Genomic DNA, 43,754 nt, shown 5'->3' on the forward strand with positions numbered 1-43,754 from the left:
GGGCCTTCAGCACTAGTGCTGAAGGCCCCCGCCGTGTTCATGGGTGAAGTGTGCAGCTCTGCTGCGCAGCCGCCTGGCGGCCAGCGGACAAGCTCCATGGAACAGCAGCGGCCGGGCACCAGATGGTGCACGGCCGCTGCAGGTGTTCAGGCTGGTGGACTAGCCGCGCAGCTGAGCCATCCAGGCTTCGACGTCGTCCGCCTTGCGAGGCAGGGCAGCGCTGAGCGACTCGGCGCCGTCGGCGGTGACTAGGATGTCATCCTCGATGCGCACGCCGATGCCGCGGTACTCTTCAGGGATCGCCAGGTCTTCCTTCTTGAAGTACAGGCCAGGCTCGATGGTGAAGACCATGCCCTCTTCCAGGACCGAATCCAGGTAGAGCTCGCTGCGCGCCTGCGCGCAGTCGTGCACGTCCAGGCCCAGGTGGTGGCTGGTGCCGTGCGGCATCCAGCGGCGGTGCTGCTGGCCCTCGGGATCCATGGCTTCCTCCACGGAGACCGGCAGGATGCCCCACTCGGACAGGCGCTCTGCCAGCACACGGGTGGCGATCTGGTGCAGGTCGCGGAACTTCAGACCCGGCTTCACCGCTGCGAAGGTGGCATCGGCAGCATCCAGCACTGCCTCGTAGACGCGGCGCTGCACCTCGGTGTACTTGCCGGAGACCGGGATGGAGCGGGTCACGTCGGCGGTGTACAGGGAGTCTGCCTCCACGCCGGCATCCAGCAGCAGCACCTCGCCCTCGTTGACCGAGCCGTTGTTGCGGATCCAGTGCAGGATCGTGGCGTTGTTGCCCGAAGCGGCGATGGTGTCATAGCCCAGGTCGTTGCCTTCAAGGCGGGCGCGGGCGAAGAAGGCGCCTTCGACGACGCGTTCGCCGCGTTCGTGGGCGATGGCCTTGTCCAGGCTGCGCACCACGTCTTCGAAGCCGACGATGGTGGCGTTGACCGACTTGCGCAGCTCGGCGATCTCGTAGGCGTCCTTGACCAGGCGCAGCTCGGAGACGAATTCTGCCAGCTGGTTGTCCAGCTTGTCCGAAGCCTCAAGGTCCTGTCCGGTGTTGATGCGGGAAGTGTCGACCAGCGCCTCGACGTTCAGGTCTACCTCGCGCACCAGGCGGATGCGGATGCCGCCCAGGGCCTGCGGGCCGGAGTTCTTGGTGATGGCAAGTTCCAGCTGCTCCAGGGACTCGGTTGGCATGCCGGTGCGCGCCGACATGGTGCTCAGGGTCGGACGCGGGCCCACCCAGAATTCGCCGGAGCGGGAATCCAGGTAGAAGTCAGAGGTGTCGCGGCCTGCCATCGGAGCGAAGTACAGGGTCGCGGCGTGGTTGCTGCCGTTGTCGCCGGCGCCGTCGTCGGTAGGCTCTAGGATCAGCACCGCGTCGGGTTCGTGGTCGACGCCCAGGCCGGTCAGGTGCGCGAAGGCCGAATGCGGGCGGAAGCGGTAGTCGGTGTCATTCGAGCGGACCTTGAGCGGGCCGGCGGGGATGACCAGGCGTTCGCCGGGGAATGCTGCGGAGAGCTTGGCGCGGCGGGCTGCGGCGTAGCTGGCGGCCGGGTCTTCGGCAGGCAGCTGCGAGGTGTCAGCGGCCCATGATGAGGCCATGAACTGCTTGAAAGATTCAGAGGTCGGACGCTGTGAACGGTTGTTCACTCGGTCTTCCAATGGCTGGTCGCTGCCAGATGGCGATGAAACTTGATTGGTCATAGTTTCCAGTGTGTCACCATCTGCTGTTTGCCGCCAAAGAATCAGCGCTCGGGATAATCTAGAGTATGCGTATCGACCTGCACACCCATTCAAATGTTTCCGACGGCACGGAAACTCCTGCCCAGCTGATTGCCGCGGCTGCGGAAGCAGGCTTGGATGTTGTTGCGCTGACCGACCATGACCAGACCGCCGGCTGGGACCAGGCGCGCGATGCTGCCGCTGCGCTGGGCCTCGGTTTTGTCCCGGGCATGGAAATTACCTGCCAGGATGAGCATGGAATCAGCGTCCACCTGCTGTCCTACCTGCAGGATCCGAACTATCAGCCGCTGCTCGATGAGCTGGCGATTTCGCGCAATTCGCGCATTGTCCGCGCCCAGCGCATTGTTGAACGCCTGGCTGAGGACTATCCGATTACCTGGGATCTGGTAGCCGAACACTGCCAGCCGGGGGCTACCGTGGGCCGCCCGCATATCGCTGATGCGCTGGTTTCCGCCGGCATCGTCTCCCACCGCAACGAGGCGTTCGCCAACATGCTGTCTTCTCGCTCACGCTACTATGTGTCGCATCCGGCAATTTCTCCGGCGATGGCGGTGGGCCTGGTCCGCGAAGCCGGCGGCGTGCCGGTCTTTGCCCATCCCAAGGCGTCGCTGCGCGGCAGGGTCGTCCCGGATTCAACCTTCTACGACATGATTGATGCCGGACTGGGCGGGGTGGAAGTGCACCACCGCGACAACACCGAACAGGGCAAAAAGGAGCTGCTGGCCCTAGCCAAGCGCTTCGACCTGATCATTACCGGCTCATCGGACTACCACGGCACCGGAAAACTCAATCGGCTCGGTGAGAATCTCACCGAGCCGGGCATGCTTGAACGCATTGTGGAGCAGGGGACCGGAACCCGGGCATTGCTGTAGCGGCACAGCAGCGCCCGGGCAGGGCCTAGCAGTCGATATACCTCGTCGCGGCGGGCAGCCGCTGGCGCATCACTTCGATCGCTTCGGGGTTCTGGTCGATGAGCACAAAATTGCGCTCCAACTTTGCCGCTACAGCCCCGGTGGTGCCGGAGCCGGCGAAGAAGTCGAGCACCCAGTCATTCTTGCGCGAGGATGCGGTGACAATGCGGCGCAGAATGCCCTCTGGCTTCTGCGTCGGATAGCCGGTCTTCTCCTTGCCGGTGGGGGAGACGATGGTGTGCCACCAGACGTCGGTGGGCAGCTTGCCTCTCTCGCGCTTCTCGGGGGTGACCAAACCCGGGGCCATATACGGTTCCCGGTCGACCTCTGCCGAATCAAAGTGGTACTTTTTGGGGTTCTTCACGTATACCAAAATGGTGTCGTGCTTTGAGGGCCAGCGGCTCTTGGCCCGTCCGCCGTAGTCATAGGCCCAAATTAGCTCGTTCAGGAAGCAGTCGCGGCCGAAGATCTGATCCAGCAGCACCTTGACGTAGTGCACCTCGCGGTAGTCAAGGTGGACATACAGGGTGCCGTCCTCGGCCAGAAGGCGGTAGGCCTCCAGCAGCCGAGGTTCGATAAAGCTCAGATAGTCGTCGAAGCTGTCCTGGTAGGAGCGCTTCAAGCCCACTTCGGAAGTGTAGCTGCGGCCCTTGAACCCTACATGCGTTCCTTCGCCCTCTTCGGCACGCACCATGGTGCGCTCGGCGCGGGTCTGCCTGCGTTTGGTATTGAAGGGAGGATCTACATAGATCAGGGTAAAGCTCTGATCCGGCAGGGTGGACAGGACAGACATATTGTCGCCGAAGAACACAGTGTTCTCTTCAACCGGTGACGATGCTGAAGGTTCAGCATCGTCGTCCGGTGAAGACAACACTGGCTCTTGGGGTTGAACAAGCACCGTTGGAACTCGATCCTTTCAAAAATTCAGGTTGGCGGGTGCAGGCTAGTCCTGCGCTCCGCCTTCGGAGCTGCGGGTGCGGCGGCGAGGACGGCGGCGGCGCGCAGCAGGTGCAGCGCCTTCCTCGGTGCTGGATGCTTGCTCGCCTGAACGGCGGGATTCGCGGTGGCGCTCGGCCTCGCGGGCCGGGCGGTCCTGCTTGCCCTTGGAATGCCCGTGGCGGTCCCCGCCCTGCGTCGAAGCATCCTCGCGGGTCTGCTTCTCGCCGTTCACCGTGCGGGTGCGGGTGCGCGAGCTGCTGCGGCGGCGCGGGGTGCGCTGGGATGACTCGCGCGGCGAGCCGTCGCCCTCTGCTGCGGCGGTCTTCTTGGCGCGCGGCAGGCGCCCCTTGGTGCCCTTGGGGATCTCAAGATCGGCGAAGAAGTGCGCGGAGGAAGAGTAAGTTTCTACCGGCTCGGGAACGTTCAGGCCCAGCGCCTTGTTGATCAGCGACCAGCGCGGCACATCGTCCCAGTCCACCAGGGTCACCGCGGTGCCGGTGTTGCCGGCGCGTCCGGTGCGGCCCACGCGGTGCAGGTAGGTGTTCTCATCGTCCGGGCACTGCAGGTTCACCACATGGGTGACGTCGTCCACGTCGATGCCGCGGGCGGCCACGTCGGTGGCCACCAGGATCTCGACCTTGCCGGAGCGGAAGGCCTTCAGAGCCTGTTCGCGCGCGCCCTGGCCCAGATCGCCGTGTAGCGAGCCGGCGTTGAAGCCGCGGTCCACCAGTTCGTCGGAGAGCTTGGCGGCCGAACGCTTGGTCTGGGTGAAGATGATGGTCTTGCCGCGGCCTTCGGCCTGCAGCAGGCGGGCCACCATCTCGTCCTTGTCCAGGTTGTGTGCGCGGTAGACCAGCTGGCGGATGTTGCGCTTGGTCAGCGAGCCGTCGTCCTCTGGATCCTGGGCGCGGATGTGGGTGGGCCGGGTCATGTAGCGGCGGGCCATGGTGATCACGGCGCCCGGCATGGTGGCGGAGAAGAGCATGGCCTGGCGCACTGGAGGCAGTGCTGCGAGGATGCGCTCCACATCCGGCAGGAAGCCGAGGTCCAGCATTTCGTCGGCCTCGTCCAGGACCACGGTGCGCACCTGCTTCAGGTTCAGCATGCGCTGGCGGTTCAGGTCGATCAGGCGGCCGGGGGTGCCCACGACCACGTCGGTGCCGGCCTTCAGCGCGGCGATCTGCTCGTCATAGGGGCGGCCGCCGTAGATGGTGGTGATTCGGATGCCCGAATGCTTGGAGGCGACGGCCAGGTCGGCGCCGACCTGGATGGCAAGTTCGCGGGTCGGGGCCACGATCAGCGCCTGCGGAGCTCCCGGGTGCTTAAGGTCTTCGTAGCCTGCATCGCCCTCGCGGATTACGCGCTGCAGGGCAGGGATGCCGAAGCCGAGGGTCTTGCCGGTGCCGGTCTTGGCCTGGCCGATGATGTCGTTGCCCCCCAGGGCCACCGGAAGGGTCAGCGCCTGGATCGGGAAGGGGTATTCGATGCCTGCTTCGAGCAGGGAAGCGACGATGTCTTCGCGGACATTCAGGTCGGCAAAGCTCTGCTTCGGCTCTTCCGCGGCGGTGTTTTCGTCAGGGGTGTCGGCAGGATCTGCCGCTAGCGTCGTTTCGCTCACGATCTCTGAGTTCTCATTTCGTTGTGGCACCGGGCCTAGGGGCCTGCGGTGCGATTCCAGCGGAGCCGATCGCTTGTGATGCATGCAGCGTGCCTAATCTGAAGGGGGTGCTGCGTGATGATGACCGCTGGGAAGTCATCAGGTAACTGGTGGTTATGTCAGCCCTGTGCGATCGGGCATCCTATTTAGTGATAATGACAGCATAACTTGTCCAGCATGAAATCAGCTGTTTGTCAGTTCGATGCCACAACTTCAAAGTGAATTTTTCTTTTCTTTGGATCAGCAAGGACGAGCTTGACCGAAACTACGGTGCCCGGCTGGCCAGGTCCGCTGAAGCTGCCGGTGATCGGTTCGGTCATCAGCTGCAGTGTGCCGGGCTTGGTCTTGTTATTCCCGGGATCCTTGTCCGGGGCATCGTGGGAGGCCTGCAGGACGATCGCCTCGAACTCTTCGCCGATGCGGTGCTGCATAGTGTAGGCCTCCAGAAGATCCACCGCCGCCTTGCTCACCCGGTTCGCGGCAGTGGAACTGGCGCGCATCAGCTCGGGCAGCTGCTCCAATGCGGTATGCAGCTCGTCGGGGATCGGTGCACCGGTGGAAATCAAATGGCAGGTCAGCAGCACGAACCGGTCAATCAGCCGGCGCAGCGGTGCGGTGGTATGCGCGTAGGGGGCGGCCAGCGCAGCCTGGATGAGTTCGGATTCGGGTTGGCCGTTGATGATCTGGTAGTCCGCTCCGCGGAAGAGCGATGCCGCGCGGTGCATGATCACCAGCTGCCGCGGATCGCGCAGGTCCAAGGTGTGCAGGAACTCTCCGTAGCTCAGGTCCTGGGGCCATGGGCAGCCCAGCAGCCTGGTCTGTTCGCGGAATGCCTGTTGGTCCTTGGGATCGGGGGCTGGCATGGTGCGCAGGATGCCAAAGCCTGCTCCGAGCATCAGGCGGGCGGCGCCGATGCCGGTGACCAGAGAGATCTGTGCGTTGAATTCTTCCAGCGGCAGCGGGGTGCGGCTGACCAGCTTGTAGCCTTGGCCGTCGGGGACGATCTCCTGGTCCGGCAGGTTCAGCGAGGCGCCGCCGCGCAGCCGTTCCTGGGTCAGCCGCGAGGTGCCGATTTCCGCGAGCAGCTTCAGCTGTGCATCGCCGTCGTGGGCGTCGAACCCTGCTTGGGCGCCCTCGTAGTCCAGCTGCGCCCTGGAGCGGATTTTGGTTCGGGTCAGCTCCACCTTGCCCAGCGAGCCTTCGTGGTCCAACCAGATTTTCCAGTGGAATGCCCGGCGCACCTGCTCGGGCAGCAGCGACCCGCGGTCTTCGGAAATCAGCGGCGGATACAGTGTGATCTTGCGCTGGGGAAGATAGTAGGTTTGCCCTCGCTGCCGGGAGATCTCGTCAAGCAGGCTGCCCAGATGGACGAAGGCCGGCACATCGGCGATGGCGTAGTGAACAAGGTAGCCGGTATCGACGCGCTCGAGATACATCGCCTGGTCCAAGTCGGTGGCGCCGAGCGGGTCGATAGTGAAGAACGGGATATTGGTGTCGTCCAGCTCCGGTTCGCCAAGGTCGAGCACTGCCTGTTCGGCTGCGGCCAGCACCTCAGGGGAGAAGTCTGCCGGCACGGAGAACTCGGTTTCGAGCTCGGAGAGCAGCTGCGCGAGGTCTGCGGTGGGCAGCGGCTGGGGGCTGAGAATACTTCGGTCGATCACTAGACTTGTCCCTTTCATGCAAACCAGAGCCCTTGGCCGACCGCCGGATCACATCCGCCGAGGCAGGGGATGAGCCTATCCTAGGCACCGCACGACACGAATAAGAAGAATCACCGTCCAGATTTCTGCCAGATCAACACTTTCGCCGCTTGTGAACACGAAGTTTGTCTGCAAGGAGTTGATCTGTTCAGTTGACCATTTGAAACTGCAGATCTGGACCAATTGTATTTTCCGCTCTTTCGTACAGCTGCGGTCCTGCGAAGAACTTCAAGGCCCGCCGCACCCCGGAGCCGTTGACATGCAGGCGCAGCAGCTGAATATCGGGGACCTGCCCGGCGAACCCCATGAGCGCATGCTTAAAGCAGTTGCCCCGCCGGATTCCGTTCGGGAATCGGGCGGGGCGACTGTACAGCTAGGGCAGCAGAAGACTACTGTGCGAAGCCTACGCGGCGGACTTCTTCCGGACCGACCTCAACGTAGGCGATGCCGGCGGATGGGATGAGGACTTCGCGACCCTTTGGATCCTTGAGCGACAGAACCGAACCGTCGGCAATAGCCTTAGCCACCAGTTCGTTGACTTCTGCGTTGCTCAGCTCGGACTCAAGTACGACTTCGCGGGCTACATTCGCAATGCCAATGCGGATTTCCATGATTCTTGGTGATCCTCTCCAAAGATGCTGCGCCCTGCTTCGAGGGCTCTCTTTTTATAACTTAGCTACTTTTCCTTGGGGAACTGGGAAATTCCGCGCCAAGCTAAACGGGAAATCAGATCAACCGCTGTCTGCTGGTCCACGGCGTCATTGGTGGTCGCCCAATATCGCGCCGAAACCTGGGAGAGGCCGGCCAGGGCGCGGCCTGCAAGCAGGCCTTCCTGCTCGTTCATCTCCGTGTCCTCGACGACTACCCGTGAAATCGACGTGGCCAAGCTGTTGTTGAACTCTTCAATGCGCGCGGCGATCAGCGGATCGGAGAGCACGTCGGATTCGAAGATCAGCCGGTAGGCCTGTGATTCGCTCTTGATGTACTGGTAGTACGTGTTGATCGTTGCGAAGACGCGCTGGCGATTGTCGTCAGTGGAGCGGATTGCATCGTCGAGCTGTTTGCTGAAATCAGCTAGGTGGGAGTCCAGCAGGGCGAGATAGAGCTCGCGCTTGCCGGGGAAGTGCTGATACAGCACGGGTTTTGACACTTTCGCCACTTCAGCGATTTCGTCCATCGATGCTCCGTGGTAGCCGTTGGCTACAAAGACTTGATGTGCTGCCTGCAGAAGCTGTCGGCGACGTGCTTCCCGGGGCATCCGTTGAGTGCGCTTGCCTTTGAGCGTTTCTATTTCACTCATGACGTCTACGACCTTTCCGCCTGCTTCGCGGTTCCGCCCACGTCATCATGCATTTCGCGGACACTGGAACCTACTTGCAAGTAGTATTCCACGCTTCGCTCATATTGTGGAATTCGTCACGCAGATTTCGTGACGTTTAGGCAGATTTGGTTTCAGCCTCGACCGGGCAATCAGCTGCAACGGCGGCGGGCTTTGCGTCCTGCGGTTCGCTCAGGTCCAACCCATACAGGGTTTCCAGGGCCGCAACATAGTCTGCGGTGCGTCCTTCGGCGGCCAGCTCGCGCGCTCGGACGGTTGGAATATGAAGCAGCTGGCGCATCATGCGGCGCATGGCCAGTTCGACTTCCTCGGCCGCCGCGGTGCAGCCATGCTGGGCGCGGACCTTTGCCACCTCGGCATCGAGCACGGCCTTGGTGTGCTGGCGCAGTGCAACGATGGCGAAGTCGGCTTCGCGCTCGCGCTGTGCATTGGAGAATTCGGTGGCAGCCTTCTTCACGATGCGGCTGGCCGCATGCACTGCCAGAGCCTGGTCGGTAGGAGCTGCCATGCGCACGGATTCAAGGGTGATCAAGTTGACGTCGGCCATTTCAACCAGGGCCGGGTCGAAGTCATGGGACAGAGCCATGTCGATGGCCACCAGCGGGTGGTTCTTGACGCGCACCTTTTCCAGGAAGCTGCGGTCCAGGCGGTGTCCGCCGCCGGAACAGCCCACGATGATGTCTGCTTCGCGCAGGGCCTGGGGGAGCAGCTCGTCGGTCAGCGGGAAGCCGCCGCGCTTGGCGGTGAACTCGGCCGCGCGTCCTGAGCTGGAATACACGGAGATGCGCTCCACGCCTCGCTCCTTGAGCAGCGCCATGGTGGCGCCTGCATAGGAGCCGGTGCCGAAGAGCACGACGTCCTGCTCCGCCCAAGCGGTGCTCTCGTCGGTCAATTCCTCGGCGAGGTCCAGTGCGACGGCCACCACCGATTTGCCCTGGGTGCCCAGGTTGGTGTTTGAGCCGACGTCCTTGGCCGCACGTGTGGCGTTCTGGAACAGGCGGGTGAGGTTGCTGGTGGTGGTCTTCTCCTGCTGCGCCTGGGTCAGTGCGCGACGCACCTGGCCGGCGATTTCCCGTTCGCCCACGACGGCTGAATCCAGCCCGGCGCCCACGGAGAACAGGTGCTCGATGACCGAATCGCCCTCAAGGGTGGTCAGCGCGCGGGCAAGATGGTCAGGCTGGAGATCTGCGCTGTCGGCAAGATGGTTGACCAGGTGCGCGGCCGCGTCGTCGACATTCTCAACGTCGGCGTACACCTCGAAACGGTTGCAGGTAGCCAGCACGACCGCGCCGTTGATGGCGGTCGAGTCATTAACGGAGGCAGCGGCCAGCCCGCTGGCCGAGGCGCTGATTTGTGCCACGGTCTCAAGGTCGAGCTGCGAGTGCGATGCGACAAGAGATAAGAAAACCACAATGTCCCAAGAATAAACTTCTATGGCCTGTAAAACAACGCAGGTTTGCCTAAGACCGCCGGGATTTGGGGGTTTGCGGGCCTTTCGCAACGCCACGAAGAAGTCCGCAAATGGGCTTTTGCCAGCAACAGTTGGCAGAATTGAGTCATGACCCTGTCGCAGAACCATCCGATGCTCGATGGACGTACCCAAGATTCCGCGTTGATCCAGGCTTTGACCGGCCGCAAGCCAGACCGCCATCCGGTGTGGTTCATGCGCCAGGCAGGCCGCTCCCTGCCCGAATACATGAAGCTGCGCGAGGGTGTGAGCATGCTCGACTCGTGCCTGGACCCGGCCATGGCAAGTGAGATTACTCTCCAGCCGGTGCGCCGCCACAAGGTGGACGCAGGCATCTTCTTCTCCGACATTGTCATTCCGCTGCGCCTTGCAGGCATCGGCGTGGACATCGTCCCGGGCGTCGGCCCGGTGCTCGACACCCCGATCCGCACCAAAGAACAGGTGGAGAACCTGCCGGAGCTGACCGATGAGTCCCTGGAGCCGATCCGCCAGGCCGTGGCGCTGACCGTCGCAGAACTGGGCAGCACCCCGCTGATCGGCTTCGCCGGCGCACCGTTCACCGTGGCCGCGTACATGGTGGAGGGCAAGCCGAGCCGCGACCACCTGGGCCCGCGCACCATGATGCACACCGACCCTGAGGTCTGGGACGGGCTGATGAACTGGGCGGCCGACGCGTCGGGCAAGTTCCTGCGCGCCCAGGTGGAGACGGGAGCCTCCGCGGCCCAGCTCTTCGACTCCTGGGCCGGCTCGCTCTCGCTGCCCGACTACCAGAAGTACGTCGCCCCCTACTCTTCGTGCGCCCTGGACTTCGTGCGGGATCTTGGCGTGCCGCTGATCCACTTCGGCACCGGCACCGGCGAACTGTTGACCGCGATGCGCGATGTGGGAGTGGACGCCGTGGGCGTCGACTACCGCATTCCGCTGGACACCGCGATCGAGCGCCTGGGCACCGGAGTTTCGGTGCAGGGCAACATCGATCCGGCGCTGCTGGCCGCCCCATGGGAGGTGCTTGAAGCACATGTGCGCCAGGTAGTGGCCGCAGGAGCCGGCGCCCGCGGACATGTGGTGAACCTGGGGCACGGCGTGCCGCCGACCACCGACCCGGCGGTGCTGAGCAAAGTGGTCGAGCTCATTCATTCGCTGTAGGCCCAGCGGACTAAGCTAGAAAATACAGGCAGCAACAACACTCAACAGGTAGAAGGTGCATCGGTACGTGAGCAAGGACCAGCGCAGCGAAAACCAGCCGGCACAGCAGCCACAGGCGCCAGCGCCCAAGGCACGCCGGGACATTGCCACCGACGCTGCGGCGCATGCCTTGCGGCTGCTTGAAAAGGTGCGCGCGGCGACCGAGGCGCAGGTGCAGAAGCGCGCCGCGGCCAAGCCCGCCGAGCCTGCCGCCCCGCATGCGATCGTGGTCGGCGGCGGCGTGGCAGGACTGGTCGCCGCCCGCGATCTGCACCAGACCGGTTACCGGGTCACCGTGCTGGAGGCCTCCGACAGCTTTGGCGGCTGCGTGCGCCGCACCGAAGTGGACGGCCTGCAGGTGGACGCCGGGGCGGAATCCTTCGCCGTGCGCGGTGGCACCGTCGCCGGCTACCTGGACGAGCTGGATTTGGGCGCGAAGATCGTGCAGACCTCGGGCCAGCGCGCCTGGCTGGTCCACGGCGACGAGCAGAAGCTGCTGGCCGACCCACTGCCTGCCACTGCGCTGATGGGAATTCCCGGCAACGTGCGCACCGACGAGGTGCGCAACATCATCGGCCGCACCGCCACCGTGCGCGCCGCCGCGGACCTGATCACCCCGATGAGCAGGAAATGGGCCACCGAGAAGCTCACCGTGGCGGAGGTGGTCCGCTCCCGCATGGGCCAGGCGGTGCTCGACGAACTGGTGGCCCCCGTGGTCTCCGGCGTGTACTCCACCGACCCGGCGCAGCTCGACATCGACGCAGCCGCCCCGGGGCTGCGCGAGGCCATGCAGCAGACCGGCTCGCTGGCCCGCGCGGTGGCGCAGCTGCAGCAGGATGCCCCGGCAGGATCGCGGGTGGCCGGCCTAGAAGGCGGCATGTACACGCTCATCGAGGCCCTGGTCGACCGCCTGCAGGAGGCGGGGGCGCTGCTGGTGCGCAATTCGCCGGTGGCCTCCATTGACCATGACGCGGAATCGGCCCAGCCGTTTACCGTACACACCCTGGGCCAGGAACTGAAGGCGGACCGCGTGGTCATCGCCACCGAAGCGCAGCCGGCCATCGGCCTGCTGAACCAGCTGCTCGACGACGAACACCAGATTTCCTCCGACTCCCAGCCCAATGCCATTGCCCTGGCCATCCTGGTCGTGGACAAGCCTGAGCTTGACGACGCCCCGCGCGGATCCGGAGTGCTGGTTTCCCGCAACGCACCGGTGCATGCCAAGGCCCTGACCCACTCCAGCGCCAAATGGTCGTGGCTGGGCGAGCAGGGCGGACCGGGCACCCACGTGGTGCGCCTGTCCTACGGCCGCATCGGCGAAGCCGACGAGCTGGTCGCCAGCGGGGACGACGCGGCGCTGATCGAGCAGGCAGTCAAAGACGCTTCAAAGATTCTGGGTGTTCAATTGCAGCCGGAGGACGTGCTGGACAGCGCGGTGTCCCGATTCAGCGACATGGTGCCGCTGCAGGGGACGGCCGCCGCGCAGCGCCGCACCCAGGTGCGGCAGGCGGCAGGCAGCATCCCTTCCCTGGATGTGGTGGGCGCCTGGATGGCAGGCACCGGGCTGGCGCGGGTCATCGCCCAGGCACGGCGTGCGGTGGCCATCAGCGCCAGCTAGGCCGCGGGATTCCAACAGACTTTTAGACCGAATTCAGATCAATTGATCAAGGAGAAACAGTAAGTGAGCAACGCACCGGAGCAGAATTCGCCAGTCATTCGCGAACGCGAAAACGCTGGTGAAAACCCGACCTTCTTCTATACCCTGTGGACCATCTTCAAGCGTTCGGCAGTTGTCGAGCGCTCCGCTGCCGCTGCCACCGAGTTCGACGCGCTGACCGAAAAGCTTGCCGAAAACGGCGTGACCCTGCGCGGAATCTACGACGTCTCCAACATGCGCGAAGACGCCGACATCATGATCTGGATCCACGGCCCGGCCGCCGAACTGCTGCAGTCCGCCATGCGCCAGATCCGCCGTTCGGCCCTGCTGGAAGGCACCGAGATCGCCTACTCCACCATGGCCGTGCACCGCGAGGCAGAATTCGCCAAGGACCACTCGCCGGCCTTCGCCCGCGGCGTGGCAGCCAAGGAATGGATGACCGTCTACCCATTCGTCCGCTCCCACGACTGGTACACCATCGACCCGGCGGCCCGCGGCAAGATGCTGCGCGACCACGGCATCCTGGGCCGCGAATTCCCTAACGTGCTGGCCAACACCGTGGCCGCCTTCTCCTTCGGCGACTACGAATGGCAGATCTGCCTGGAAGCCGATGACATGATCGACCTGGTCGACATGATGCGCCACCTGCGCTACACCGAAGCACGCCACCACGTGCGCGAAGAAACCCCGTTCTACACCGGCCGCCGCATCTCGGCCGCCGATGCACTTGAGGTATTGCAGTGACCCAGAGCTTCGACCCGCGCACCGGCTACGACGAAAATGGACGCATGGAGCCCAAGGCCTATGACGCGATCCTGCTCGCCTCCTTCGGCGGGCCCGAAGGCCAGGACGACGTCATCCCGTTCCTGCGCAATGTTACCGGCGGGCGCGGCATCCCCGATGAGCGCCTGGAAGAAGTCGCGGTGCACTACCGCAAGAACGGCGGGGTCTCGCCGATCAACGCCCAGAACCGGGCGCTGAAGGCGGCGTTGGAAGCCGAGCTGGCCTCCCGCGGCATCGACCTGCCGATCTACTGGGGCAACCGCAACTGGCATCCGTTCGTGAACGACATCCTGGAGCAGATCGCCGCCGACGGGCACCGCAAGGTGCTGCTCATGGGCACCGGCGCCTATGCCGGCTACTCGGCCTGCCGCCAGTACCGCGAAGACCTGGGCATGGGCCTGCGCGCCACCGGGTTGGAAGGCGTGGTGGAAGTGGACAAGCTGCGCCAGTTCTTCGACACTCCCGCCTTTGTGACCCCATTCGTCGACGGGCTGCGCACCTCGCTGGCCACCGTCCGCGAACAGCTGGAAGCCGCCGGCAAGCCCGAAGGACGGATCAAGATAGTCTTCGTGACGCACTCGATCCCGATGTCCGATGCCAACGCGGCTGGCCCCGAAGCCATCCGCGCGAAGCTGGATGAGAACCTGTACACCGCACAGCACCGCGCGGTGGCCAACTACATCCTTGCCAACGTGGAGGAAGCAGCAGGCCTGGAGCATTCGCTGGTCTACCAGTCCCGCTCCGGCGCCCCGCACACCCCGTGGCTTGAACCTGACATCAACGATGCCTTGGAAGAAGACGCCGCCGCCGGCGTGGACGGCGTGGTCGTGGTGCCGATCGGCTTCATCTCCGACCACATGGAGGTGCTCTGGGATCTGGACACCGAGGCCAAGGACACCTGCGCAGAGCTGGGCCTGGCTTTTGACCGCGTGGCCACCCCCGGCACCCATGAAGCCTTCGTCTCCGGCCTGATCGACCTGGTTGAAGAACGTCTGGCCAGCAAGGACGGCAAGGCGCTGCGCGAAGGCCGCTGCTCTGTGGTCGACGGCGGGCCGTGGTTCGACGTCTGCCGTCCGGGCTGCTGCGAAAAGGCGGCGCTGGACGGCACCCTGCGCCCGACCATCGGCGCCGTGGACTCCGAGGTGGGGGTGCCACAGGCATGAGCGAATCATTTCGCGTAGGCACCCGCGGCAGCGCGCTGGCTACCACCCAGACTGGTTGGGCCGCCGACGCGCTGGCGCAGCTCTCCGGCCTTGAGGTGGACACCGTGCTGGTGAAGACCGAGGGCGATGTGGTCACCGGCTCGTTGGCCACTCTGGGTGGCACCGGCGTGTTCGCCGCCGCACTGCGCCAGCACCTGCTCGACGGCGGATGCGACCTTGCGGTGCACTCCCTGAAAGACCTGCCCACGGCCCAGCCCGAGGGCCTGGTGCTCGCCGCCATCCCGGAACGCGAGGACGTGCGCGACGCCCTGTGCTCCCGCGATTCGCTCACCCTCGATGAGCTGCCGGAGGGCTCGAAGATCGGCACCGGTTCGCCGCGGCGTGCGGCCCAGCTGCGCGCCTACCGCAAGGACCTGCAGATCGTGGACATCCGTGGCAACGTGCCCACCCGACTGGGCAGGGTCAAGGGCATGGGGGAGACCCATGACGACGGCAGCGTGGGACGCAGCACCCAGGGCGACCTGGATGCGGTGATCCTGGCGGCCGCCGGCATGCGCCGTCTGGGTCTGGAACAGCACATCACCCAGTACTTGGATCCCTCCATTATGCTGCCTGCCCCGGGCCAGGGCGCACTGGCGCTGGAAACCCGCACCGCCGGCAGTGGACACGCCAAGCTGGATGCCGCACTGGCGCAGTTCGACGACCTGCACACCCGGCTGCAGGTGGAGGCCGAGCGTTCGCTGCTGGCCACCCTTGAGGCCGGCTGCGCCGCGCCAATCGGCGCGCTGGCGCGGGTCGAAGGCGAGCAGCTGGTGCTTGACGCCGTGGCCTGCAATCCGGATGGCTCCGAGGTCATGCGCCGCAGCGCCGCGGCACCGCTGGGCGATGTAGTGGCCGCCAAGGAACTGGGCGCGAGCCTGGCCGTGGCGATGATCGCCGACGGAGCCGCAGTGGTTGCAGGACTGGCCTAAAACTATCCATGGGCTATGAAGCACTGATCCTGCGCGATGCGGCGCGAGCCGCCGCCACCGTGCGGGAATTCAATCAGCTGGGCATCACCTCGCGGTGTGCCCAGCTCATTGCCGCCATCTGGCCCAAGGACACGGCCGAACTTGAAGCCTTAGGCCGCAGGCTGAGCGCCGGCGAATTCGACTGGCTGGTGCTCACCAGCGCCAACACCGTGCACGTGCTGGCCCAGCTGCTGGAGGGCAGGAAGCTGCCTGAGCGGCTGCGCCTGGCTGTGGTCGGCGCCAAGACAGCCCAGACTGCCCGCGAACTGCTGGGCATCGAGCCCGATTTCACCCCACAGGTGCAATCGGCGGCCGGAATGGTCGAGAAATGGCGGCCGGAGGCCGGGTCAACAATCTGCTACCCGCACGGTGACCTGGCCAGCGGCACGCTGGCCCAGGGGCTGGCGCGGCTGCCGGTCACGGTCTGCGAGGCCATCGCCTACTACACCGTCAACGCCCCGGCCCTGGGAGAAGTGGACAAGCAGCCGGCCCCGCAGGGCATCGAGAGCATTGCGCCGGAAGCAGTCAAGGACTTGCTGGGGGAGCTGGACCTGGTTCTCTTCACGGCACCGAGCATCGCCCGGCGCTTTGTCCAGCTGGCCGGCAGCAGCCTGCCCGGGCGCTGCCGCACCCTGGCCATTGGCAGGCCCACGGCGGCCGCGATGAAAGCGGCGGGACTGCCAGTCCACGCGGTAGCCCAGGACCCCGGGCCCAAGGGCCTAGCCGCGGCGGCCGCCGCGCTGCTGCACGCGCCCAACTAAACTTTGTATATACCTGTCAGAAGAATCTGGAGAGAAGAAGCCATGGGTTTCCCACAGCATCGTCCGCGCCGCCTGCGGCAGAATCCTGCCATCCGCCGCCTGGTGGCAGAAAATGAGCTGGCAGCACGCCAGCTGATCCTGCCGGTCTTCGTGCGCGAAGGCCTGAGCCAGCCCAAGGAAATCAGCTCCATGCCGGGCGTCTACCAGCACACCATGGACACCTTGAAGGCTGCAGCCAATGACGCCGCCGCCAAGGGCCTAGGCGGCATCATGCTCTTCGGCATCCCGGAGGACCGCGACGAAAACGGCAGCGCGGGCATCGACCCGCAGGGCATCCTGAATCAGGGCATTGCCGCCGTGCGCGCAGAGGTGGGCGACGAGCTGGTCGTCATGTCGGATGTCTGCCTGGACGAATTCACCTCCCACGGACACTGCGGCGTGCTGGACGCCAAGGGCAGCGTGGACAACGACGCCACCTTGGAAATCTACGGCCAGATGGCTGTGGCCCAGGCCGAGGCCGGAGCCCACATGCTCGGCCCCTCGGGCATGATGGACGGCCAGATCGGCGTGATCCGCCAGGCCCTGGACGAGGCCGGACACCAGGACACCGCGATCCTTGCCTACAGCGCCAAGTACGCCAGCGCCTTCTACGGCCCATTCCGCGAAGCTGTCGACTCCCAGCTGAAGGGCGATCGCCGAACCTACCAGATGGACTCGGCCAACCGCCGCGAAGCAGTGCTGGAAGCCGAGCTGGACATCGCCGAGGGCGCTGACATGATCATGGTCAAGCCGGCCATGAGCTACCTGGACATCGTGCGCGACATCGCCGACATCTCCCCGGTCCCGGTCTCCGCCTACCAGATTTCCGGCGAGTACTCGATGATCGAGGCCGCCAGCGCCAACGGCTGGATCGACCGCAAGGCCTCGGTGCTTGAATCGCTGCTGTCCATCAAGCGTGCAGGCGCCGAACAGATTCTCACGTACTACGCAGCCGAGGTTGCCGGCTGGCTCAAGGAAGGTAAATAAGCTTCATGTCCAATTCAGAACTGCTCTTCGCCCAGGCTCGCGAGGTCATGCCCGGCGGCGTAAACTCCCCGGTGCGCGCCTTCGGTTCGGTCGGCGGCATCCCTCCGTTCATGGTCGGCGCCAAGGGCGCTTACCTCACCGACGCCGACGGCAAGGAATACGTCGACCTGGTCTGCTCCTGGGGTCCAGCACTGCTGGGCCACTCGCACCCTGAAATCCAGTCTGCCGTGCACGCCGCTGTGGACCACGGCCTGTCCTTCGGCGCCTCCACCCCGGATGAAGCAAAGCTCGGCCAGCTGATCAAGGACCGCATGGGCGGGGTGGAGCGCGTGCGCATGGTCTCCACCGGCACCGAGGCCACCATGACCGCGGTGCGCTTGGCCCGCGGCTACACCGGCCGCGAACTGATCATCAAGTTCTCCGGCTGCTACCACGGCCACCTCGACTCGCTGCTGGCAGACGCCGGCTCCGGCGTTGCCACCTTGGCTCTGCCGGGTTCCGCGGGCGTCACCGCAGCTACCGCGGCAGAGACCCTGGTGCTGCCGTACAACGACCGTGCTGCAGTTGAGACCGCCTTCGCCGAGCACGGCGAGAACATCGCGGCAATCATCACCGAATCTGCACCGTGCAACATGGGCGTTGTCACCCCCGAGGAAGGCTTCAACAAGTTCCTCAAGGACACCACCGCCAAGCATGGCGCGCTGCTGATCGTTGACGAGGTGCTTACCGGCTTCCGCGCTTCCTCCTCGGGCTACTGGGGCCTGACCGGCAAGATCGAAGGCTGGAACGCGGACCTCTACACCTTCGGCAAGGTCATCGGCGGCGGCCTGCCGACCGCAGCCCTGGGCGGCCGCGCCGAGGTCATGGACTACCTGGCTCCGCTGGGCCCGGTCTACCAGGCAGGCACCCTGTCGGGCAACCCGGTGGCCATGGCCGCTGGCATCGCCCAGCTGACCCACGCCACCGACGATGTCTACACCCACCTGACCAAGCAGTCGGATGCCCTGCAGGAAGCAATCATCGAGGCATTCACCGCCGAGGGCCTGGACCACTCGATCCAGCGCGCCGGCACCCTGTTCTCGGTAGCCTTCGGCACCTCGGAAAAGGGCGTGCACAACTACGCCGATGCACAGGCCCAGGAGACCTTCCGCTACGCACCGTTCTTCCACTCCATGCTTGACTCGGGAATCTACCTGCCGCCAAGCGTGTTCGAAGCATGGTTCGTATCCGCTGCCCATGACGATGCTGCAATGGAGAAGATCTTCGCGGCCCTTCCTGCCGCCGCTAAGGCAGCATCGGCTGCCAAGGCTTAAGGTTTCCTACCGACAGTTCTCAGTTTTAGCTCCCTGCATCTGCCCGGCACTTTGTGCTGGGGCCAGGTGCGGGGAGCTGACTGCGTTCTAGCGTGGAATCGGAACACATTCAGGAGGTCTGAATCACAGGGGAACAAGGCGAGGGCGGTTGATCAGGGGAGTGGGAAGCGCCGGTTGACTTCAGATCTGCTGTTGCGTGGTTTGGAGAAAACGACCATGTCAATGAGCTATTTATAGAACGATACCAAGGGGCGAAAATCCTTGTCAGAAGCTGAATCGCGTGGAACGATGCTTCCTGATCTGAGAAAATGCGAAAAATCGTTCCCATCTTGGACAGCTAGGCTTGTGCGGTAAGTTTTCACATTTCATCTCCCAAAGGCATTAGATTGAGCCTCTTTCGTACCAAGCCCATTGAGAGTTTCCTAGCTGATGCAGCAGGACCCGGGCGCCAGCTCAAACGGACACTCACCACCTGGGATCTGATGATCATGGGCGTCGCGGTATCGGTGGGTGCAGGCATCTTCTCCGTCGGTGCTCGTGCAGCGGCCAACTATGCAGGCCCTGCGGTCATTATTTCCTTTGTCATCGCCGCACTCACCTGCGCCATGGCCATCATGTGCTATGCCGAGTTCGCAACGGCGATACCCGTTGCGGGTTCTGCCTACGTATTCTCCTACGCCACCGTAGGCGAATTCATCGCCTGGATCGTCGGTTGGGGCCTGATTCTCGAGCTGTTTACCGCCGCCGCGGTTATCGCCAAGTACTGGGGCATTTACCTCACTGAAGTCTTCCAGTTCGCTGGAATCAACCTTTCGCCGAGCATTGACCTGGGGCCGGTGACCATGAACTGGGGACCGCTGCTCATTGTTGCGATCTTCACCGTACTGCTTGTTCTGGGAACCAAACTATCGGCGACCGTCGGCAACGTGTTCACCGTGATCAAAATTGCCGTCGTGCTGTTCGTGATCGTCGCAGGCCTCTTCTACCTCAAGGCGGAGAACTTCACCCCGTTTGTCCCGGAGGCTGTACCGGCCGCCGCGAACGGTTCCACCGGTGTTCTTGAGCAGTCACTCTTCTCCTTCGCCACGGGCGCAGCTCCAGCGCAGTATGGCATGGCAGGGGTGCTGGCAGGCGCGGCCCTGGTGTTCTTCGCTTTCGTCGGCTTTGACGTCGTTGCCACGAGTGCAGAAGAGGTCAAGAACCCGAACAAGACGCTGCCCCGTGGCATTTTCGCTGGTCTGGCGTTGACCACGCTGCTGTATATTGGCGTCTCTTTCTCGCTGACTGGCATGGTCTCCTACAAGGAACTGGCCGCGGTTGAGAACCCGACATTAGCCACCGCCTTTGCTGCTGCGGGCAACGAGGGTGCAGCCGCCGTCATTGCTGTTGGCTCGCTGATCGGCCTGACCACAGTGGTGATGGTGCTGCTGATGGGGCTCTCACGGGTAGTGCTGGCCATCAGCCGCGACGGACTGCTTCCGCAATCATTGTCCAAGGTCAGCGCCAAGCGCGGCACCCCGGTGCGGATCACTGTCATCTGCGGCACTCTGGTGGCCTTGGTAGCAGGCTTCACGCGCGTAGATGTGCTTGAAGAGATGATCAATATCGGTGCGCTGTCAGCGTTCGTCATGGTCAGTCTGGGCATCTTGGTTCTGCGCCGCAAGCGCCCCGACCTCAAGCCGGCTTTCCGAGTGCCCTTCGGTCCGGTCATCCCGATCGTTTCGGCACTGTTGTGCACCTATCTGATGCTCAACCTGGCAGTTGAAACCTGGCTTTACTTTGCCGTGTGGCTGGTTGCCGGCGTGCTGATCTATTTCTCGTACGGGCGAGGACACTCGCGCCTAAACGAGGAAGAAGCAGCAGGGGAGTACACACTCTCCGAAGACGCGGAAGATCTGGAAACCAGTTCAGCTTCATCAACAAAATAGTCTGCTAATCGGTTGACCGCAAGACTACGGATCTCGATTCATCAGTGCCTGCGAAAACACCGGTGTATTTCATGCGTCTGCCAATGAAGTGACGCGGAATGAATCGGTGTTTTTCGTCGGGCTGTCAAAAAGTGTTTGTGGACAAAAGGGCCCTCAATGATTCGGTCGGAAGACCATTCTGAAGCGTGGTTGGAACTTCGAATGGACACCGGGACAGAACTTATAGTTTCTGACGCAGCCAATTGAGGGCCTGCGTTGTTCTCAATGGAAGACGGAACACTTCGTCAGAGGCGAGTACATCGTCAACTAGAACTCGAACCTGTTCTATTTCTTTTTTCGATGGAAGGCTCCGACGATCATTGACACATGCCGCTAGGACCGTACGAATCGATCGAATATCACGAATCAATTGTTGGAAGCCTGGAGCGTCAATGTCTGCCGGGGCCTTGATAATGTCGATCTCAGTAAATGAGAGTTGATAGGCCAACTCTCCACGTGTCTTTCTCGTAATCCATGAAATCAACCCGTCACCAGGAAATCTCGCTCTGATCATGCTGCTGGGAATGTCTGCATGATTGAGAGCTGTGTTCATGGCTTGGTCTAAGGCGTTTTCATATTCATCGAGCAGGAAACGATAGATGGGAAAATCAGGGAGTGCTTCTGATGGGAATGAATCGTGTTCCCACGCCCATTGATCCCACCGTACAGTCCCTCGATCGATGCTAAGACGAGCTGTCAAAGCACCTTCAGTTGGATCTCCGCACGAGCAGAAAATCAGTGGAATCCGACCTTGGGAAGGAAAATGCTCCGCCACAGAATCGATTCCTAGAAGCACACTTCTGGCGAGGGGTGGACTGATCGCATCGAAAATGGTGACGTACCCAGAACTGATACCGAGTCCGGCCTGACTACTGAGACTGATGCCATCGAGGATGAACTCGACGCCCGTGTAGATGGTTTCTGAATCCCGCTCACCTCGGTTGATTGCAACAACAGAATGAGCCCATAATCGCTTGCCGATCGTCAAAGTGGACATGAGCTATTGTGGCATGGCAGCTACACTTCGACTCTTGATTTCAGAGCAAACACACCAAGACACTACTAAGCTGCTAGCTTCTCGTACCGTGGAGAAAATTGCCCTTGGGCCTGTCTGATGCCTTAAACAATGGTGGGCGCCAATCCAAAGGACTGGCACCCACCATTGATGTGTTCTAAAGATTAGAAGGCTGGGATGACGCTTCCGTCGGTCCAGGTCTTCTTGATGTAGTCGCGAACTTCGTCAGAGTGTAGCAGCTCGTCAAGCTTCTTGATGGCTGGGGTCTCTTCGCCTTCGCGCCAGGTCAGGAAGTTGGCGTTAGGGTTGTTTTCGCCGGACTCCTGAGCCAAGATTTCATCCTTGTTCAGCTTGGCCTGGACGATGAAGTTGCCGTTGATAACTGCAACGTCAATCGAATCATCCTTGGTGTAGTACTGCGGAACCTGTTCGGCGTTAGCATCCTTGAGGACGAGGCCCTTAGGGTTCTTTTCCTTGTCGTCGGCCACGGTCAGCACCGAATCATCGTCGGCAAGGTTCTTCAGCAGGCCAGCCTGCTCCAGTACCTTCATGCCGCGCAGCTGGTTCACTGGGTCGTTGTTCAACAGTACGGTGGCACCGTCGGTTACGTCCTCAGGCTTGTCGAACTTCTTGGAGAAGACGGTCATTGGCTCAACATGGATGCCTGCACCGTGGGCGAACTTGTAGCCCTTCTCTTTCATTTCGGTCTTCAAGTAGTTCTCGGTCTGGAAGTAGTTGGCATCCAGCGAGCCATCTTCCAGCGAGGTGTTCGGGGTGACATAGTCATCGATTTCCACGACGTCCAGATCGATGCCGGCGTCCTTGGCCAGGTTCTCATCAATGAAGTTCAGGATGTCAGCCTGTGGAACCGGGCTGGCTCCAACCTTGACGACAGCTGGCTTCGCAGGATCCAGTGAAGCCGTAGCCTCAGGGGCTGCCTCGGTGCTGCCGCAGGCAGAGAGGGCGAAAGCGGCGATGAGGCCGGTGGCTGCGAGTGCAAGCTTTTTGCGCATGTTGGGTATTCCTTTGATTCGAGTCATAAATGACGCGTGTGCGAGTGGTTATTGCCGGTTAGCTGAGCACGCCGGCCCCATCGGATAAACCGATGGAAGTTTGTTGCCTAGCGGTGATCGACCTTGCGGGCGATTGCATCGCCGATCATCTGGACCAGCTGGACCATGATGACCATGATGATGATCGTCAAGATCATAATTTCCGGGTTATATCGGGTGTAGCCGTAGTTGTAGGCCATGCGGCCCAAACCGCCGCCGCCAACCAAACCGGCCATTGCTGAGTAGCCAATCAAGGTAACTACGGTGGTGGTAATTGCTGCGACGATACCCGGCATGGCTTCTGGCACCATGACCTTGCGGATAACCTGCATCTTTGTTGATCCCATGACCAGGGCCGCATCGACCTTGCCGGAAGAAACGTCGCGCAGTGCAGTTTCGACCAGTCGGGCGAAAAACGGAATGGTACCAAGGGTCAGTGATACCGAGGCGGCTACTGGACCAAGTGAGGTTCCGACAATGAGCGCCGCAAATGGAATCAGCGCCACCATCAAAATCGCGAAGGGGATGGAGCGGGTAATGTTCACAATCACCCCGGAAAGGACTACGTTCAGCCAGCGGATCGGCGCCAGCCCGTCCTTGCCGGTGACATGAAGCAGGATGCCTAGGACCAAGCCCACGACAGCGGTGACGACACCAGAGATCAGTGTCATTTCCAGAGTTTCCCAGGTGGCGGTGAGCATTGCCTTCTGGACTGTTGGAGTGAGGAAATCAAACATTTACTTGGTTCCCTTCACGGTCACGGCGATGCCATTTGACTGCAGATGGTTGATGATTTCCTGCTCGTTGATACCTGCCGGGAGCTGGATTCGAAGGTGGGCGTATTGCTGGTCTGAGAGCTGCTCAACAGACCCTGCCAAGACATTGACATCAATGTTGAACTGGCGCGACAGCGAAGAAATGACCGGCTCCGTGGCCTGATCGCCGGTGTACAGCAAATCAAGAATGGTTCCCGAACCTGCAGAACGCGGGGCGTCTCCTGGCAGCGGCATCAGGGTCTGTGCCAATCGGCCCTTGGCATTAGAGATGACCGAAGCAATGTCGCCGTGCTCCACGATTTTGCCGCCTTCAAGCAGCGACACCGAGTCACATGCCTGCTTCACAACATGCATCTCATGGGTAATGATCAGCACGGTGATGTTCAGACGGCCGCGAAGTTCCTTGACCAGCTCAAGAATCTCGTCGGTGGTCTTGGGATCCAGCGCACTGGTCGGCTCATCGCACAGCAGGACGTCCGGGTCGGTCGCCAAGGCGCGGGCAATGCCCACACGCTGGCGCTGGCCGCCGGACAGCTGGGAAGGATAGGCCTTGGCAAACTTGTCCAGGCCGACAAGCTCGAGAAGCTGGGCAACCTTGGTCTTGATTTCGTTTTTCGGCGTGCCGGTGAGCTCCAGCGGGTAGCCGACGTTTTCTTCAGTGGTCCGGGAATCGAACAGGTTAGCGTGCTGGAAGACCATGCCGATCCGGCGACGCGCGTCGCGCAATTCCGAAGCGCTGACGTTGGTCAGCTCCTTGCCGTTGACGGCAACGGTTCCCGAGGTCGGCTGGTCAAGCAAGGTCAGGCATCGGACAAGGGTGGACTTGCCAGCCCCAGAATGTCCGACGATACCGTGAATTTTCCCGGTGGGGACTTCAAGGCTCACTCCAGCCAGGGCTACAACTTCGTTGTTTCCCTGGCGGTAGACCTTGCGCAGGTCACTAACTGTGATCACTAGGCGTGTTCCTTCAGATTCTCAAGGGTATAGAGAGTACCCTCTATCTAATCATCATCGAACAAAATCGCCCGAATGCATCCCATCTCAAGGTCATCATTCTTCATCTACGGGAATATCTCGGGAGCTGCCGAATAACATTCGCCGGTTTAGCGTGATAAATGAACGAATGAGCTAAATTGCCCCTAGTGTGACGAGCCAATTTCCAATGTGAAGTGCATTACTCTTTTGTGACGTAACAGTTGATCAACTGTCCTTAATGGGCCACGCGCCATCGACAACTGCGTCGGGTTTGCTCTTGCGCAGATATGCCTGGAAGCTTTCAGCCTGTTCTCGAGCCCATCCGATTTGCCAGCCGTGAAGCACCTGCGGGTCAACCTGCAATTGCGGGTAGAGCTCCGCAAGAGCCCGGCCAACGGCAACGCAGGCGACCGCGTCGGCGAAAGAAGTATGTGCATTTTCCAGCACTACGCCATAGTGCTCGCAGGCGGCGGCCAGCGTGCGCTTGCCCTTGCGGAACTTGTCCACCTGCTTGTCGATGATGAATGGATCAATGACATTGCCGGGGATGAACGGCGGCATGTCATAGCGAAGCGCTTCAGAGTAGAGGACGGAAAAGTCATAGGACGCGTTGAACGCAATCAACGGAGCCTGTTCGGAAGCAAAGCTGAGCAGGCCAAGGATCTCACGCACCGCCTGAGCCGCCGGAATGCCCTCGGCCCGCGCCTTTTCTGTCGAGACGCCGTGAACGGCCGTTGCCGCCTCGGGAATCTCAACGCCCGGATCAACCAGCCATTCGCGCTGATTGACGATCTTCCCCTCGGCGTCCAATAAGACCACCGAAGCGGTGACGATGCGTGCGGTGTTGGTGTCAACGCCGGTCGTTTCAAGATCAAAGCCCACGGCCAGTCCCTTATGCCATTCAGTCATACACCAACGCTACAACCCGGGGCCGACAGCTGGGGGATCGGACTCGCCTGTTGTGGGGAATGGCAAGTGGCTTGGCAGAATGGAAGCATGATCGAAGACCGGGCGGAAGAATCAATCGACTACGCGGATGCGGTGCACCAGCTGGCCATGATGGTTCCACCCGGTGCGGTGCTCAGCTACAAGGACGTGGCGGAACTGCTCGGCAGCGGCGGTGCGCGGCAGGCGGGCAAAGCCATGGGCAGCGCACCAGCGGGCACACCGTGGTGGAGGATTATCCGCTCCAACGGCTCAATGGCCCCAGCGCTCGAATCCGAGGCGCGAATCCACTGGGAGGAAGAGAACCTTGCGGCGCCCGGACGCAACGTGAGCATGAAGACCAAGCGGTGGAACCCTACCGAATCGCAATGGGAAAAGATCGATGGACTGCGCCGCGCGCTGGGCAACTCCGAAATGTGGGAAGCAGATGATCAACTATGAGCATGGAAGAAGTGTTGGAACCAGAACACAGCCGCAGCGATCTTGCCCGGAAACTTGAACAAGCCAAGTCCCCGCTGTTGGTCTTGGGCGCACCGGGCACCGGCAAGACCACAGCGCTGATCGACGCCGCGGTTGCCCACCTTGACGCGGGAGCCGACCCGCTGACACTGCTGATCATCGCTCCGACGCGCCTGAGCGCCGCCTCGATCCGTGACGAGCTCAGCCGCCGCGCGCAGCGCACCTTCACCGAACCAGTAGTCCGCACCTGGTCCGCCTATGCTTTCGACCTGATCCGCCGCGCCCGCGTGGAAGGGCTGCTGCCATTCATTGAACGCACCCCGCGCCTGCTCTCTGGCCCGGAACAGGACACGCTGATCGGAAACCTGCTCGAAGGACACGCCCTCGGGCTCACCCCGGGCCCGGGCTGGCCCGCGGAGCTGGAACTTGCTGTGCCAACACGCGGATTCCGCAAGGAGCTGCGCGAGTTCTTCGACCGCGTCTCGGAACTCGGACTGGACCCGGGAGACATCGCAGGCTACGGAGAAAGCACCCAGCGCCAAGAATGGGTTGCCGCGGCCCTGTTCTACCAGGAGTACCGAGACCTGCTCGACTTGGGCAATGCCGAAGCCTTCGACCCGGCGGGACTGATCACCAGGGCGGCGCAGATTCTCGAGGAAAATCCGCAGTTCCTGAATGATGAGCACGACAAGCTCTCGCTGGTTCTGGTCGACGACCTGCAGGAAGCGACCCTATCGCAGCACCGGCTGCTGCAGCTGCTGGGCAAGGACCGCCCGATGGTGGCCTTTGCCGCCCCAGACAGCGTGGTTCAAGGCTTCCGCGGCGCCCGCGCCGACGAGCTGCACCGCTTCGCCCAGCGCTACAGCAGCAGCGGTTCGGCCGAGAGCATCGAACTGACCGCCAGCCACCGCATGGCACCGGCCATTGCACAGGCCTGGCAGCGCGTTATCCAGCGCATCCCGCAGTCCGCCGGCGCCAAGGGCCGCACCCTGAACCCGGTCCAGGAAGACGTTCAAGGCACGGCGCTGTCGCTGTGCTTTGAAAATTCGACGCTGGAAGAACGCTTCATCGCCCAGAGAATTATCCAGTTCAGCCTCTTTGAAGGACGCAGGCTGTCCGACATTGCCGTTGTAGTGCGCAACGGTTCGCAGGTGCGCTCCATTAGCCGCTTCCTCGAAGGCCAGGGCATCGCGGTGCAGGTGCCGCCTGCGGAGAATGCCCTCAAGGATGAAGGAGCGGTCCGCCCGCTGCTGGACCTGCTTCAGCTGGCCTTCGCCGACTCCGTGCATGAAGATCCGCTGCTGATGCACAGCCTGCTGCTCTCGCGCTACGGGATGAGCACAGCCCTTGAAATCCGGCGGCTGCGCCAGCTGCTGCGCCAGCAGGAAGCGGCCAAGGGAGGGAAGCGTTCCAGCCAGGAGCTGCTTGAATCCTGCCTTAAGGAGCCGGAACTCGCAGCAGATCTGGGCAAACCGGGCTTCGGCCTGCAGCGGCTGCTGAAAATGTACGGCGCCCTGCAAGAAGAGCTTGCCAGCGGAACGGCCACCCCCGAAACTGCGCTGTGGGCCATGTGGGAGGCCTCCGGGCGTTCAGCGGCCTGGCGGGAAGAGGCGCTGGGAAGCGGAAATACCTCGCGCCGCGCCGACCACGACCTGGACGCGGTGCTCTCGCTGTTCCAAGCCGCAGAGCGCTTTGTCGACCAGCTTCCGGGAGCCAGCGTCGAACAGTTCGTCGAACACATCCTGACCCAGGAACTGCCCATGGACTCGCTGGCCAGCCGGGCCGCGGGCAGCCAGATGGTCACCGTGCTCACCACCGCGGCGGCCGCCGGAAAACAATGGCCCATCGTCTTCATCCCGGGACTGCAGGAAGGCTCCTGGCCCAACCTGCGCCTGCGCGGTGAACTGCTGGGCTCCAACGCGCTGGCCGACGCAGTTGAACACGGAATCGACTTCCTGGCCACCCGCACGCCCACCCACCTGATCCGCCAGATCCGTAGCGATGAACTGCGCAGCTTCTCCAATGCGGTCTCCCGCGCCAGCGAACAGCTGATCTGCACCGCGGTGGACAACGAAGACTCGCAGCCTTCCTCATTCCTGGACCTGGTGCAGCCTCCCGGCAAGGAAGGCAGGCAGCTGAGCACCGTGCCGCGCATCCGAGCCCTGCCCACCCTAGTGGCCGAACTGCGGCGCACCGCCGAACGGGCCAAGGCCGCCGCGTTGGGTGCAGAACAGCCTCCCGCCCATGTCGACGCCGAAGACCTCTACCAGGATGCAACACAGGTCCTGGGCGCGCTTGCGTCCCAAGAACGAAGCGTCAGGGGAGCAGCCCCGCAGCAGTGGTGGGGACTGCTGCCGCCCAGCAGCGACGGGCCAGTCGTCGCGGAGGGCCATCCGCGCAGGGTCTCCCCGTCAAAGGTGGAGACGCTGGTGAAATCCCCTCTGAACTGGTTCGTGCAAAGCGCCGGGGGAACCGCCGCCCACGATTTCGCCGCCTCCCTTGGCACACTGATCCACTCCATCGCAGAAGAACACCCCGACGCCGGTGGTGCAGAATACGAACAGATCCTCGAAGAGCGCTGGCCGGAGCTGGAGAAGCTGGAGAACTGGGAAGGACAGCGGGACTTCGACCGGGCCACAGCAATGCTCAAGAAATTCGCCCAGTACTGCGTTGCCATGCGCCAGGAAGGACGCCACCTGGTGGCCAGGGAGCTGCAATTCAACGTCAGCGTCCCAACCGAGGGCCCCGAGGTGCAGATCCGCGGCATCATCGACCGCGTCGAAGCCGACGACCAGGGCAGGGTCACCGTGGTGGACCTGAAGACTGGGGCAAACGCCCCCAGCAAAAATGATGTGCTGCAGCACCCGCAGCTAGGCGTGTACCAGACGGCCATCCAGCTTGGAGCGTTGAAAGAGCACCCGGAAACCGAAGGGCTATCCGACGACCCGGCCGGTGCATCGCTGGTCTACGTCGGAACAACCACCAAGAGCCCAACCCTGCGCGACCAGCCGGCCCTGGCAGAAGAAGACTGGGCCCGCACGCTCATCTTGGAGGCCGCAGAACTCATGGGGCACACGGAATTCACCACCCGGCACGTGGCAGGAGCTGGAGGGCTGATGGGCAGTTGCACCCTGCCGGAAATCTGCCCGCTATGTGAACAAGGACGACAGGTCACCGAACGATGAGCCAGATCAAATACACCCCGCAGGAACTCTCCGAAGCACTGGGCGAGAAGTTCCCTCCGACCGAACAGCAGGCTCAGATCATCGCCGCGCCGCTGGAACCGATGCTGGTCATCGCCGGCGCCGGCTCGGGCAAAACCAAGACCATGGCAGACAAGGTCGTCTGGCTCGTGGCCAACCAGCTGGTGCGCCCGGAGGAAATCCTCGGCGTAACCTTTACCCGCAAGGCCGCCGGGGAACTGTCCATCCGCATCCGCGCAAAAATTGCCCAGCTGGTCGCCGCCGGGCTGCTCAGCGAAGAAACCACCCGCGACTTCCTGGACCCGGTCGTCTCCACTTACCACTCCTACGCCAACACCCTGGTCCAGGACCATGGCCTGCGCCTGGGCCTGGAGGAAGACAGCACCCTGCTCGGCGCCGCCCAGTCATGGCAGCTGGCCCACTCGGTGCTTGAAAGCTACACCGGCGACTACCAGCACCTGAACAGCGCCACCAGCACGCTGATCGACGCGATCGTCTCCTTCAGCTCCGAATCATCCGAGCACCTTGTCGAGGCGCCGCAGGCCCACCAATGGATCGAAGACCTGCTGTCGAGGCTGCGCGCCCTGCCCATGGATGCTGAAAAGAAAAAGAACCCCACCCAGGCCGCGCTGAAGCTGCTGGACAAGCTTGCATCGCGCGCGACGATTGCCGAACTGTCCGAGGAATACGCCAAAGCCAAGAAGAAGCTCGGCGTCATGGACTACGGAGACCTGGTCGCCTATGCAGCCCGAATCGCTCAGGAAGTCCCGGCAGCCGCGCTCGCCGAGAAAGCGAGCCACAAAATTGTGCTGCTCGACGAATTTCAGGACACGTCGCATGCCCAGATGGTCCTCTTCTCCCAGCTCTACGGCCAGGGACACCCGGTGACCGCGGTGGGCGACCCGAACCAGTCGATCTACGGCTTCCGCGGAGCCAGCGCCGGCCAGCTTTTCCGCTTCCCGCAGGAATTTCCGATCATCCGCGAATCCGGCCGGGAGCCGGCCCACGTCAACCACCTGACGATTGCCTGGCGCAATACGGTCCATGTGCTGGATGCCGCCAACGCCATCACGGCCGGCGCCAGATCGCGCAGCACCGGCCCGGTCTCCGTCAAGCCGCTTGAACCATCAGCCTTTGCCCAGCCCGGGCAGGTGGTGCTCAACCGCTGCGCCACGGTGCGCGATGAAGCCAACGGCATCGCCGACCTCATCGTTGATGCCGGACGCGCCAATCCCGACGGCAGCTTAAAGACCAGCGCGGTGCTCTCGCGGAACCGAACCCAGCTGGCAGCCATGGCTGAAGTACTCGAAGAGCGTGGAATCGACTATCAATTCGTCGGGTTGTCAGGCCTTTTGAACACGCCGGAGCTCACCGACCTGGTGGCCACTTTGCATGTGCTGGTCGACCCGCTGCGTTCGGACAAGCTGATGCGCTTGCTGGCCGGAGCCAGATGGCGCATGGGCGCCGCCGACCTTGCCGCGTTCGCAGACTGGTCCCGGCAGCTGGAGCGCCGCCGCACCCGCGCGCTGAATTCAGATGGTAGCCAGCAGCCGGAACTGCCGCTGCCCCAGGATGACAACTATGAAATGCTGCGCGCCGAATTGAACGATTCGGCCAGTCTGGTCGAGGCGCTGGACTTCCTGCCTCCCGAGGACTGGCAGAGCAGCGAAGGAAGGTCGCTGACCGAGGAGGGGCGCCTGCGCCTAGCGGCCCTGCGCAGCGAACTCGCCGCCCTGCGGCTGATCGCCAATGACGACTTGGAGGCGCTGATTCGAGAAGTCGAGCGCTCCATGAACCTTGACATCGAGGTGGCGGTGCGGCCCTGGATCCAGCCGGAGAAATCCCGCGCCAACCTCGATGCGTTCGCAGATGTGGTGCGCGAATACTGCCGCAATGCACCCCGGGTGGAACTGGCAGGGTTCCTCATGTGGCTCGAACAGGCCGCGGAAAAGGAAAAGGGATTGCCGCTGCCCGGAGAAGACGCAGACCCGCAGGCGGTGCAGCTGCTGACCATCCACGCTTCCAAGGGCCTTGAATGGGACAACGTTGCAGTCATGTCCATGAATGAGGGAGTATTCCCGGGCAGCAAATCAGACCGCTGGACCAGCGGCGACAAAGCGCTGCCATGGCCGCTGCGCGGCGACAGCCAAGACCTGCCGCAGTGGGACACCGATCAGCCGGCGCTTAAAGAGCTCATGGAAGCCGAATCGATATTCAATTCAGAGGTGGAAGACCACCACATCGAGGAAGAACGGCGTCTTGCCTACGTGGCGCTCACCCGGGCAAAGAGCCTGCTGATTGCCAGCAGCAGCATTTGGACTTCAACCCGGTCAAAGCCTACGCCGCCGTCGCTGTTCTTCAACGCGCTCGTGCCGCTGACCATGGGGGAGCAGCCCAGCGCGAAGATCGGCGTGTGGGTCAATGACGAGGACGCCCCGGAACAGAACCCCAGCAGAATGACTCCGCTGGAGGCCACCTGGCCCTACGATCCGCTACTGGGGCCAGAAATCACCGGAGGCGTGGTCCAGGGCCCCGCGCCCTATTCACGCCGCGAGGTTCTCGAATCCATGGCGCAGGATCTCGCCCAGGCCGACCAAACCCGTCAGCTGCGCACCAGCATCGGCCAGGAATGGGCCCAGGAAGCACAGCGCTTGTTGGCGCACCGCGACTTCTTGGCCAACAGGGACAACGATGTGCAACTGCCAGAGCATGTGCGTGCCTCGATGTTCGTGGAACTTGCCGAAGATCCAAAAGCCGTCTTGGAAAACCTGCGCAGGCCGGTGCCGCGCAGACCTGGACTCGCCGCGCGCCGCGGTACGGCATTCCACGCCTGGATCGAGGACTACTACGAGAAGACCTCCATGCTGGATCTGGGCGACATCATGGAGCCGGCGGACAGCTATCTTGATGAGGCACTGGACCTTGAATCTATGAAGGAAGCATTCCTTGCCAGCGAATGGGCGAATTTGCAGCCTGCCTACGTTGAAGTCCCGCTTGAAACCAGAGTGGGCCCGGTAGCAGTGCGCGGGCGCATCGACGCAGTATTCCAGTTGGAAGACGGCACCTGGCTGATGTTGGATTGGAAGACTGGACGTGTGCCTTCCGGCAAGGACCTCAAGAGCAAATTGGTGCAGCTTGCGGTGTACCGCCTGGGCTGGTCGCGCCTGCACGGCATCGACCTGGAGAAGATCAAGGCGGCCTTCTACTATGTGGCAGCCGGAATCACCATCCACGCGCAGCATCTTTCCAGCGAACAGGAACTGGAAGAGATGATCACCGAGGCCTTTAACCAGCTGGGAGGCCAGGAAGTTTCACCTTCCTAGCCTCCATCAACCAGAACACTAGTTCGCGGGCTCGTCCTTTGCATCTTTGGCAGGGGACGAGTCCTGCTTTTCTTCCTTGCCCGGCGCCGACTGCTCGCTTTCGGCTGGCTTCTCGGCCTGTGGCTTGGCAGGCTTGTCTTCGGGGGTGCCAGGCTGCTCGCTTGGCGCCTTCTGTACCGTAGGAACTTGGCCTGCGGAGCCTAAGCTGGAAACTTTGCTGGTGTTGATCTTCGGCTCCGGCTTGTTCGGCAGCTGCACTACCTTGGCCGACGGCGCAGGCTTTTCTGCCGGCGCAGCTGGCTTCTCTGCTGCACTTGCAGGGGCAGGGGCAGGGGCAGGGGCAGGGGAAGCAGCTGGTGCAGGCGCTGCCGGCGCTGGGGCAGGGGTTGCCAGCGGGCGCGGAGCTTCCACAACCGACAATGGCTGGCCACCGTACTCGGCAATATTCTGATCCAGCTCCTTGAGCATGGCCTCGGCTTCGGCAATACGTTCGGAGTCCTTGGTATCGATCGACTTCACCAGCCACTGGGCCAAGGCAAACTCGGCGGCCAGAGCAGCACGCCGCATGATGTGCGGGTCGGCAGACTTGCCGCGGGCCTCGACATAGGCGGCGAAGACGCGCTCGCTGAAATTATGGTCTTCTACTGCCGAAAGCCAGGCGAAGTCGTCGGCAGGGTCGCCCACATGCAGGTCGGTCCACCCCTTGACCGCGGTAATGCTTGAATGGGAAATCTGGATCTGCTCTTCATCGAAGTCGCCGTGGACTACTGTGGCGTTGAAACGCCACAGCGCCACGTCCTCCATGGCGTGCTCCCAGCGGCGCAGCAGCCGGCTTGGCACCTTTCCAGTGGCGGCAGCCGTGTCAAGCTCGTTGAGCTTGCGCTGGCGCACCTCATTGGCGGTGTAAGTGGGCAGCCCGGCAATCTCCACCGATTCGTCGGGAATCTGGTGGATGGCGGCCATGCATTGGCCCAAGGCTTTGGACAGCGAACTGCCTTCGTCCACTAGTTCATCAAGGCTTGGGACGCGGCCGGGCAAGTCCTTGTACACAAAGGTGCGCAGCGAACCCTGGCGGACGGTGCCGGCCACACTGGGCAGTGCGAAGGGCAGTGCAGCGCGAACCTTGGCCGAGAATGCACGCAATGCCGAAAGCTCAGCTTCCAGTCGCATGCTGGCTTCATCATGGCGCGGTGAACGGATGCGCCAGCGCAGTTTCTGCGCGTCCACGATCAGCGCCGAATCAAAATCCTCTGCATCATCGGAGAGCGCGGCAAAGCCCACCGGGGACAACCCGGGTACAGCAGCGGTGGCAATTGCGGCGAGTTCCATAGCAGTGCGTTTCACAATGTCCACCGTATGCGAAATTTGAAGGCTCTTCGTTGAATGACGCACGGGAGACCCCCGGATTCATCGGGAATTTCCAGTGTTGCGACGAAAATCATTGTCATATCTATCCACAGTCCCAGCATGGTGGGGGTACGGGCCCTGCTGGTGCACTAGGTTAGATGTATGGCGTTGGCACAGAAATATCGTTCACCCCTTAGCAATTTGAGCTTTGCCCAATCACTGATTCAGCGGCCGTTGACCGAGCAGGAGAACCCCGAGCTCATCCCCGCGGCCTTGGGTCAGGAATCCACGGCGGTCTTGGTGCTCAGCGAATTGGGTGCAGCCGCAGGGGCTGAGGACCTGCACTTGGTCAGCGGTCCGACGTTCGTGCCAAGTGAGCAGACCACGCTGGTGTTTCTCGGGACCCACGAGTCGCGCAGCTATCTTGCGGCGATTGTGGACTCAACTGACTACGAGCTGGACGAGGGATTCCGCTGGATCACCCTGCGTGAAGGCTTCACCATCCTGAACCCGCTGCACGCCGAACTTTTCGTCGAAGCCCAAGCCATCGCCAACTGGATCCGCTCGGAAAAGTTCTGCCCGCGCTGCGGGTCGCCGGTGCAGGCTTCGGCCGCCGGCTGGAACCAGCGCTGCACCGCCAACGGCCACCAGCTTTTCCCTCGTACCGATCCAGCCATCATTGCCTCGATCATTGATGATCAGGACCGCATCCTGCTCGGTGCTAATGCGAACTTCCGCACCCACATGTATTCGGTGCTAGCAGGCTTCGTGGAGGCCGGAGAATCCCTGGAATCCGCGGTGCGCCGAGAAATCTTCGAAGAGTCGGGGGTTCACATCGGGGATGTCGCCTACCGCGGGTCGCAGCCCTGGCCGCTGCCGCGCTCGCTCATGCTTGGATTCAGCGCCGAGGCCATCAGCACCGAACTAGTGCCCGACGGAGCGGAAATCCGCGACTTGCGCTGGTTCAGCCGCGAAGAGCTGGAGGCGGAACTGCGGGCCGGCACACTGGAAATACCGCGCGGCGTATCCATCGCCTACGCCCTGATCCAGTCGTGGTTCGGTCAGCCGCTTCCGGAGGCCGCCGGCAAGTGAGCCAGATCGCCAACACCCCAGTCAACGACCTGCTTTCGGGCCTGGATGCAGAACAGCGCCAAGCGGCTGAAACGCTGCGAGGTCCGCTGTGCATTCTTGCAGGTGCCGGCACCGGAAAAACCCGTGCCATCACCCATCGAATCGCCCACGGCGTGCATTCGGGGATTTACAACCCCACCAGCGTTTTGGCGTTGACCTTCACCACCCGCGCGGCTTCGGAAATGCGCACCAGGCTGCGCCAGCTCGGGGCAGCAGGCGTGCAGGCAAGGACCTTCCACGCCGCCGCACTGCGCCAGCTGCAGTATTTCTGGCCACAAGCTGTGGGCGGCGCGCTGCCCAATCTTGTGGAGCACAAGGCGCCGATTATCGCCGAGGCGGCCAGGCGCCTGCGGATCTCCAGCGACCGCGCCATGGTGCGCGATTTGGCAGCCGAGGTTGAGTGGGCCAAGGTCTCCATGCACTCTCCGGAGAGCTACGCCAAGATCGTTGAAAGCCGTGAAATGCCCAACGGGCTGGCCCCGGTGAGCATGGCGCGGATCTTCCAAACCTATGAAGAGCTCAAAGACGACCGCAATGTCATCGACTTCGAGGATGTGCTGCTGCTGACCAGCGCCATCTTGGAGGAAGACGAAAAGGTGGCAGCGAGCGTGCGGGCCCAGTACCGCCACTTCGTCGTTGACGAGTACCAGGACGTTTCCCCGCTGCAGCAGCGGCTGCTGGATTTGTGGCTGGGATCCAGGGATGAGCTGTGTGTGGTCGGCGATGCCAGCCAGACCATTTACTCCTTCACGGGCGCCAAGCCCGACTACCTGCTGAACTTTGCCACCCGCTTCCCGCAGGCCAAGGTCGTCAAGCTGGTCCGCGACTACCGTTCAACACCTGAAATCGTTTCCCTGGCCAACAAGGTGCTGGCCACGCGACGCATAGAAACGTCGGTTCCAGACCGCTTTGTCACCTGGCCCGAACCGCTTGAACTCATTGCGCAGCGTGATCACGGTCCATCGCCTGAATTTTTCGAAGGCACCGACGACGAGAACGAAGCAGAAGAAGTCGCCCAGCGCATCAAGCAGTTGATCAACCAGGGGCAGGACATTTCCGAAATTGCGGTCCTCTACCGCACCAATGGGCAGTCCCAGGCGTTCGAACAGGCGTTGACCGCGCACTCGATCGCCTATGTGATGCGCGGTGCTGAACGCTTCTTCTCACGGCGTGAAGTCAAGGAAGGCATGCTGGCGCTGCGGGCGGCCCTTGGAGTTTCCGCTCAGGAAGAGAACGTGTCGCAGCTCGTACGCGACGTGCTTTCATCCCACGGATACTCGGCCAACGCGCCCAGCGGCGGCACCGGTGCGGTGCGTCAGCGCTGGGAATCGCTCTCCGCGCTGGTGCGGCTGGCAGATGAACTGGTTGCCGGAAAGGCGGCGCAGGGTGAACAATGCACGCTGCACGATATCGTGCGCGAGTTGGAAGAACGGGCAGCAATCCAGCATGCTCCGACCTTGGACGGAGTCACCCTCGCATCGTTCCATGCGGCCAAGGGCCTGGAGTGGGACGTGGTGTTCCTTGCCGGGCTCAGCGACGGACTGGTGCCGATCACCTACGCCAAGGACCAGGCCGGATACGACGAAGAGCGCAGGCTGCTCTACGTCGGAATCACCCGAGCACGGGTCCGCCTGTACTTGTCGTGGTCCTTGGCCAGGACTCCGGGCGGGCGGGCGCACCGCTTCCCATCGCGTTTCCTCGACGGGATTAAATCCGCCGGCCAGGTCTCCAGCCGCCCGCAATCACCGGTCAAGCGCCGTGAACAGAAGCTGACCCCGGCGGTCTGCGGCACCTGCGGCTCATTCCTCACCAGCGCCAAAGAGCGTAAGCTCAAACGCTGCGCGTCTTGTCCTGCAGCCTATGATGAAGCGCTTTTCGAGTCCCTGCGCGCCTGGCGTTCGGAAGTGGCAAAAGCCAATTCAATCCCTGCATTCGTGATCTTCACCGATGCCACGCTGATGTCGATCGCCGAGCATCGGCCTACCTCGGAGCAGGCCCTGGGCAAGATCTCGGGAGTCGGCCGGAGCAAGCTTGAACGCTACGGCCAGGCTGTGCTTGAACTGCTGGCAGAACACTCCGGGTAGAAGACTGCTCTAGCCGCCCACTGCAAAATGTCTTATCGAAGGAACCGTGCATGCCAGCGAATCCGGTCAGCGTAGATTTCATGGCCTCGGATGACCTGCCGGTTAGGATCATCCGATCAGCCAAGCGCCAGAAAACCGTGTCTTCCCAATGGAAGCAGGACCGCCTCGTCGTCCAGGTTCCTGCACGGCTTGATGAAAAGACCGAGCGGGCCATGGTCGAACAGATGATTCAGAAATACCGCCAGTCCAAGGCCCGGCGGGAAGCATCGACGACCAGCGACGCGCTGGATGCCAGGGCGTCGGTGCTGGACCAGCAGTATTTCGGGGGAGCGGCCCGTCCTGCATCGGTGCGCTGGGTCAGCAACCAGAACAAGCGCTGGGGATCGGCGAGCCTGCACCAGCGCACCATCAGGCTGTCGGACTCGCTTCTACACACCCCGGGCTGGGTCCAGGACTATGTGCTGGTACACGAGCTGGCCCACCTTGCGGCGCCCAAGGACGGGCACGGCCCGCTTTTCCAAAGCCTGCTCAATCGTTTTGAGCGACGGGAAGAAGCAGATCAGTATCTTGCGGGATTCAGTGCCGGATATCGGGCTTTTGCGCGGGAGCAGGGACGCGAGGCATCTACGGGCGGCTTCGACTCCGACGAAGACTAGAGGCCGGTGCAAGCCTGCGTGAAAACGAGAACGGCGATGGGCATGGAATCTGAATCCATGCCCATCGCCGTTCGTTCAGGAGACTACTTTGCCGGATCCTCAGGATCATTGCTGTCGGAAGGATCCTCCGGATTCTTCTGGTCAAATTCTCCTGCCAGCAGCTTGCCCAAAGCGACGTCAAAGTCATCGAATTCCTGGGCGGCGAGCTCGCGGCGCTTGGTGAAGCCGGTCGGATCGCTCAAGTCTTCCTCGGTGGGCATCAGATCCGGGTGGCCCCAGACCGCGTCGCGTCCCTCGATGCCACGTTCTTCATGCAGGTGCTCCCACAGTGCGGCGGCTTCGCGCAGCTTGCGCGGGCGGAGCTCCAGGCCCACCAGGGAGGCGAACGTGGACTCAGCAGGTCCGCCTGAGGCACGGCGGCGGCGCATCGTCTCGCGAAGGTGCTCTGCATACGGCAGATTCTGCGCCGCCAGCGACACCACATGGTCGACCCAGCCCTCGATCAGCGCCAAGGTCAGTTCCAGGCTTTCCAGCGCGCGGTCCTGTGCCGGGGTGCGCTGCGGGTTGAACAAGCCTTCGCCGAGCATCGACTGCAAGCCTTCGGGGTTGGAAGGGTCGATGTCGCGCACGGCTTCTTCAATGCGGGACATGTCGATGTGAATACCGCGGGCGTAGGCCTCAACGGCGCTGATCAGCTGCGAGCTGAGCCATGGGACGCGGGCAAACAAGCGGGTGTGGGCGCTTTCGCGCAGGATCGCGTACAGCAGGACTTCCTGTTCAGGAATTTCCAGTCCGTCGCCGAAGGCGGCCACGTTGGTCGCCACGATGCCTGGGGTGCTTCCCGCCAGCGGAAGGCCGATGTCGGTTCCGCCCAGCACATCCTTGGCCAGCCCGCCCAGCGCCGAACCCAGCTGCATGCCGAACATGCTCGCGCCCAGATTGCGGAACATCGCATCCGAGTTGCCCAGCATGCCCTTCATCTGCTCCGGGATCTGGTCCTTCATAGCGCTTGAAATTGCCTGGGCCACTGATTCCGCCACCGGTTCGGTGATCTTCTTCCACGTGCCCAAGGTCTTGTCATACCAGCGCTTGCGGGTCCACGCTTCGATGGGAGTGGAACCTGCCTCGAAGGACGTGGAATTGTTCAGCCACAGGTCTGCCAAGTAGGAGGCATCGGTGATGGCGCTCTGCCGTGCAATGGAGACCTCGGGATCTTCGCTGGCATAGGCCTGCAGCGCAGTGTCGGAGGCAAGCTTCCAATTGACCGGTCCGGAGGAGGAGCTGTTGCTCATCATCGCCGACATCATGGCCTGCGCCTGCTGCATCATCTTCTGCATTGCGGCAGGATCGCCCTGGGCACCGAGGGCTTCGCGCAGCTGCGGCGGCAGGTCGTCAGGGTTGAATCCACCGCCAAAGAGCTGACCGAACATCGCAGAGAAGGGATCCTGCGGGTTGTTCTCGTCATCGTTGCCGTCTGGTCGGTTATTCGGAGGGTTCTGTGCCATGTAGTTAAAACTACCGCGAAGCGCGGCAAGATATTAGGCCAAAAACCCACAGTTCGCTTTGGGCACAGCAAAACCCACGGGTTGCTAATGAATTTCACAGCTAGGCTTCAGTAGGGTTAATAGTAGCCTTGCCCGAAGTGGCATCGCTGCAACTACTTTTTTGTCAGGAGCAGGGTACGTGCACGAACAGGAACCAGATATTTCAGCGAGCGGCCCGGAGCAAGCCGGCGGGCCCAGCAACGGTTCCGCGAGCGCCAAACGCACCAGCGCAGGGCTGATCGCGCTGCTGTTGATCGGCGTGATGATGTTCCTGCCCACGAACTTCGTGATCCGTTCGCCCGGCCCGGTGCTCAATACCCTCGGCGAGGTCGACGGGACGAAGCTGATCACCATCGACGGCGCCAAAAGCCATGCATCAGACAGCACCTTGGACATGCTCACGGTCTATGTCCAAGGCGGCGGCTCCAATCGGGTGAGCGTGCCGGTGGTGCTTGAAGCACTGTTCAACCCCACCAAGGACATTGCGCCGGAAGAGACAGTGATTCCGCGCGGAGTCACTTCCAATGAACAATCCGAACAAAACGACCAGCAGATGGTCTCATCCCAGGACCAAGCCGTGGCAGCTGCCCTGACCGAGCTGGGCTATGACTTCAAGACCTGGCTGGATGTTGCAGGATTCGCGACGGATACCAACAAGAACGTCCTGCGCAAGGGCGACAGGCTGCTGAAATTCGAAGGCAAGGACATCACCTCGCTGGAGCAGCTGAAAACCGAGCTCGACCAGCGTGGGGAGAAGACCTCTACGATGACGGTGCGCCGCAAGGATTCCAAGGGCAAGTATCAACAGGTGGATGTGAAAGTGTCCACGACTGCAAGCGACAGCGGAAACCGGCAGCTAGGGGTACTGCTGAACACCAGCCACGAGTTCCCGATCGACGTCAAGTTCGGCGTGGAAAACATCGGCGGCCCGAGTGCCGGCATGATGTTCTCCCTGGCGATCATCGACAGGTTGACCGAAGGCTCCCTGGCAGGCGACCACCAGGTGGCAGGCACAGGCACCATTGACCAAGAGGGCAAGGTCGGCCCGATTGGAGGCATCGCCCAGAAAATGGTTGCCGCCAAGCGCAGCGGCGCAACCATATTCCTCGCCCCGGCAGAGAACTGCTCTGAGGTCGTAGGAAGGGTGCCCGATGGCTTGAACGTCATCAAGGTCTCCACCCTGGGAGAAGCGCGCAAGGCATTGGAAGGGATCGCCAAGGGCGCAGACCCGGCCGCGATGGCGACATGCGAATAGGTTTATCCGGCCAGGGTGGGAAGAATGCGAAGCAGGCATGCACCATCGCATCGCGGGCCGGCAGCACAGAATTTGGCAGAAGAGTCCCAACGCGCCGCAGGGCGCACGGGATCAAAGGTAAGGAATAGATAGTGTCACACGGATCGGATACGCCGTTCGGGGGACCGCCGCCGCGGCCCCGTGAACCACAGCAGCCATCCAGGCCCTCGGGCAGGAAAGTCTCGCCGCTGACCATCACCATTTTCGCGGTGGTGATCATCGTTGCGGTGTTCATTTTCTTGTCCAACTTCTACGCAGACATCCTCTGGTACAACCAGCTTGGCTACTCTGAGGTTTATTGGACCGAGCGCATCGCGAAGGCAGTGATCTTCCTGGTCGCTCTGGTGCTCATGGCGGTGCCCATGTGGTTCTCCATGCGTTCGGCGTACAAGCATCGGCCGGTCTACGCGCCAGACGGCAACCAGCCAAGCACCATGTCCCGCTACCAGTCGCAGCTGGAACCGGTGGGCCGCTTCTTGATGTTCGGCATCCCGCTGGTTGTGGGAATCTTCGCCGCTGTCGCGGTGGCGGGCCAATGGCAGACCATCATGCTGTTCTTCAACCAGACTCCGTGGGGCAGCTCTGATCCTCAGTTCAACATCGACCTGAGCTTCTTTATGTTCTCGCTTCCGTTCATCGGATTGGTCAACGGTTTCCTCATTTCCGTGGTGCTGCTCAGCGGCGTTGCCGGACTGCTCACCCACTACCTCTACGGCGGGATCCGCGTCGAAGAGCGCGGCGGAATCAAGATCGGCAAGCCTGCCCGTGTGCATGCTGCCATCGTGATCGCGGTGTTCCTGCTGCTACAGGCAGTGAACTTCTGGATTGGCCAGTATGAGACCCTGACCGACCAGTCGGGCCGCGTCGCCGGCGCACTGTACCGCGATGTCCACGCGGTGATTCCTGCACGCATGATTCTCGCAATCATCGCCGTGCTGATTGCCGTCACCTACATCATTGCTGCCATCAACGGGCGCTGGCGCCTGCCGCTGATCGGCACCGCGATGCTCGTGGTGACCATGATCGTCGCCAGCGGCGTCTACCCATTCCTGGTGCAGCAGTACCAGGTGGTTCCTTCACAGCGTGAACTGGAAAGCCAGTACATCGACCGCAACATCCAGATGACGCGCCAGGCCTTCGGCTTGGACGACATCGAAGTCACGCAGTACGAGGCAACGGTAAATACCGAAAAGAACGCGCTGGCCAAGGAAACTGCAACTACCGCAAACATCCGCCTGCTCGACCCGAACCTGGTTTCGGCGGCCTTTGCCCAGCTGCAGCAGTTCCGCGGCTACTACACCTTTGCCGACACCCTGAATGTCGATCGCTACAAGGTGGACGGCAAGGTGGAAGACACCGTTATCGCCGCCCGTGAAGTCAACGTGGCTCCGACCGACACCTGGGTGAATCAGCACATCTCCTACACCCACGGCTATGGCCTGGTCGCCGCCTACGGTAACCGCGTCGCCGCCGGCGGACGCCCGGACTTCATGCTCGGCGGCATCCCCACCACCGGTGCGCTGAGCAGCGACAAGGACTACGAGCCGCGCATCTACTTCGGTGAAAACTCGCCGCAGTACTCGATCGTCGGCGGCCCGGACGAGGGCTGGGACGACCGCGAGCTGGACCGACCGAGCACCAGCGGCGACTCGCCGGACACTCGCTACACCTTCAAGGGAAGCGGCGGACCGAACGTGGGCAACATGTTCAACCGCATCGTCTACTCGCTGAAGTTCGCTTCCACCGACCTGCTGCTGTCCAATGACGTGAACTCCGAGTCGCAGATCCTCTACGACCGCGACCCGAAGGAACGCGTGCGCAAGGTGGCGCCGTACCTGACGCTGGACACCAACGCCTACCCGGCCATCGTCGACGGCAGGGTGCAGTGGATCATCGACGGCTACACCACGTCGAACAACTTCCCCTACTCGCAGCAGCAGCAGCTTGCCTCGGCGGTGTCGGATTCGTTGACCTCCTCGCAGGACATCAACGCGCTGAACAACCGGGTGAACTACCTGCGCAACTCCGTGAAGGCGACCGTCGACGCCTATGACGGTTCCATCAAGCTCTACGCATGGGATCCGGAAGATCCGCTGCTCAAGGCTTGGCAGCAGGTATTCCCGAATACCATCAAGCCGATGCAGGATATGTCCTCGCAGCTGATGGAACACGTGCGCTACCCAGAAGACATGTTCAAGGTTCAGCGCGAGGTGCTCTCCAAGTACCACGTAGACGACCCTGGAACCTTCTACCAGGCCAACGATGAGTGGGTCGTGCCGGATGATCCGACCACCTCCAGCTCCAAGGTCAAGCAGCCTCCGTACTACATGTCGCTGAAGATGCCGACCCAGGACGAGGCGACGTTCTCGCTGACTTCGACCTTCATCCCGGCTGGTTCGGCCAACGGCCAGCAGCGCAACGTGATGTTCGGCTTCCTATCAGCGAACGCGGATGCTGGAAGCCAGGCAGGGACCAAGGACGAGGACTTCGGCAAGCTGCGGCTGCTGGAGCTTCCGACCGATACGGCAGTGCCGGGCCCTGGCCAGGCGCAGCAGAACTTCGACACCAATACGAAGGTCACCACGGAGCTGAACCTGCTTCGCCAGGGTGCCTCCGAGGTGAAGAATGGCAACCTGCTCTCGCTGCCAGTGGGCGGCGGCATCCTGTATGTCCAGCCGGTCTACGTCCAGTCTTCGGGAGCTACCAGCTACCCGACACTGCGCAAGGTTCTGGTGTCCTTCGGCGACCAGGTCGGCTTTGCCGATACGCTCGCGGAAGCGCTGGACGAGGTCTTCGGCGGCGACTCTGGCGCTGTCACCGGCGAAAATGGATCCGGGGACAGCGGAAAGAAGGACAGTGACAAGGAGAAGGCTCCAACGCAGACCAACGAGCAGAAGCTCAGCGAAGCGCTGGCGGCCGCCAACAACGCCATCAAGTCCGGACAGGAAGCTTTGGCCAAGGGCGATTTCAAGGCTTATGGCGATTCGCAGAAGGTGCTTGAATCTGCCTTGCAGAAAGCGCTGGACGCTGATGAAGCAATCAACGGCAAGCCTGCTGACGACAAGGTGGTTTCGCCCGAGAATGCAAGCCCTGCACCAAGCGAATCAGCGGCCCCTACAGATGGCGGCAATGGCTAGGAGCAGGTGACGGCGGCTTTCGATTTGCTTTACACCCCGCGATGATGCAATAATTGACTAGTCATCGCGGGGTGGAGCAGTTCGGTAGCTCGCCGGGCTCATAACCCGGAGGTCAGAGGTTCAAATCCTCTCCCCGCCACGAAGATCAAAAAGACGGAAGCTTTTGCTTCCGTCTTTTTGCGTATCGA

Annotated in this window: 33 protein-coding genes and 1 tRNA gene; 19 read left to right on the forward strand and 15 right to left on the reverse strand. The window is 62.4% G+C overall.

The features are described 5' to 3' along the window. Positions 1-159: 159 nt before the first annotated feature. The gene (locus AUR04nite_RS16225) at positions 160-1,707 is read right to left on the reverse strand and encodes an aminopeptidase P family protein (protein ID WP_141367090.1); all 1,548 of its coding nucleotides are present in this window, start codon (positions 1,705-1,707) and stop codon (positions 160-162) included. A 65-nt stretch (positions 1,708-1,772) separates the two neighbouring features. On the opposite strand from AUR04nite_RS16225, the gene AUR04nite_RS16230 reads away from it, so the two are divergent. Next, positions 1,773-2,618, forward strand: coding sequence for a PHP domain-containing protein (locus tag AUR04nite_RS16230; protein ID WP_141367092.1), 846 nt, complete (start codon positions 1,773-1,775; stop codon positions 2,616-2,618). Positions 2,619-2,643: 25 nt separating this feature from the next. Here AUR04nite_RS16230 and AUR04nite_RS16235 read toward each other — a convergent pair whose 3' ends face one another. The 7 genes from AUR04nite_RS16235 to AUR04nite_RS16260 all read right to left on the reverse strand — a co-directional run bounded on the left by AUR04nite_RS16235 (position 2,644) and on the right by AUR04nite_RS16260 (position 9,703). Then, entirely contained in the window at positions 2,644-3,450 is an 807-nt protein-coding gene (locus tag AUR04nite_RS16235) for a DNA-methyltransferase (protein WP_141367094.1), read from the reverse strand. A gap of 150 nt (positions 3,451-3,600) precedes the next feature. Further along, on the reverse strand, positions 3,601-5,214 hold the full coding sequence (locus tag AUR04nite_RS16240; RefSeq protein WP_246055571.1) for a DEAD/DEAH box helicase: 1,614 nt from the start codon (positions 5,212-5,214) through the stop codon (positions 3,601-3,603). Positions 5,215-5,447: 233 nt separating this feature from the next. After that, entirely contained in the window at positions 5,448-6,914 is a 1,467-nt protein-coding gene (locus tag AUR04nite_RS16245; protein ID WP_246055572.1) for an RNB domain-containing ribonuclease, read from the reverse strand. 187 nt (positions 6,915-7,101) lie between these two features. Next, complete coding sequence (locus tag AUR04nite_RS17990; protein ID WP_170184252.1) at positions 7,102-7,260, reverse strand: hypothetical protein; 159 nt, start codon at positions 7,258-7,260, stop codon at positions 7,102-7,104. An 82-nt stretch (positions 7,261-7,342) separates the two neighbouring features. Continuing rightward, a complete protein-coding gene (locus AUR04nite_RS16250; RefSeq protein ID WP_141367100.1) occupies positions 7,343-7,564 on the reverse strand; it encodes a DUF3107 domain-containing protein in 222 nt (73 codons plus the stop codon). Between the two features lie 65 nt (positions 7,565-7,629). Next, positions 7,630-8,253, reverse strand: coding sequence for a TetR/AcrR family transcriptional regulator (locus AUR04nite_RS16255; protein ID WP_141367102.1), 624 nt, complete (start codon positions 8,251-8,253; stop codon positions 7,630-7,632). A gap of 136 nt (positions 8,254-8,389) precedes the next feature. Next, on the reverse strand, positions 8,390-9,703 hold the full coding sequence (locus AUR04nite_RS16260) for a glutamyl-tRNA reductase (RefSeq protein WP_141367104.1): 1,314 nt from the start codon (positions 9,701-9,703) through the stop codon (positions 8,390-8,392). A 147-nt stretch (positions 9,704-9,850) separates the two neighbouring features. On the opposite strand from AUR04nite_RS16260, the gene hemE reads away from it, so the two are divergent. The 9 genes from hemE (at position 9,851) to AUR04nite_RS16305 (ending at position 20,586) form a co-directional block, all read left to right on the forward strand. Then, entirely contained in the window at positions 9,851-10,906 is a 1,056-nt protein-coding gene (gene hemE / locus AUR04nite_RS16265; RefSeq protein ID WP_141367106.1) for a uroporphyrinogen decarboxylase, read from the forward strand. Between the two features lie 67 nt (positions 10,907-10,973). Then, entirely contained in the window at positions 10,974-12,563 is a 1,590-nt protein-coding gene (gene hemG, locus AUR04nite_RS16270) for a protoporphyrinogen oxidase (protein WP_170184253.1), read from the forward strand. 63 nt (positions 12,564-12,626) lie between these two features. After that, on the forward strand, positions 12,627-13,346 hold the full coding sequence (gene hemQ / locus AUR04nite_RS16275) for a hydrogen peroxide-dependent heme synthase (protein ID WP_174787896.1): 720 nt from the start codon (positions 12,627-12,629) through the stop codon (positions 13,344-13,346). Next, positions 13,343-14,548, forward strand: a complete 1,206-nt coding sequence (locus AUR04nite_RS16280) for a ferrochelatase (RefSeq protein WP_246055573.1) — start codon at positions 13,343-13,345, stop codon at positions 14,546-14,548. The genes hemQ and AUR04nite_RS16280 overlap by 4 nt, the downstream gene beginning before the upstream one ends. Next, entirely contained in the window at positions 14,545-15,519 is a 975-nt protein-coding gene (gene hemC, locus AUR04nite_RS16285; RefSeq protein WP_141367110.1) for a hydroxymethylbilane synthase, read from the forward strand. The genes AUR04nite_RS16280 and hemC overlap by 4 nt, the downstream gene beginning before the upstream one ends. Before the next feature lie 8 nt (positions 15,520-15,527). Next, entirely contained in the window at positions 15,528-16,319 is a 792-nt protein-coding gene (locus AUR04nite_RS16290) for a uroporphyrinogen-III synthase (RefSeq protein WP_141367112.1), read from the forward strand. Positions 16,320-16,361: 42 nt separating this feature from the next. After that, positions 16,362-17,345: a porphobilinogen synthase gene (gene hemB, locus AUR04nite_RS16295; protein ID WP_141367114.1), complete on the forward strand. Its 984-nt coding sequence runs from the start codon at positions 16,362-16,364 to the stop codon at positions 17,343-17,345. A 5-nt stretch (positions 17,346-17,350) separates the two neighbouring features. Continuing rightward, positions 17,351-18,658, forward strand: coding sequence for a glutamate-1-semialdehyde 2,1-aminomutase (gene hemL, locus AUR04nite_RS16300; RefSeq protein WP_141367116.1), 1,308 nt, complete (start codon positions 17,351-17,353; stop codon positions 18,656-18,658). Between the two features lie 386 nt (positions 18,659-19,044). Next, positions 19,045-20,586: an APC family permease gene (locus AUR04nite_RS16305; RefSeq protein WP_141367118.1), complete on the forward strand. Its 1,542-nt coding sequence runs from the start codon at positions 19,045-19,047 to the stop codon at positions 20,584-20,586. Positions 20,587-20,806: 220 nt separating this feature from the next. Here the strand turns inward: AUR04nite_RS16305 and AUR04nite_RS16310 are convergent, their stop codons facing one another. The 5 genes from AUR04nite_RS16310 to AUR04nite_RS16330 all read right to left on the reverse strand — a co-directional run bounded on the left by AUR04nite_RS16310 (position 20,807) and on the right by AUR04nite_RS16330 (position 25,352). Continuing rightward, positions 20,807-21,622, reverse strand: a complete 816-nt coding sequence (locus AUR04nite_RS16310) for a hypothetical protein (RefSeq protein ID WP_141367120.1) — start codon at positions 21,620-21,622, stop codon at positions 20,807-20,809. 182 nt (positions 21,623-21,804) lie between these two features. Next, the gene (locus tag AUR04nite_RS16315) at positions 21,805-22,653 is read right to left on the reverse strand and encodes a MetQ/NlpA family ABC transporter substrate-binding protein (RefSeq protein ID WP_141367121.1); all 849 of its coding nucleotides are present in this window, start codon (positions 22,651-22,653) and stop codon (positions 21,805-21,807) included. A gap of 107 nt (positions 22,654-22,760) precedes the next feature. After that, positions 22,761-23,429 carry a methionine ABC transporter permease gene (locus AUR04nite_RS16320; protein ID WP_141367123.1) on the reverse strand — a complete coding sequence of 223 codons (669 nt, stop codon included), beginning with the start codon at positions 23,427-23,429 and terminating at the stop codon, positions 22,761-22,763. After that, the gene (locus AUR04nite_RS16325) at positions 23,430-24,422 is read right to left on the reverse strand and encodes a methionine ABC transporter ATP-binding protein (RefSeq protein ID WP_141367125.1); all 993 of its coding nucleotides are present in this window, start codon (positions 24,420-24,422) and stop codon (positions 23,430-23,432) included. A gap of 246 nt (positions 24,423-24,668) precedes the next feature. Then, positions 24,669-25,352, reverse strand: coding sequence for a 3'-5' exonuclease (locus tag AUR04nite_RS16330; RefSeq protein ID WP_141367127.1), 684 nt, complete (start codon positions 25,350-25,352; stop codon positions 24,669-24,671). Between the two features lie 87 nt (positions 25,353-25,439). Here AUR04nite_RS16330 and AUR04nite_RS16335 point away from each other — a divergent pair, with 87 nt between their 5' ends. From AUR04nite_RS16335 to AUR04nite_RS16345, 3 genes are read left to right on the forward strand one after another with little or no spacing between them, the layout of a single operon-like run. After that, entirely contained in the window at positions 25,440-25,829 is a 390-nt protein-coding gene (locus tag AUR04nite_RS16335) for an MGMT family protein (protein WP_170184254.1), read from the forward strand. Next, positions 25,826-29,032: an ATP-dependent helicase gene (locus tag AUR04nite_RS16340; RefSeq protein WP_141367132.1), complete on the forward strand. Its 3,207-nt coding sequence runs from the start codon at positions 25,826-25,828 to the stop codon at positions 29,030-29,032. The genes AUR04nite_RS16335 and AUR04nite_RS16340 overlap by 4 nt, the downstream gene beginning before the upstream one ends. Beyond that, positions 29,029-32,373 (forward strand): ATP-dependent helicase, encoded by a 3,345-nt coding sequence (locus AUR04nite_RS16345; protein WP_141367134.1) that lies wholly within the window; start codon positions 29,029-29,031, stop codon positions 32,371-32,373. The genes AUR04nite_RS16340 and AUR04nite_RS16345 overlap by 4 nt, the downstream gene beginning before the upstream one ends. An 18-nt stretch (positions 32,374-32,391) precedes the next feature. Here the strand turns inward: AUR04nite_RS16345 and AUR04nite_RS16350 are convergent, their stop codons facing one another. Beyond that, entirely contained in the window at positions 32,392-33,717 is a 1,326-nt protein-coding gene (locus tag AUR04nite_RS16350) for a phosphotransferase (protein WP_141367136.1), read from the reverse strand. Positions 33,718-33,921: 204 nt separating this feature from the next. On the opposite strand from AUR04nite_RS16350, the gene nudC reads away from it, so the two are divergent. Genes nudC through AUR04nite_RS16365 form a run of 3 tightly spaced genes read left to right on the forward strand, consistent with a single transcriptional unit; the run spans position 33,922 to position 37,591 of the window. Further along, entirely contained in the window at positions 33,922-34,812 is an 891-nt protein-coding gene (gene nudC / locus AUR04nite_RS16355) for an NAD(+) diphosphatase (protein WP_174787897.1), read from the forward strand. After that, on the forward strand, positions 34,809-36,935 hold the full coding sequence (locus AUR04nite_RS16360; protein ID WP_141367140.1) for an ATP-dependent DNA helicase UvrD2: 2,127 nt from the start codon (positions 34,809-34,811) through the stop codon (positions 36,933-36,935). Before nudC ends, AUR04nite_RS16360 begins: the two co-directional genes overlap by 4 nt. A 50-nt stretch (positions 36,936-36,985) precedes the next feature. Continuing rightward, a complete protein-coding gene (locus AUR04nite_RS16365; protein WP_141367142.1) occupies positions 36,986-37,591 on the forward strand; it encodes a M48 family metallopeptidase in 606 nt (201 codons plus the stop codon). Positions 37,592-37,674: 83 nt separating this feature from the next. Here AUR04nite_RS16365 and AUR04nite_RS16370 read toward each other — a convergent pair whose 3' ends face one another. Continuing rightward, the gene (locus AUR04nite_RS16370) at positions 37,675-39,096 is read right to left on the reverse strand and encodes a zinc-dependent metalloprotease (RefSeq protein ID WP_141367144.1); all 1,422 of its coding nucleotides are present in this window, start codon (positions 39,094-39,096) and stop codon (positions 37,675-37,677) included. Positions 39,097-39,274: 178 nt separating this feature from the next. Here AUR04nite_RS16370 and AUR04nite_RS16375 point away from each other — a divergent pair, with 178 nt between their 5' ends. The 3 genes from AUR04nite_RS16375 (at position 39,275) to AUR04nite_RS16385 (ending at position 43,705) form a co-directional block, all read left to right on the forward strand. Continuing rightward, the gene (locus tag AUR04nite_RS16375; protein WP_141367146.1) at positions 39,275-40,390 is read left to right on the forward strand and encodes a YlbL family protein; all 1,116 of its coding nucleotides are present in this window, start codon (positions 39,275-39,277) and stop codon (positions 40,388-40,390) included. A 131-nt stretch (positions 40,391-40,521) separates the two neighbouring features. Then, positions 40,522-43,566, forward strand: coding sequence for a UPF0182 family membrane protein (locus AUR04nite_RS16380; protein WP_141367148.1), 3,045 nt, complete (start codon positions 40,522-40,524; stop codon positions 43,564-43,566). 65 nt (positions 43,567-43,631) lie between these two features. Beyond that, positions 43,632-43,705: transfer RNA gene (locus AUR04nite_RS16385), tRNA-Met, on the forward strand. The last annotated feature ends 49 nt before the right edge of the window (positions 43,706-43,754 follow it).

This window comes from Glutamicibacter uratoxydans, assembly GCF_006539925.1.
Classification (GTDB): Bacteria; Actinomycetota; Actinomycetes; order Actinomycetales; family Micrococcaceae; genus Glutamicibacter; species Glutamicibacter uratoxydans.

What these genes read in the sequence shown, in the direction of transcription:
- AUR04nite_RS16225 (WP_141367090.1), bottom strand. Translation starts at nt 1,707, where the DNA reads ATGACCAATCAAGTTTCATCGCCATCTGGCAGCGACCAGCCATTGGAA.
- AUR04nite_RS16230 (WP_141367092.1), top strand. Translation starts at nt 1,773, where the DNA reads ATGCGTATCGACCTGCACACCCATTCAAATGTTTCCGACGGCACGGAA.
- AUR04nite_RS16235 (WP_141367094.1), bottom strand. Translation starts at nt 3,450, where the DNA reads ATGTCTGTCCTGTCCACCCTGCCGGATCAGAGCTTTACCCTGATCTAT.
- AUR04nite_RS17990 (WP_170184252.1), bottom strand. Translation starts at nt 7,260, where the DNA reads ATGGGGTTCGCCGGGCAGGTCCCCGATATTCAGCTGCTGCGCCTGCAT.
- AUR04nite_RS16250 (WP_141367100.1), bottom strand. Translation starts at nt 7,564, where the DNA reads ATGGAAATCCGCATTGGCATTGCGAATGTAGCCCGCGAAGTCGTACTT.
- AUR04nite_RS16255 (WP_141367102.1), bottom strand. Translation starts at nt 8,253, where the DNA reads ATGAGTGAAATAGAAACGCTCAAAGGCAAGCGCACTCAACGGATGCCC.
- hemE (WP_141367106.1), top strand. Translation starts at nt 9,851, where the DNA reads ATGACCCTGTCGCAGAACCATCCGATGCTCGATGGACGTACCCAAGAT.
- hemC (WP_141367110.1), top strand. Translation starts at nt 14,545, where the DNA reads ATGAGCGAATCATTTCGCGTAGGCACCCGCGGCAGCGCGCTGGCTACC.
- AUR04nite_RS16290 (WP_141367112.1), top strand. Translation starts at nt 15,528, where the DNA reads ATGGGCTATGAAGCACTGATCCTGCGCGATGCGGCGCGAGCCGCCGCC.
- hemB (WP_141367114.1), top strand. Translation starts at nt 16,362, where the DNA reads ATGGGTTTCCCACAGCATCGTCCGCGCCGCCTGCGGCAGAATCCTGCC.
- hemL (WP_141367116.1), top strand. Translation starts at nt 17,351, where the DNA reads ATGTCCAATTCAGAACTGCTCTTCGCCCAGGCTCGCGAGGTCATGCCC.
- AUR04nite_RS16310 (WP_141367120.1), bottom strand. Translation starts at nt 21,622, where the DNA reads ATGTCCACTTTGACGATCGGCAAGCGATTATGGGCTCATTCTGTTGTT.
- AUR04nite_RS16315 (WP_141367121.1), bottom strand. Translation starts at nt 22,653, where the DNA reads ATGCGCAAAAAGCTTGCACTCGCAGCCACCGGCCTCATCGCCGCTTTC.
- AUR04nite_RS16320 (WP_141367123.1), bottom strand. Translation starts at nt 23,429, where the DNA reads ATGTTTGATTTCCTCACTCCAACAGTCCAGAAGGCAATGCTCACCGCC.
- AUR04nite_RS16330 (WP_141367127.1), bottom strand. Translation starts at nt 25,352, where the DNA reads ATGACTGAATGGCATAAGGGACTGGCCGTGGGCTTTGATCTTGAAACG.
- AUR04nite_RS16335 (WP_170184254.1), top strand. Translation starts at nt 25,440, where the DNA reads ATGATCGAAGACCGGGCGGAAGAATCAATCGACTACGCGGATGCGGTG.
- AUR04nite_RS16340 (WP_141367132.1), top strand. Translation starts at nt 25,826, where the DNA reads ATGAGCATGGAAGAAGTGTTGGAACCAGAACACAGCCGCAGCGATCTT.
- AUR04nite_RS16345 (WP_141367134.1), top strand. Translation starts at nt 29,029, where the DNA reads ATGAGCCAGATCAAATACACCCCGCAGGAACTCTCCGAAGCACTGGGC.
- AUR04nite_RS16365 (WP_141367142.1), top strand. Translation starts at nt 36,986, where the DNA reads ATGCCAGCGAATCCGGTCAGCGTAGATTTCATGGCCTCGGATGACCTG.
- AUR04nite_RS16370 (WP_141367144.1), bottom strand. Translation starts at nt 39,096, where the DNA reads ATGGCACAGAACCCTCCGAATAACCGACCAGACGGCAACGATGACGAG.